Source organism: Vibrio sp. 10N.286.49.B3 (assembly GCF_002873395.1).
In the GTDB taxonomy this organism is placed as follows: Bacteria; Pseudomonadota; Gammaproteobacteria; order Enterobacterales; family Vibrionaceae; genus Vibrio.
The window spans coordinates 1-44,644 of record NZ_MCUV01000007.1; the positions used below are offsets into that span (position 1 = coordinate 1).

The 44,644-nt window shown below is 44.1% G+C and carries 45 protein-coding genes; 20 read left to right on the forward strand and 25 right to left on the reverse strand.

Translation table 11 applies throughout. The features are described from left to right. Positions 1–400 precede the first annotated feature (400 nt). The gene (locus BCU68_RS04570) at positions 401–949 is read left to right on the forward strand and encodes a gamma carbonic anhydrase family protein (RefSeq protein ID WP_102563619.1); all 549 of its coding nucleotides are present in this window, start codon (positions 401–403) and stop codon (positions 947–949) included. An 8-nt stretch (positions 950–957) separates the two neighbouring features. Here the strand turns inward: BCU68_RS04570 and BCU68_RS04575 are convergent, their stop codons facing one another. The 4 genes from BCU68_RS04575 to BCU68_RS04590 all read right to left on the reverse strand — a co-directional run bounded on the left by BCU68_RS04575 (position 958) and on the right by BCU68_RS04590 (position 3,655). Beyond that, the gene (locus BCU68_RS04575; RefSeq protein ID WP_102563620.1) at positions 958–1,221 is read right to left on the reverse strand and encodes a DUF1488 domain-containing protein; all 264 of its coding nucleotides are present in this window, start codon (positions 1,219–1,221) and stop codon (positions 958–960) included. After that, positions 1,218–2,054 carry a shikimate dehydrogenase gene (aroE, locus tag BCU68_RS04580; RefSeq protein WP_102563621.1) on the reverse strand — a complete coding sequence of 279 codons (837 nt, stop codon included), beginning with the start codon at positions 2,052–2,054 and terminating at the stop codon, positions 1,218–1,220. The genes BCU68_RS04575 and aroE overlap by 4 nt, the downstream gene beginning before the upstream one ends. Positions 2,055–2,131: 77 nt before the next feature. After that, a complete protein-coding gene (gene hemF / locus BCU68_RS04585) occupies positions 2,132–3,049 on the reverse strand; it encodes an oxygen-dependent coproporphyrinogen oxidase (RefSeq protein ID WP_102563622.1) in 918 nt (305 codons plus the stop codon). A gap of 48 nt (positions 3,050–3,097) precedes the next feature. Beyond that, positions 3,098–3,655, reverse strand: coding sequence for an L-threonylcarbamoyladenylate synthase (locus tag BCU68_RS04590; RefSeq protein ID WP_102563661.1), 558 nt, complete (start codon positions 3,653–3,655; stop codon positions 3,098–3,100). A 199-nt stretch (positions 3,656–3,854) separates the two neighbouring features. Between BCU68_RS04590 and purE the strand changes: the two genes are divergently transcribed. Together purE and BCU68_RS04600 are read left to right on the forward strand one after the other, a co-directional pair. Continuing rightward, the gene (purE, locus tag BCU68_RS04595; protein WP_102563623.1) at positions 3,855–4,340 is read left to right on the forward strand and encodes a 5-(carboxyamino)imidazole ribonucleotide mutase; all 486 of its coding nucleotides are present in this window, start codon (positions 3,855–3,857) and stop codon (positions 4,338–4,340) included. Between the two features lie 5 nt (positions 4,341–4,345). After that, a complete protein-coding gene (locus BCU68_RS04600) occupies positions 4,346–5,470 on the forward strand; it encodes a 5-(carboxyamino)imidazole ribonucleotide synthase (RefSeq protein ID WP_102563624.1) in 1,125 nt (374 codons plus the stop codon). A gap of 126 nt (positions 5,471–5,596) precedes the next feature. Here BCU68_RS04600 and BCU68_RS04605 read toward each other — a convergent pair whose 3' ends face one another. From BCU68_RS04605 to dprA, 3 genes are read right to left on the reverse strand one after another with little or no spacing between them, the layout of a single operon-like run. After that, entirely contained in the window at positions 5,597–6,169 is a 573-nt protein-coding gene (locus BCU68_RS04605) for a type I DNA topoisomerase (protein WP_102563625.1), read from the reverse strand. A gap of 22 nt (positions 6,170–6,191) precedes the next feature. Further along, positions 6,192–6,665 (reverse strand): DUF494 family protein, encoded by a 474-nt coding sequence (locus tag BCU68_RS04610; RefSeq protein WP_102563626.1) that lies wholly within the window; start codon positions 6,663–6,665, stop codon positions 6,192–6,194. A 5-nt stretch (positions 6,666–6,670) separates the two neighbouring features. After that, complete coding sequence (gene dprA, locus BCU68_RS04615) at positions 6,671–7,786, reverse strand: DNA-processing protein DprA (protein WP_102563627.1); 1,116 nt, start codon at positions 7,784–7,786, stop codon at positions 6,671–6,673. A 288-nt stretch (positions 7,787–8,074) separates the two neighbouring features. On the opposite strand from dprA, the gene def reads away from it, so the two are divergent. From def to BCU68_RS04640, 5 genes are all read left to right on the forward strand, one after another. Then, positions 8,075–8,587, forward strand: coding sequence for a peptide deformylase (def, locus tag BCU68_RS04620; RefSeq protein WP_102563628.1), 513 nt, complete (start codon positions 8,075–8,077; stop codon positions 8,585–8,587). A 16-nt stretch (positions 8,588–8,603) separates the two neighbouring features. Continuing rightward, entirely contained in the window at positions 8,604–9,551 is a 948-nt protein-coding gene (gene fmt, locus BCU68_RS04625; RefSeq protein WP_102563629.1) for a methionyl-tRNA formyltransferase, read from the forward strand. A gap of 62 nt (positions 9,552–9,613) precedes the next feature. Continuing rightward, on the forward strand, positions 9,614–10,894 hold the full coding sequence (gene rsmB / locus BCU68_RS04630; protein WP_102563630.1) for a 16S rRNA (cytosine(967)-C(5))-methyltransferase RsmB: 1,281 nt from the start codon (positions 9,614–9,616) through the stop codon (positions 10,892–10,894). Positions 10,895–11,056: 162 nt separating this feature from the next. After that, positions 11,057–12,433: a Trk system potassium transporter TrkA gene (gene trkA, locus BCU68_RS04635; RefSeq protein WP_102563631.1), complete on the forward strand. Its 1,377-nt coding sequence runs from the start codon at positions 11,057–11,059 to the stop codon at positions 12,431–12,433. Positions 12,434–12,445: 12 nt separating this feature from the next. Further along, entirely contained in the window at positions 12,446–13,891 is a 1,446-nt protein-coding gene (locus tag BCU68_RS04640; RefSeq protein WP_102563632.1) for a TrkH family potassium uptake protein, read from the forward strand. 64 nt (positions 13,892–13,955) lie between these two features. On the opposite strand, the gene BCU68_RS04645 is transcribed toward BCU68_RS04640, so the two are convergent. Next, complete coding sequence (locus BCU68_RS04645) at positions 13,956–14,600, reverse strand: hemolysin III family protein (protein ID WP_102563633.1); 645 nt, start codon at positions 14,598–14,600, stop codon at positions 13,956–13,958. Between the two features lie 122 nt (positions 14,601–14,722). Next, on the reverse strand, positions 14,723–15,511 hold the full coding sequence (locus tag BCU68_RS04650; protein ID WP_102563634.1) for a sporulation protein: 789 nt from the start codon (positions 15,509–15,511) through the stop codon (positions 14,723–14,725). Positions 15,512–15,817: 306 nt separating this feature from the next. Between BCU68_RS04650 and BCU68_RS17020 the strand changes: the two genes are divergently transcribed. The 6 genes from BCU68_RS17020 (at position 15,818) to BCU68_RS04675 (ending at position 20,730) form a co-directional block, all read left to right on the forward strand. Next, complete coding sequence (locus tag BCU68_RS17020) at positions 15,818–15,985, forward strand: hypothetical protein (RefSeq protein WP_198591678.1); 168 nt, start codon at positions 15,818–15,820, stop codon at positions 15,983–15,985. Positions 15,986–16,098: 113 nt separating this feature from the next. Continuing rightward, the gene (locus tag BCU68_RS04655; protein ID WP_102563635.1) at positions 16,099–16,365 is read left to right on the forward strand and encodes a YihD family protein; all 267 of its coding nucleotides are present in this window, start codon (positions 16,099–16,101) and stop codon (positions 16,363–16,365) included. Between the two features lie 177 nt (positions 16,366–16,542). Then, positions 16,543–17,961 (forward strand): cytochrome c oxidase accessory protein CcoG, encoded by a 1,419-nt coding sequence (ccoG, locus tag BCU68_RS04660; protein WP_102563636.1) that lies wholly within the window; start codon positions 16,543–16,545, stop codon positions 17,959–17,961. Positions 17,962–18,038: 77 nt separating this feature from the next. Continuing rightward, complete coding sequence (locus tag BCU68_RS04665; RefSeq protein WP_102563637.1) at positions 18,039–19,025, forward strand: serine/threonine protein kinase; 987 nt, start codon at positions 18,039–18,041, stop codon at positions 19,023–19,025. A 37-nt stretch (positions 19,026–19,062) separates the two neighbouring features. Then, on the forward strand, positions 19,063–19,662 hold the full coding sequence (locus BCU68_RS04670) for a thiol:disulfide interchange protein DsbA/DsbL (protein ID WP_102563638.1): 600 nt from the start codon (positions 19,063–19,065) through the stop codon (positions 19,660–19,662). 108 nt (positions 19,663–19,770) lie between these two features. Continuing rightward, positions 19,771–20,730, forward strand: coding sequence for a DUF2860 domain-containing protein (locus tag BCU68_RS04675; protein ID WP_102563639.1), 960 nt, complete (start codon positions 19,771–19,773; stop codon positions 20,728–20,730). 75 nt (positions 20,731–20,805) lie between these two features. On the opposite strand, the gene BCU68_RS04680 is transcribed toward BCU68_RS04675, so the two are convergent. Next, entirely contained in the window at positions 20,806–22,329 is a 1,524-nt protein-coding gene (locus BCU68_RS04680) for a YifB family Mg chelatase-like AAA ATPase (RefSeq protein WP_102563640.1), read from the reverse strand. Between the two features lie 483 nt (positions 22,330–22,812). On the opposite strand from BCU68_RS04680, the gene ilvG reads away from it, so the two are divergent. The 5 genes from ilvG to ilvA are packed head-to-tail and all read left to right on the forward strand — an operon-like array spanning position 22,813 to position 29,133. After that, positions 22,813–24,459, forward strand: coding sequence for an acetolactate synthase 2 catalytic subunit (gene ilvG, locus BCU68_RS04685; protein ID WP_102563641.1), 1,647 nt, complete (start codon positions 22,813–22,815; stop codon positions 24,457–24,459). Beyond that, the gene (gene ilvM, locus BCU68_RS04690; protein WP_102563642.1) at positions 24,459–24,746 is read left to right on the forward strand and encodes an acetolactate synthase 2 small subunit; all 288 of its coding nucleotides are present in this window, start codon (positions 24,459–24,461) and stop codon (positions 24,744–24,746) included. Before ilvG ends, ilvM begins: the two co-directional genes overlap by 1 nt. Positions 24,747–24,758: 12 nt before the next feature. Beyond that, entirely contained in the window at positions 24,759–25,709 is a 951-nt protein-coding gene (locus BCU68_RS04695) for a branched-chain amino acid transaminase (protein ID WP_102563643.1), read from the forward strand. Between the two features lie 18 nt (positions 25,710–25,727). After that, positions 25,728–27,578, forward strand: a complete 1,851-nt coding sequence (gene ilvD, locus BCU68_RS04700) for a dihydroxy-acid dehydratase (RefSeq protein ID WP_102563644.1) — start codon at positions 25,728–25,730, stop codon at positions 27,576–27,578. A gap of 4 nt (positions 27,579–27,582) precedes the next feature. Then, on the forward strand, positions 27,583–29,133 hold the full coding sequence (gene ilvA / locus BCU68_RS04705; RefSeq protein WP_102563645.1) for a threonine ammonia-lyase, biosynthetic: 1,551 nt from the start codon (positions 27,583–27,585) through the stop codon (positions 29,131–29,133). A gap of 73 nt (positions 29,134–29,206) precedes the next feature. Here ilvA and punR read toward each other — a convergent pair whose 3' ends face one another. Further along, positions 29,207–30,112, reverse strand: a complete 906-nt coding sequence (gene punR / locus BCU68_RS04710; RefSeq protein WP_102563646.1) for a DNA-binding transcriptional activator PunR — start codon at positions 30,110–30,112, stop codon at positions 29,207–29,209. A 147-nt stretch (positions 30,113–30,259) separates the two neighbouring features. Here punR and punC point away from each other — a divergent pair, with 147 nt between their 5' ends. Beyond that, positions 30,260–31,453: a purine nucleoside transporter PunC gene (gene punC, locus BCU68_RS04715; protein WP_102563647.1), complete on the forward strand. Its 1,194-nt coding sequence runs from the start codon at positions 30,260–30,262 to the stop codon at positions 31,451–31,453. Between the two features lie 157 nt (positions 31,454–31,610). Here the strand turns inward: punC and glmU are convergent, their stop codons facing one another. From glmU to mnmG, 14 genes are all read right to left on the reverse strand, one after another. Then, positions 31,611–32,975 (reverse strand): bifunctional UDP-N-acetylglucosamine diphosphorylase/glucosamine-1-phosphate N-acetyltransferase GlmU, encoded by a 1,365-nt coding sequence (gene glmU / locus BCU68_RS04720; protein ID WP_102563648.1) that lies wholly within the window; start codon positions 32,973–32,975, stop codon positions 31,611–31,613. A 140-nt stretch (positions 32,976–33,115) separates the two neighbouring features. Beyond that, a complete protein-coding gene (locus tag BCU68_RS04725) occupies positions 33,116–33,538 on the reverse strand; it encodes a F0F1 ATP synthase subunit epsilon (RefSeq protein ID WP_102563649.1) in 423 nt (140 codons plus the stop codon). A gap of 19 nt (positions 33,539–33,557) precedes the next feature. Continuing rightward, positions 33,558–34,961, reverse strand: a complete 1,404-nt coding sequence (gene atpD / locus BCU68_RS04730) for a F0F1 ATP synthase subunit beta (protein WP_102563650.1) — start codon at positions 34,959–34,961, stop codon at positions 33,558–33,560. A gap of 35 nt (positions 34,962–34,996) precedes the next feature. Beyond that, a complete protein-coding gene (atpG, locus tag BCU68_RS04735) occupies positions 34,997–35,863 on the reverse strand; it encodes a F0F1 ATP synthase subunit gamma (protein ID WP_102563651.1) in 867 nt (288 codons plus the stop codon). 62 nt (positions 35,864–35,925) lie between these two features. Next, positions 35,926–37,467, reverse strand: coding sequence for a F0F1 ATP synthase subunit alpha (gene atpA, locus BCU68_RS04740; RefSeq protein ID WP_102563652.1), 1,542 nt, complete (start codon positions 37,465–37,467; stop codon positions 35,926–35,928). Between the two features lie 13 nt (positions 37,468–37,480). Continuing rightward, complete coding sequence (gene atpH, locus BCU68_RS04745; RefSeq protein ID WP_102563653.1) at positions 37,481–38,011, reverse strand: F0F1 ATP synthase subunit delta; 531 nt, start codon at positions 38,009–38,011, stop codon at positions 37,481–37,483. Between the two features lie 14 nt (positions 38,012–38,025). Further along, a complete protein-coding gene (gene atpF / locus BCU68_RS04750; RefSeq protein ID WP_102563654.1) occupies positions 38,026–38,496 on the reverse strand; it encodes a F0F1 ATP synthase subunit B in 471 nt (156 codons plus the stop codon). A gap of 71 nt (positions 38,497–38,567) precedes the next feature. Continuing rightward, positions 38,568–38,825: a F0F1 ATP synthase subunit C gene (gene atpE / locus BCU68_RS04755; RefSeq protein ID WP_004411110.1), complete on the reverse strand. Its 258-nt coding sequence runs from the start codon at positions 38,823–38,825 to the stop codon at positions 38,568–38,570. 49 nt (positions 38,826–38,874) lie between these two features. After that, on the reverse strand, positions 38,875–39,675 hold the full coding sequence (gene atpB, locus BCU68_RS04760; protein ID WP_102563655.1) for a F0F1 ATP synthase subunit A: 801 nt from the start codon (positions 39,673–39,675) through the stop codon (positions 38,875–38,877). 8 nt (positions 39,676–39,683) lie between these two features. After that, positions 39,684–40,073: a F0F1 ATP synthase subunit I gene (locus BCU68_RS04765; protein WP_102563656.1), complete on the reverse strand. Its 390-nt coding sequence runs from the start codon at positions 40,071–40,073 to the stop codon at positions 39,684–39,686. A gap of 210 nt (positions 40,074–40,283) precedes the next feature. Next, positions 40,284–41,165, reverse strand: a complete 882-nt coding sequence (locus BCU68_RS04770; RefSeq protein ID WP_102563657.1) for a ParB/RepB/Spo0J family partition protein — start codon at positions 41,163–41,165, stop codon at positions 40,284–40,286. Positions 41,166–41,193: 28 nt separating this feature from the next. After that, complete coding sequence (locus BCU68_RS04775; protein ID WP_102563658.1) at positions 41,194–41,964, reverse strand: ParA family protein; 771 nt, start codon at positions 41,962–41,964, stop codon at positions 41,194–41,196. 15 nt (positions 41,965–41,979) lie between these two features. Continuing rightward, positions 41,980–42,612 carry a 16S rRNA (guanine(527)-N(7))-methyltransferase RsmG gene (gene rsmG, locus BCU68_RS04780; RefSeq protein ID WP_102563659.1) on the reverse strand — a complete coding sequence of 211 codons (633 nt, stop codon included), beginning with the start codon at positions 42,610–42,612 and terminating at the stop codon, positions 41,980–41,982. Beyond that, on the reverse strand, positions 42,612–44,510 hold the full coding sequence (gene mnmG, locus BCU68_RS04785) for a tRNA uridine-5-carboxymethylaminomethyl(34) synthesis enzyme MnmG (protein ID WP_102563660.1): 1,899 nt from the start codon (positions 44,508–44,510) through the stop codon (positions 42,612–42,614). The genes rsmG and mnmG overlap by 1 nt, the downstream gene beginning before the upstream one ends. Positions 44,511–44,644 lie beyond the last annotated feature (134 nt).

Here is a 44,644-nt window from a genome sequence, read left to right on the forward strand (position 1 = left end):
TTTGATTCCTAAGAATCAATGATTACCTAAGTAATCTTTTTGATTATCATCAACGAGTGCCCACACAGATTGATAGGTTTAAATTGTTAAAGAGCTTACTTTAAGCTTTCGCTCAAAGTGGACGGCTATTTTAGCGATTTAAGTTATTGTGTCAACCACTTTTTTTAACTTATTTCTTAATCTTTCGATTTGCTAAACTGCCTACTGACTAGAAGGTTTCTTTCGAAGCTTTCCCGTGTCAGCGAGGGGGCATTATAGAGATATCGTTCACGTTGGCAAGTGCTTTTTTTGCTTTTTTTATCGTTTTTTAACTGCTTGGATACTTTACATACAATAGCACTTGTTTATCGTAGAAATAATCACCATTATCACTTTATTCAAGCCCAATTAAGGAAAATTAATGAGTTCACTTCGTCGTTATAAAGGTGTTCAACCTACAATAGGAGCGAATGTCTATATAGATAGTGCTTCTGTTTTAGTTGGCGATATCGTTTTAGGGGATGATTCGAGCATTTGGCCTTTTGTTGCTGCCCGTGGAGATGTCAATCATATCCGCATCGGTGAACGAACGAATATTCAAGATGGTAGCGTATTGCATGTAACCCATAAGAATAAACAAAACCCAACAGGCTATCCTCTACTAATAGGTAATGATGTCACTGTCGGTCACAAAGTCATGCTGCATGGTTGCGAGATACACGATCGGGTTTTAGTCGGCATGGGTAGCATCATTCTTGATGGCGCTATAATAGAAGAAGATGTAATGATAGGTGCTGGAAGTTTAGTTCCGCCCAAAAAAAGGCTAGAAAGTGGTTTCCTCTATATAGGGAGTCCCGTTAAGAAAGCGCGCGCCCTAAAAGAGAGTGAACGCACCTTCTTATTAACATCATCGGCAAACTATGTTCAAAACAAAAATGACTTTATCAATGAAGTCGAAGATGTTGATTGATTAAAAACTTAATCGATGATGATTTTACCATCTGGTGCAAAAGCTTCATCTTCTATTAGCTCTTCAGCAAGTTCTTCTAAGTCAAAGCGCAACACTTCAAATGCACTAAGCGCTTGCTGACGAGTTTCAACCTCTAGACCAACCACTCTTGCTAAATATTGAATAGAAACGGCACACTGAATAAGAGCACCGGCTTGCTGAGCTGGGAAGATAACCTGTTGAGTTTCAGCGTCCCACTCTTGAGCGTCAGGAAAAAGTATTGATTGGTTCATGATTGGCCTTCTAAATTTTTTCGTAACTCACGTAATACTTGTCGAGCACCAGGCCTTAGACCTCGCCAAACAGCAAAGCTTTCCGCTGCCTGCCCAACTAACATACCTAAACCATCATAAGCATACTGAACACCTTGTTCGGTTGCCCACTTATTAAATGTCGTTAATCCTGATCCATAAGACATATCGTAGCTAACGGTCTGCGCTGAAAATATGCTTGCACTAATCTCTGGCACTTGCTGATATAAACTTGCTGAAGTGGAATTAATGACAATATCGAAAGGACCAGCAACGTCTGCTATCTCTTGCGCCTGAATCGAGCCATGAGAATGAAATAGCTGCTCTAACTGCAGCGCTTTATCAAAAGTACGGTTAGCAATCGTAATAGAGTGCGGTTGTTGATCTAATAATGACTTCAATACACCTCGCGCCGCTCCACCAGCACCAATCAATAAGATGTTTGCCTCTTTAAGCGATACTTGATATTGCAGCAAATCTTGGACTAAGCCTTCACCATCTGTGTTATCACCTAGTATTTCACCATCATCAAGCCGTTTTAGCGTATTCACAGCACCAGCGAGTTGCGCGCGCTCCGTTAAACGATCGGCAAATTGAAAGGCTTGCTCTTTAAAGGGAGCAGTGACATTACATCCCTTTCCACCTTGGCTAAAAAAAGCTTCTACTTGAGGAAGAAATCCATTCACCTCGGGCTGTTGGCTACGATACTCTAAATTCTGCATCGTTTGACGAGCAAATAGGGTATGAATAAAAGGAGATTTGCTTTGTGATATCGGGTTACCAAAAACTAAATATTGATCAGCGCTATTTACCATGTCCTTGCCTGCTATTTTAAAATCAAAAAAAGGGTCACCTTATACGACCCTATCACTTCCCTACTTATTCGCCAAGTTTACCAATCACGTGCTACTAAATATTGATCATAAAGCAACGCCTCTGGACTGCCTGGCTCTGGGGTATAGCCATATTCCCAGCGAGCCAATGGTGGCATTGACATTAAGATCGACTCTGTTCGACCACCACTTTGTAATCCAAACAAGGTACCGCGATCATAAACAAGATTAAATTCAACATAGCGCCCTCTTCTATATAGTTGGAAGTTACGCTCCCGTTCAGAATAAGGCAGAGAAGCTCGGCGCTCGACAATCGGTAAATACGCTAGCGCATAGCCCTCTCCGACAGCACGCATATAAGCAAAGCTCTTTTCAAAGCCCCACTGATTGAGATCATCAAAAAACAAACCTCCAATACCACGTGTCTCATCGCGATGTGGTAAATAAAAATAACGATCACACCACGCTTTATGCTCTTTATATACACCATCACCAAAAGGAGCACAGATATGTTTGGCCTGATCATGCCAAAACTGACCATCCTCTTCAAAAGGGTAAAAAGGCGTTAAATCAAAGCCACCACCAAACCACCAAATAGGATCCTGCCCCTCTTTTTCGGCAATAAAGAAGCGTACATTGGCATGAGAAGTAGGAACGTAAGGATTTTTAGGATGAACGACTAAAGAAACCCCCATAGCTTCAAAATGACGTCCGGCTAATTCAGGACGATGAGCAGTCGCAGAGCTTGGCATTTTATCACCGAAAACATGGGAGAAATTAACACCACCCTGTTCAAAAACGTCACCATCCGTTAGCACGCGACTACGACCACCGCCGCCTAGTTTCTCACCTTTCTCGCGCTGCCAAGCATCTTCAACAAATCGGTGCTTACCATCGACCTGCTCTAACTGACGACAAATAGAATCTTGAAGGTTGAGCAAAAATTCTTTTACAGCTTGCTTATCAACGTGTGGCATGAAAATAGATATCCTTATTCAACGGGTATATAAAGAGACGATAACGATCTAACCTTGGCGTAATACTTGATCACTTCTCGCATCACGTATTTCACTTGGCTTATCTCGCCCGCCCGTTTCCCCTATAACAATCGTGCCTAAGTGATCGCCCAACTGCTGAGTCACCTCTTCGACCGTTCGACAAGGTTCAAGCCCTGTTAAATTCGCACTGGTTGAGGTTATCGGTTTACCAAAAGACAGACATAGTTCTTGTACTAAAGGATGAGCGGAAACTCGGACTGCAATAGAATCAAACTGACCACTAAGCCAATGCGATACATGTTTACTTGCTGGCATAATCCATGTGACCGGTCCTGGCCATGTGGATTGGACCATCGCCAGTTGATCTGACGTTAGCTGGGATTCATCGATATAAGGCAGCACCTGTTGATAGTTTGCTGCGACAAGAATAAGACCCTTTTCTACTGGGCGTTGCTTTAGCTGAAGTAATTGTTGAATTGCCGCGACATTATCAGGATCACAACCCACACCAAAAACACCCTCTGTCGGATAAGCGATAACTTCTCCTTGCTGCAGTGCTTGGAGTGCATTCTCAATATTACTCATACTCATTCAGAGCCACCATTATTTAATATTATCTATACCCTCAGTGTACAAATTATCTTTCATTATGACTAAAGCTATTTGTTAATTAAATGTATCTATTCGAAATTATCCTTACGCAAACGTTTTCCTTCGTGTTTTTTCCTCGTATAATGCGCATAAAATATCCTTTTCTACATAAAAGCGCTTACAGGAGTTTGAGATGAAAGTTGGAATTATTATGGGTTCTAAGTCTGATTGGCCAACCATGAAGCTAGCTGCAGATATGCTTGACCAATTTGGTGTCGCTTACGAAACAAAAGTAGTATCAGCACACCGTACTCCTCAATTGCTTGCCGATTATGCTAATAGCGCTAAAGATCGTGGTTTAAAAGTCATTATTGCTGGTGCTGGCGGGGCTGCACACTTACCCGGTATGGCGGCGGCTTTTACTAGCTTGCCTGTTCTTGGTGTACCTGTTCAGTCGCGCGCACTAAAAGGCATGGATTCTCTATTGTCTATCGTTCAAATGCCAAAAGGAATTGCTGTTGGTACATTAGCTATTGGTGAAGCCGGTGCCGCTAATGCAGGTATTTTAGCAGCGCAAATCCTTGGCACACATGATGAAGCGGTTATGGCAAAAGTTGAAGCGTTCCGAGCTCAGCAAACAGAAACCGTTCTTGATAACCCAAATCCAGCAGAGGATTAATCAGCATGCATGTTCTTGTTTTAGGTGCAGGGCAACTGGCTCGAATGATGTCACTAGAAGCAGCGCCACTGAATATCCAAATATCCGCTTTTGATGTAGGTAGTGAGCGTATTGTTCACCCATTGACGCAAGCACAACTTGGTCATGGTTTAGAGAACGCCATTGCTCAAGCAGATATCATCACCGCTGAGTTTGAGCATATTCCACATGATATTTTGGCGGTCTGTGAAAAGAGTGGCAAATTTCTTCCAAGCGCACAGGCAATAAAAACGGGTGGTGATCGCCGAATTGAGAAAGCGCTACTCGATGATGCAGGTGTGAATAATGCCCGTTATGCGATTATTAATGATCGTGCAGATTTTGATGCTGCGATTGCTTATGTCGGTTTACCAATGGTCTTAAAAAGCGCACTTGGTGGCTATGACGGCAAAGGGCAGTGGCGCTTAAAATCAACCGATGATGTTGATGCTATCTGGACAGAAATGCAGGCTTGTATCGAAGCAACGAACACGCAAGCTATTGTGGCTGAGGAGTTTATCCCTTTCCAACGTGAAGTTTCTTTAGTAGGCGTTCGTGGTAAGGATGGTCAAGTTGCCATTTATCCTCTCGCTGAAAATGTTCACACTGATGGTGTGTTAACTCTCTCGACAGCCATTGATGATCCCGCTTTACAAGCACAGGCTGAGCAGATGTTTACTGCCGTTGCGACTAAACTGGATTATGTCGGCGTTCTTGCTCTTGAGTTTTTTGATGTTGATGGTCAGCTGCTCGTTAATGAGATTGCACCACGCGTACACAACTCAGGTCACTGGACACAACAAGGTGCAGAAACCTGCCAGTTTGAAAACCATATTCGTGCAGTATGTGGACTACCACTCGGTGGAACTCAAGCGATTCGACCAACGTCGATGGTGAATATTTTAGGGGAAGATTCGGTTCCTGAAGCGGTGCTCGCGATGCCTGAATGTCATGTTCATTGGTATGGAAAAGAAAAACGTGCAGGACGTAAGATGGGTCACATCAATGTTTGTGCGGCTTCAAATCAAGCGTTGCAAACGGCTTTGCAAACACTTGCTGATATCCTAGATCCAAGCGCCTACCCTTCACTGCGTCAAAGCGTTGAACAGTAACTTATCTCATTTTAGACATCGTCGTTTAACTTGATTGCTAAACTAAAAATTAGGTACCAATGGGCAGAGATGCCTATTAGTACCTATCACGATCTGCACAGCATCGAAAAAATAGACTGAACAGTGCTAAGTCGTTTGAATATGGTGACACTTACGGTCAGCACATTGAATTTTCGTACCACTTGCCAGCTTTTTCTCCATTAACAAAGGAAAATGACACGCTTCACAGCGTCCTTTTACTGGTGGCTGGTTAATGGCAAATTTGCATTTCGGGTAACAATCACAGGCATAGAAAGTTTTTCCATAACGAGAAAGCCTTTCAGCTAAATGACCGCGCCCACATTCAGGGCAAGCATGCAGTGGTTTTTGCTCTTGTTCTGGCTCTTTTGGTCCATCTAACGATTCAATATGTTGGCATTGTGGGTAATTAGAACAACCAATAAACATGCCATAACGCCCCTGCCTTAATACCAATTCATTGTGGCACTGTGGACAAGCAATTCCTAACTCTTTAACTATATGACCATCGTTGTGATGTAACGATTTAATAAAGTCACATTTTGGATACTGAGTACACCCTAGAAAAGGACCATGCTTACCATGGCGAAGTTGAAGTGCTTCGCCACATTGTGGGCATGGCTCATGCTCTAATGCATGCGCTTGGGTGGAAAAAAGTGAAGAATCAATTTTACTGCTCATGTTCTCTCTTAACTATCATCGATTAATGCAGCAAGCCTGATTCAGAGCTATGCAGTAGATTTTCCATCTGACTATAAGCACTTTCATTACCTGGCACATTAAATAGCACCATTAAAACAATCCATTTAAGATCATCAAGGCTTAGCTCATAAGTATCTAACTCCATGAGGCGATCAATGACCATTTCACGCACTTCAGTGCTCAATACTTTAACCTGCTCTAAAAAGAGAATAAATCCACGGCATTGTATATTAATACGCGCTAACTCTTTTTCGGTATAAATACGAATTGATTGGTTTGAGCCTTTCGAAATCGCAGCGTGAGTATCCGTCTGCTGTAAAGAAGCTAACCCTTCCAGCCATTCTAGCGCTTGATAAATATCGGCTTCTAGAAAGCCGGCTCGTAGCAACTCTTCTGCAATCTCATCTTGTTCGACCTCTAAGTCTACATCGCTATGGATATAGGTTTCGAACAAGTACATCAATATGTCCATCATAGTTATTACCCCCTTCCATTTCGAATATAACCACCATTAATGGCAGTCACGTGGCCTAGAAGTTCAAGTTCTAATAATTGCATCATAACTTCATTTACTGGAATATGGGTCTTTTGCGCGAGAATATCAACTGATATCGGCGCTTCCTTTATGTTAGCGAACAACTCAGGAAAAGGCGATGCTTGCACCTCAACATAAGCAGGTTCCTCTTCAAATAAGCTAGGTTGATGTTGAATAGACCAATTTTTCAACTGTTCTATTTCATCAATCACCTCTTGTCCACTTTGTACTAAGTACGCTCCTGATTGGATCAAGCGATTCCCTCCGCGACTATTTACTTGATGAATCGAGCCTGGCAACGCAAAAACATCCCTTCCTTGCTCCATGGCATAACGAGCGGTAATTAACGAACCACTTCGCTCCGCCGCCTCAACAACCAAGACACCAACAGATAAACCACTAATGATCCGATTACGGCGAGGAAAGTGTTCAGCGCGTGGCTTGGCGTCAGGTCGAAATTCAGAAACTAACGCACCCTGCTCAACAATTCTCTTGGCCAGGCCCCGATGGCGAGCAGGGTAAATATGCTCAACCCCAGAACCTAAGACAGCAAGTGTTTCGCCTTCTGCTTGTAATGCACCATCATGGGCATGTCCGTCAACCCCTAATGCTAAACCACTGGTCACAACAAGATCTTGCTCAACAAACGACCGTGCAAATGTTACGGCACACTGTAAGGCATCAGAGCTGGCATGCCGACTGCCGACCATTGCAATTTGTGGCTTCGACAGCGTAGCCAAATTACCTTTAACAAAAAGCACGGGCGGATAAGAAGCAATTTGTTTTAATAGCGGCGGGTAATCAGGACAAATTGAAGTAATAATATGGTTCTGACTAGGGTTTTTAGCTCGCCACTGTAAACACGACTCCACCTCTTTAGCGGCAGATGATTTGAAGTAATGAATTTGTGCGGCTGTTAACCCGATGGCTTGAAGATCGGTATGAGAGTAAGCCATTAAATGATGAGGAGCATCAATAGCGAGCAATTTCGATAGCTTTTTACTGCCAATATTGGGGGCAAAGCTCAGCATCAACCATGCTGCTAACTCTGTTTCACTCATCTATTTTCATCCTCCATTAATATCAAAAACAAAAACATCGGAATAATCCAACATAGTCAAAAAATGAATGGATACGTAATTTTTCTTGATGAAATACTCGATAAGCCTACCTACATCACTTTATGTGTATCCTAAAACCCTATCAGCCTAAAGCTGACCTCCTTTTATAAACCTTAGACAAAATAGATTATTCCTATCACTAGACTGTTATTTAGCTCATAAAATGACTAGAATTGAGCCAATACGATTTATTGCTGTTTTAGCAGCGTTCAACTTTTTTGAGTCCCTATGTCTGTATTACAAGTATTAACATTCCCGGATGATCGTCTACGCACGGTCGCAAAGCCGGTAGAAAGCATCACGCCTGAACTGCACACCGTTATCGACAACATGATTGAAACCATGTACGACGAAGAAGGTATTGGTCTTGCTGCAACTCAGGTCGATTTCCACCAACGTGTGGTTGTGATTGATGTATCAGATGAACGTGATCAACCTATGGTTCTGATTAACCCTGAGATTTTAGAAAAACGTGGGGAAGATGGCATCGAAGAAGGTTGCCTATCCGTTCCTGGCGCTAGAGCACTAGTTTCTCGCGCAGCTGAAGTGACTGTTAAAGCACAAGATCGTGACGGAAAAGCGTTCACTTTTGATGCTGATGACCTGCTAGCTATCTGCGTTCAGCACGAACTGGATCACTTAGACGGTAAATTGTTTGTTGATTATTTATCGCCGCTAAAACGTAAGCGCATTAAAGATAAACTAGAAAAAATTAAGCGTTTTAACGAAAAACAAAACTAATTTAAGCGAGGTTACCTTGAGCCAGTCATTACGTATTGTCTTTGCAGGTACTCCGGATTTCGCCGCCCGTCACTTGGCGGCGTTGTTGTCTTCGGAGCATGAAATTATTGCAGTTTACACCCAGCCAGATCGCCCAGCCGGTCGTGGTAAAAAACTGACAGCAAGCCCAGTGAAAAATATTGCTCTTGAGCATGATATTCCTGTGTACCAACCAGAAAACTTTAAGTCTGATGAAGCAAAACAGCAACTTGTTGATTTGAAAGCTGACCTAATGGTGGTTGTCGCTTATGGGCTATTATTACCACAAGCTGTTTTGGATACACCACGCTTAGGTTGTATTAACGTTCACGGTTCTATCTTGCCTCGCTGGCGAGGTGCTGCGCCAATTCAACGTTCTATTTGGGCGGGCGATCAAGAAACGGGCGTTACCATCATGCAGATGGATATCGGCTTAGATACTGGCGACATGCTCAGCATCGCAACGCTGCCGATTGAAGCGACAGACACCAGTGCATCAATGTACGAAAAACTGGCGGACCTTGGTCCTGATGCACTGATTGCTTGCTTAAGTGATATTGCACAAGGTACTGCTCAACCAGTAAAACAAGATGATGAGCTTGCTAATTACGCTAAAAAGCTAAGCAAAGAAGAAGCAAAGATTGATTGGACAATGGATGCCGTCGCAATAGAACGTTGTGTGCGTGCCTTTAACCCTTGGCCAATGAGCTACTTCTCAGCCGCTGACAATAACATCAAAGTATGGCAAAGCCGTGTTGATGCACAGAAAACCGAACAACCTGCGGGTACGATTATCCAAGTGGATAAAAGTGGTATTTATGTCGCAACAGGCAATGGCGTTCTTGTGTTAGAACAACTGCAAGTGCCGGGTAAAAAAGCGATGTCTGTTCAAGATATTCTCAACGCTCGCGCTAGTTGGTTTGAAGTGGGCAGTCAGCTCAATTAACCCCATAATGAAGGTCAGGTTAACTGGCCTCTCTTTTTTGATACAACAATCGGATTTACATCATGAATGTACGCGCTGCTGCTGCCAATGTACTGTTTCAAGTGGTCGATAAAGGTCACTCTCTTTCTCACGCATTACCTGCGGCTCAGAAAACAATTCGTCCTCGTGACCATGCCCTATTACAAGAAATTTGTTACGGTGCTTTACGCTACTTACCGCGTTTAGAATCAACAGCAAACCAGTTAATGGACGCGCCACTAAAAGGCAAAAAACGTGTATTCCACCACCTGATCTTAGTTGGTATTTACCAACTTGGTTTTATGCGTATTCCTGCGCACGCTGCTGTTGGTGAAACGGTAGAAGCAACCGTAACATTACGTGGTCCAAGCCTACGTGGTCTTATCAATGCTGTTTTACGTAACTACCTACGTAATCAAGAAGAACTTGATGAGCAAGCAATCAGCCACAATGCTGGCAAATACAGCCACCCAAGCTGGATTCTAAAAATGCTACAAGAGAGCTATCCTCAAGAGTGGGAATCGATTGTAGAAGCAAACAACAGCAAAGCGCCAATGTGGTTGCGCGTAAACAGCGAGCACCATACTCGTGATGAGTATCTAGCACTGTTAGAAAGTGAAAACATAGAATGCACACCACACCCTGAAGCTGATGATGCATTAAAATTAGCGTCACCATGTGATGTGACTCTATTACCAGGTTTTGATCGCGGTTGGGTATCAGTACAAGACGCTGCGGCACAACTATCGGTTAACTACCTACAACCAAAAGATGGCGAACTTATTTTAGATTGCTGTGCTGCACCTGGTGGTAAAACGGCTCATATTCTAGAACGAACTAACGATACTGAAGTCGTGGCAATTGATTGTGATGAACGTCGTCTTGAGCGCGTTTACGATAACTTAGATCGTCTACAATTACGTGCTGATGTGATTTGTGGTGATGCGCGCTACCCTGAAGAGTGGTGGCAAGGTGGTCAATTTGACCGTATCTTACTTGATGCTCCTTGTTCAGCAACGGGCGTTATTCGTCGTCACCCAGACATCAAATGGCTACGTCGAGCTAGCGATATTGATGCACTTGCTGAGCTACAAAGTGAGATTTTGGATGCAATGTGGCGTCAACTAAAAGTAGGCGGAACCTTAGTCTACGCAACATGTTCTATCGATCCAAAAGAGAACTACCTACAAGTTAAATCTTTCTTAGCTCGTACTGAATCAGCACAACTTATGTGTTCTGATGTTGAGAAGCCTGGACGTCAAATTCTGCCAGGTGAAAACGATATGGATGGTTTCTACTACGCGGTTTTACAAAAAAACGCTTAGTCACACCACTTTACCAATCGTAATATCGAGCAGTACGACAAGATCAGGTGGTTAATCTTAATCATTAACCACCGCACTTAATGGACTAATATTTATACCAATGTCACTCATTAAACTGTATAGAACAATGAATATCAGCGGTATTTAAAAGAGAAAGAAACTATGAAGATCATCATTCTTGGAGCTGGTCAGGTTGGAGGCACATTAGCTGAAAACCTTGTTGGTGAAAATAACGATATCACTATTGTCGACCATGATGCTGATCGCTTACGTGAAATGCAGGACAAGTACGACCTACGAGTGGTCAATGGTTACGCCTGTCACCCTGATACCTTACGTGAAGCTGGTGCTCAGGATGCCGATATGCTCGTTGCCGTGACCAATATGGACGAAACGAACATGGCCGCCTGTCAGGTTGCTTTCTCTTTATTTAACACGCCCAATCGTATTGCTCGAATTCGTTCCCCAGAGTACCTCGCTGAAAAAGAAGCGCTATTTAAATCTGGTGCCATTCCTGTCGATCACCTTATCGCCCCAGAAGAGCTGGTTACCAGTTATATTCAGCGCTTAATTCAATATCCAGGCGCACTACAAGTTGTTAGTTTTGCCGAGCAAAGAGTCAGCCTTGTGGCAGTAAAAGCCTATTACGGCGGTCCACTGGTGGGCAATGCTCTCTCAGCACTGCGCGAACACATGCCGCATATTGATACACGTGTTGCTGCTATATTTCGTCAAGGTCGAGCGATTCGCCCGCAAGGTTCAACCATTATTGAAGCCGATGATGAAGTCTTCTTCGTCGCGGCAAGTAACCATATTCGCTCTGTCATGAGTGAGTTACAGCGGCTAGAAAAACCATACCGACGCATTATGATTGTTGGTGGTGGTAATATCGGTTCCAGCCTAGCTAAACGCTTAGAACAGCACTACAGCGTCAAACTGATTGAACGTAACTACCCTCGTGCTGAAAAGCTTTCAGAGCAACTAGAAAACACCATCGTATTTTGTGGCGATGCTGCCGATCAAGAGCTGCTTGCTGAAGAAAATATCGACCAAGTTGATGTCTTTATTGCACTCACCAATGAAGATGAAACCAATATTATGTCGGCCATGCTCGCTAAACGCATGGGGGCGAAAAAAGCCATGGTATTAATCCAACGCAGCGCCTATGTCGACCTCGTGCAAGGTGGGGTCATTGATGTGGCAATCTCTCCTCAACAAGCAACAATATCGGCACTACTTACTCACGTACGACGAGCTGATATTGTTAACGTATCGTCATTGCGCCGTGGTGCTGCAGAAGCCATTGAGGCAATTGCTCACGGTGATGAAAGCACTTCAAAAGTCGTTGGTCGTGCCATCGGAGAGATAAAACTGCCACCAGGAACCACCATTGGTGCTATTGTTCGTGGTGAAGAAGTACTGATTGCTCATGACCGAACAATGATAGAACAAGATGACCATGTGGTGATGTTTTTGGTCGATAAGAAGTACATCCCTGACGTAGAAACCCTCTTTCAGCCTAGCCCGTTCTTCCTTTAAGTTGGATCAGCAATGGTTAACCTACGACCAATATTATTTGTTATCGGGTTAGTGCTTTCTAAGCTAGCCCTGTTTATGTATATCCCAACCATTGTTGCTTTTGTTACCACGACAACTGGCTTTTTTGATTTTGCTAAAGCCCTTGCCATCACTCATACCGCCGCCTTTATTTGCTTAACCTTAGGGCGCAGTGCTCAATTTAAACTCAGCGTTCGTGACATGTTTTTAATCACATCGCTGGTGTGGATGATAGCCAGTATCTTTGCTGCTTTGCCCTTTGTTTTTATTAACCATATCAGCTTTACTGACGCCTACTTTGAAACCATGTCAGGCATCACGACAACAGGCTCTACCGTACTCAGTGGTCTTGATGAGATGGCACCCAGTATTTTACTGTGGCGTTCAATATTGCAATGGTTAGGCGGCATTGGATTTATTGTCATGGCCGTTGCGGTCCTACCAATGCTCAATGTCGGCGGAATGCGACTGTTCCAAACCGAATCGTCTGATTGGTCAGATAAAAGTAGCCCACGTGCAAAAACCGTCGCGAAGAATATCGTGCTGGTGTATCTCGTTTTAACCTTGCTCTGCTTTATCAGCTTTATCTTCACGGGAATGAGCGTCTTTGAAGCCATCAATCATGCTTTTACAACGCTTTCTACGGGAGGCTACTCAACTTCCGACGGATCAATGAACCACTTTTCTCATGGTGCGCATTGGGTTGCGACAATATTCATGTATCTCGGTGGCTTGCCTTTCTTACTCTTTGTCACTGCACTGCGTAAACGTCACTTAGCCAGTCTTATTAACGATGCGCAAGTAAAAGGGTTCACCTGCTTATTTCTTACGACCAGCGTACTTATCGCACTTTGGCTGGTGACTAAGGATGATTATTCCATTATGGATGCACTGCGCGTATCGATGTTTAATATTGTCTCAGTATTAACCACGACCGGGTTTGGATTAGAGGATTTTACCGCTTGGGGCGCTTTACCAACGGTTGCTTTTGCTTTCTTGATGATGATGGGCGCTTGCTCTGGTTCAACATCGGGAGGAATTAAAGTCTTTCGTTTTCAAATCGCACTAACCCTACTTAACAAGCAAATGCTTAAGCTTATTCATCCTTCTGGTGTCTTTATCCAACGCTATAATCACCGCCCAGTAAATGATGATATTATTCGCTCTGTCGTTGCCTTTGGGTTGATGTTTTTTGTCACGATTCTTCTTTTAGCTGGCGCACTGGCAAGTCTAGGACTTGATGCTATAACCAGCCTATCCGGCGCAATTACTGCTGTAGCCAATGTTGGTCCAGGCATGGGCAATGTCATAGGCCCAACGGGGAACTTTGCCCCACTGCCTGATGCGGCTAAGTGGCTATTAAGTTTAGGCATGCTGATGGGGCGACTGGAAATACTGACTTTGTTAGTCCTTTTTTTTCCGGCCTTCTGGCGTCGCTAAGGGGAACAGAGTTTCTGCTATTTGGGCAAAATAGCAGAGACTGCGAACATGAATAAATGCTTACTTATACGTACCAGTAGATAGCAAAGAAATGTATCACTGCTCCAGCTAATACAAAAAGATGCCAAATCGCATGGTTGTAAGGGATCCTATCGACAACATAGAAAATTACCCCTAAGGAATACACCACACCACCAATAGCCAATAAAATAAGGCTATTGAGATCAACATACATATAGAGCTGATAGATCACGATAAGCGATAGCCACCCCATAGCGAGATAAGTGAACAAGGACATACGTTCAAATTTCTGCATGAAAGCAACCTTCATCACAATACCAAAAAGAGCAATGGCCCAAATCACGATCATTAGACCGATAGCTAATGGCGTGCGCAAAGCGACGAGTAGAAAGGGCGTGTAAGTGCCAGCAATAAGGAGATAAATCGCGCAATGATCAAAGGTTTTAAATTGACGCTTTAACGTCGTACTGGTGACAGAGTGGTACAAGGTTGAAGCTAAAAAGAGAATAATAATACTGAGACCATAGCTCGCCATACTAAACCACGTCAGTAAATCAACCTGCTCTAACATCGCCTTATCTAACAGCAACCACAAGGCTATAATGCCAAATAGCACCCCTAACCCATGGCTAATACTATTGGCGCTCTCTTCATTTTGGCTATAAGGCATCGCTTTACTTTCTGTCATCTCATCCACTATAGAGTGATTATTCTAGGTTTAGTATGACACACTTAGCGTACACGTGTAAGCTCAATATACATTAGCGTCACGTACATATTAAGATAACCGAATAATTGATAGCGTTACTACTATGTCGTTTTATCTAAATAAGCCAAGACCTCATCACCAACTTGCTCAGCGCTCAATGTTGTTGGTAACGTCAAATGACGCTTTAATTGCCCGCTACCCAGTAGACTCGCTAGCAGACCGCCTAAACCTTTTTGAGTACGATCGATCTCAAACCAAAGTTGTAGTGCCTCTTGCTCGCGATACGCCACCATTTCTAATTCACGCCACACGCCATGATAAGGACCCGTTGTTGGCACAAATTCATACTCTTGAACAAAAGGCGCTGTGAACCCTTTTACCGCTTCACACTCAACCTGACGTATACGTAATCCTTGTGACTCTAATGCTGTTAATACACCATCCATCAGAGGATCTGGTCTAACGGTTAGAATGTCTTTATCGGTCGGATCGACAGCTAGCGCAATATCAAGGCCAGTCTCAAGCCACACCTTCGCATCACCGATCGTTACTGGCGTGTTCCAAGGAATGTCTAACTCAATATCAAAATCACGCTGCTCACCAGAGCCTATAGTAAATGAATAAGGCAATGACCAATGATCGAGGACGTAATTTTGCTTCACTCTTTCTTTACGCCCACCTTGGCTATTACCGCGCATATCGACCTCATCGATATACTGGCAATATAATTTTAAATCAATATTATCAATAACCTGATCGCTCGCCCCGCCATAAACATGAATAACCACTTTCACCTTCTGACCGGGATATAAAACTTCCTGCTGCAATACAGAGTCAACCTTCGCAGAACCAATACCAAAACTTGCCAGGGTTTTCTTAAAAAATGACATTTTGAGTTCCTTTTCTCTTAGCAGTCCCTTTGATAGCGCACGAAACGAGACCACACCTAATATCGTATTTTTCACTCTCTACACTGTATCTTTTTGAGTATTTTTTATCCAGCTATCGACCTACAAATAAACCAGTGATAGTCTTAATAGTGATATACGTTGTATATCGATCAATCCTGAATTATTTATTGGATTGGCTACGCCAAAAGAGCAAAGCAGTAAAGGTTAAATACACCCGATTGCCTACCTCATAAATAATCAGGCCATTAGATTGGCAAAGGAAATGCCTGACTGTTAGGTAAATACATGCGCCCAACTACCGTCAGGTTCTCGTACTCTAACCGTGGTGCGTCTCGTCGCCGTAGTAGCTTTGTTGCTGCTCCAGTGGCGAAAAATGCGACGCCTGTGATGACAAAGACCGAGAAAGAACTGCGTCTCACGACGACGCCGAACAAAGAAGTACAAGCGGCATAATTCAAAAGCGCAGGTTAATTCTGCGCTTTTTCTTATCTTCTGCACTGCAATTTGATACCTTTAAAGCAATTAACATTAAGTTAAAATAATAAAAATATAATGGAGAAAGCTCAATGAAGTGTCACCGTATAGAAGAACTGCTCGAATTACTTGAACCTGAATGGCAAAAAGATTCAAACGACAATCTAATGCAATTCATCTTAAAGCTCGCTCAAGAAGCGGGTTATCAAGAAAAACTGGAAGACTTAACCGACGATGTTCTCATTTATCATCTTAAAATGCGCAATAGCGAAAAAGATGAAATGATCCCAGGACTGGCTAAAGATCAGGAAGACGACTTTAAAACTGCCATTTTAAAAGCACGTGGCATCCTAAAATAAAGACACCTTATTCCTATCAAGCGGCTTTTCTGGCCGCTTTTTTGATCCCTTTCGCTCATTTGTTAAATTTTGACAGCCATAAAGAAACAAAAATGTTATTGCACTTATACTAGTGGTTTAATTCTATTGCTCATGTTCAAAATAACATGCGCATCTCAAAGAATAAGGACGAGCTTGATGAGTCAGGATAAGATCGACGTAAAGGATGTCACCCCAAAAACATTCAACCCCAAAACTCATAAAGGCAATGGAGATAGGTTTAATCCAAGCAATCGTATTTACGTTCGTGAAAGCAAAGGCACCTTTCAAACCTTACGTCGCTATGGTGGTTGGTTCTTGTTACTGCTGTTCATCCTGACGCCATGGATCCCCTTTGGCGATCGCCAAGCCATTTTACTCGACATCGGTAATCAGCAATTCAACTTCTTTGGGACGACCCTCTACCCACAAGATCTCACCCTACTCGCACTGCTGTTTATGATTGCAGCCTTTGGGTTGTTCTTTCTTACCACCTTTTTAGGCCGTGTGTGGTGTGGTTACCTATGCCCCCAAACCGTCTGGACCTTTATGTACATTTGGTTTGAAGAAAAGCTAGAAGGCTCAGCCAATAAGCGTCGTAAACAAGATACGCAGAAGATCAATAAATCCCTACTGTGGCGCAAAACCCTCAAGCACTTAGCTTGGATAGCCATTGCTGTTGCCACTGGACTTACCTTCGTTGGCTACTTCGTTCCAGTGCAGAGCTTAGTGATCGACTTTTTCACTCTACAAGCCTCCTTTTGGCCGGCCTTTTGGGTGCTCTTTTTTGCTGGGTGTACCTATGGTAATGCAGGTTGGATGCGCTCCATTGTTTGCTTACACATGTGCCCTTATGCTCGCTTTCAGTCAGCCATGTTTGATAAAGATACCTTTATTGTCGGTTACAATACGAAGCGTGGAGAAAACCGCGGACCTCGCTCACGTAAAGCCGATCCTAAAGCATTAGGGCTTGGTGACTGTATTGACTGCGACCTCTGTGTTCAGGTTTGTCCAACAGGTATTGATATTCGTGATGGCTTGCAATATGAGTGTATCAACTGCGGAGCATGCATCGACGCCTGTAACAACACCATGGATAAAATGAAATACCCACGCGGGCTAATTAGCTATACCACCGAACACCGCCTCGCCGGTCACAGCACCACTATTTTGCGCCCTAAGTTGCTGGGTTATGGCTTGATACTTATCATCATGACGGGTCTGTTCTTCAGTCAAATAGCCAGTGTTGAACCAGTTGGATTAAGTGTTATACGCGACCGCAGCCAGTTGTTTAAAATCAATAGCTCTGGTCTCGTTGAAAACACTTATAACCTAAAAGTGATCAATAAAACCCAACAAGAGCAAAGCTATACACTTGATGTATCAGGGCTTAACGATGTCACTTGGTATGGTAAAAAAACCATTAGCGCGCTACCAGGTGAAGTGGTCAACTTACCGATGAGTTTAGGCATTGCAGCACAACAACTGAATTCACCTGTGACAACAATTCAGTTTATACTCACTGACAGCAACCAATTTACCATCACTGTCGAAAGTCGTTTTATTAATCAACTTTAAAATGACGAGATGCTAAAGTGGCACCTAATCGCCATCTATGAATGGAAAAAGGCTCAGTAATGCGCCTTTTTTAATATATGAATAACCCAACCTTTAACTTTGATGCGCTAACTCCTGATTTTATGTGGTATGCCTTAGCGAGCATCGGGATCCGCGCTGAATCTGGATTACTGGCGCTAAATAGCTATGAAAACCGCGTTTACCAGTTCAGTGACGAAGATAAAAAACGCTACGTTGTTAAATTTTATCGCCCTGATCGCTGGAACCAAGACCAAATTCAAGAAGAGCATGACTTTGCCCTTGAGTTAGTTGAACAAGAAGTCTCCGTTGCCCCACCGCTGCGTATTAATGGCGCGACGATTCATCACTACGAAGGTTACCTTTTTACGCTCTTTGATAGTGTGGGTGGTCGCCAGTTTGAAGTCGATAACATGGATCAGTTAGAAGGTGTGGGTCGCTGCCTTGGACGCATTCATAAAGTGGGTGCTAGCAAGGTATTCCAACACAGACCAACGATTGGACTGCAAGAGTACCTCCATCAACCAAAAGCTTTACTTGAAAACTCGAACTTCATTCCAATGCATCTTGAAAAAGCGTTCTTTGGTGATCTGGATGTTCTTATTAAGAGTATTGAACAGAACTGGAGCAACGACACATCCATCATCCGCTTACATGGCGATTGTCACCCTGGCAATATTTTATGGCGTGATGGACCGATGTTTGTCGATCTCGATGACGCAAGAAACGGTCCTGCGATTCAAGATTTATGGATGTTACTCAATGGCGAACGTCATGAGAAACTGATGCAGCTCGACATCCTTTTAGAAGGTTATCAAGAGTTTTGCGATTTTAACCCCGCAGAGCTGAAACTTATTGAGCCATTGCGCGGTCTACGAATGGTGTACTACATGGCATGGTTAGCAAAAAGGTGGCATGATCCTGCCTTTCCTCTCGCTTTCCCATGGTTTAATGATTCAAAATATTGGGAAGGTCAGATCTTGGCTTTCAAAGAACAAATATCGGCATTACAAGAGGCGCCGCTCTCTTTAATGCCACAATGGTAAAGTTAGCTCACTTTTATTTTTACGGAGTATCACCACAATGAAAAAGATTTTCGCGTTCTTCTCACTCGCAATGTTGAGCCTTTCTGCTCATGCAGCACAGTTTACCGAAGGCAAAGACTACAAAGTACTTGATCTAGAAGCGGCTAAAAAACCTATTGTGAATGAGTATTTCTCTTTTTACTGCCCACACTGTCATAGCTTTGAACCGATTATTAAGCAGTTAAAAGAACAACTACCTGACAATGTAAAACTGCAAAAAAATCACGTGTCATTTATGGGCGGTAACATGGGTCCATCAATGAGCAAAGCCTATGCGACAATGATTGCATTAAAGATCGAAGATAAAATGGCTCCGATTATATTCTCTCGTATCCACGACATGAATAAAGCACCAAGAAACGACGCAGAGCTACGCCAAATATTCCTCGATGAAGGCGTTGATGCAAAGAAATTCGATGCTGCCTTTAATGGTTTTGCTGTCGACTCAATGGTACGCCGTTTCGATAAACAGTTTAAAGATAGCGGACTCACAGGCGTTCCTGCTGTTATCGTTAACAACCGCTACTTAGTTGATGCATCCAATGTTCAATCTATCGACGAGTACTTTGAATTAGTGAACTTCCTTTTAAAGAAGTAACCAATCACAACAATTAAAAAAAGGAGAGCCCAATGCTCTCCTTTTTTTGATCCTAAACTCAAAAACGCTCTACAATAAGATTAACCAGTTGTAAATAAAGAGCAAAAAATGAAAATACGTCACTTATCATTGATGATATCCATTTTAGTATCGAGCTCAAGCTTCGCTAAATTGGCTGAACAGGAAGGGTTCAGTGGTGAAATATCATTCAACGCAGGCTATACCTCTTCACAATCTAATTTTAATACTGATAACTCGGCTATTCGCTCCGCTCATTCAGATAAGGCAGAGACGGATCAGGGCGGCTTATTCTTCCCTTTAGGCAGTGTTGCCTACACCTTTAGTCACGATCTCAATCAACAGGTCTATGTGGGAACTTCTCGCCAAGATATTGCTGTCGGTACTGTGGCGCTTGAAACTGGGTATCGCTATCAGTTCGCTTCAAGAATGGTGGTTGATCTCTCCTGGCTGCCAACCATTATGGAGTCAGAGACTTGGGCGAACCCTTACGACCTCGACACCAAGCGCTCAAAGACCGATGAAAGTGGTAACGCCTACCGATTGCAGGTCAAAAGCATCATGGGCTCACTGTTTAGCTTAGATTTAGCGTATGGGGATAAGAAGCTCGATAATGAACAATCTGGTGACCCACTTCTCGATCGAAATGGCGACTCTATTTATGCCAAGCTTGGCTATCGACAGTTTTTATCACGCACGATGTTTTTAATGCCTTCGGTAACTTACATCAACCATTCAGCGGATGGTGCTGCGATGGCACATGAGCAGTGGAAAGGCGAACTGACACTCATCAAACTCATGGGACGTCATAGCCTTGCTGTTACTGCCGGTTACGCTCAACGTGATTATGATGCGCTCAATCCTGAGTTTAATCGCACCCGTGAAGACAAAGACCTCAACCTCTTTGCCGCTTACGAATACCGTCAGTTTATGGACTGGCAAGATTGGTCATTGGTCGCCTTTGCGGGTTACACTCAGAGCGATAGCAACATTACCTTTTATGATAAAAAACAGCTGATCACTGCCATCGGTATGAACTATACATTTTAGCTGCATAACTGAAGCTATTGACTGTGGCTGCTGTTTTAACAAGCTAGGGTGACCCATTATTGGCAACAATTGGTATTACACCGCCTGCGCAGTGAGTTGCTTGAGCAGCCTATCCATCGCTCGATAGCCTAATGCCTCAGCCAAATGTTGGCGGTGAATAGCTTCTGAATTATCCAAATCGGCAATAGTTCGCGCCACCTTAATGATGCGATGATAAGCACGAATCGATAACCCTAAACGATGCAGAGCGTTTTCTAAAAACTCTGCATCCACCTTTTCAAGTGGGCAGTGTTGTTCTATCTCTCGGCTCGTTAGCAGAGCATTGGATTTGCCTCCTCGTTGAACCATTTTCTCTTTTGCCACAGCCACTCGCTGCTTAACGACTGATGTTGCTTCGCCTCGCTCTCCACCTTCTGTCAGCATTCCCTTAGGCAATAAAGGGATCTCGAGTGACATATCAAAGCGATCGAGTAAAGGTCCCGATAAGCGGCTAAGGTAGCGTAGGATAAGTTGCGGATTAGTTCGTGACTGCTCGCCTTCATAATACCCCGTAGGGCTCGGATTTAATGCGCCAACTAACTGAAAGCGAGCCGGAAAGCGCGTTTTACCTTGTGCGCGTGAAATAATGATCTCACCAGATTCTAGCGGCTCTCTAAGTGAATCAAGTACTTTTCGCTCAAATTCCGGCATCTCATCTAGGAACAGTAAGCCGTTGTGTGCTAAGGATATTTCACCAGGGCGAGGAATAGACCCACCACCAACTAAGGCCGCCATCGAGCTAGAGTGATGCGGAGAACGAAAGGGACGCAGCTTCCAGTTATGTTGATTAATATCTTGTTGAGTTAATGACGTCACCGCTGCGGTTTCCATTGCCTCATCAATACTCATCTCAGGCAATAAGTCGCACAATCGTGATGCGAGCATGGTTTTTCCTGTCCCAGGCGGACCGAGAAACAGCAAATTATGTCCACCAGCGGCGGCAATTTCTAACGCCCGTTTGCCCTGCTGCTGACCAATAATATCTTGTAAATCACGCTCTATTGCTTTCACCTCACCACAAGAAGGGGATTGGGTCAGATTCAATTTTTTTTGCCCTGCAATGGACTGACAAACATCAATGAGGCTATGGGCGGATTTGTGTTGCTTGGCATCCACTAACGCCGCTTGATCACCATTACTGTCAGGTACAATCAAACAGCGCCGTGCTCGAGTCGCAGCCAGCGCGGCAGGTAATACACCTTTGACCGATCGTAATTCTCCCGATAAAGCAAGCTCACCAATAAATTCACACTGGGCTAATGGCTCTAAAGCGATTTGATCAGAAGCGGCTAAAATTCCTAAGGCGATAGGGAGATCAAACCGCCCACCTTCCTTAGGCAAATCGGCAGGCGCTAAGTTGACAGTAATACGCTTTGATGGAAACTCATACTCTGAATTGATAATCGCACTGCGCACACGATCTCGCGATTCTTTGACGGTTGTTTCTGGTAAACCGACCAAGACAAACCCTGGCATTCCATTGCTGATATGGACTTCCACAGTAACTTTTGGCGCTTCAACACCAACACTTGCTCGGCTATGAATAATTGCTAATGCCATACGTTTGAACCCTTATTTTCATCCCTAAAACGACCTATTTTCGTGAGTATTTAGTAAACAATTAAATTACACACTTGTTATATAGCGCAGTTATATGTACCAAAAAGATGAAAAAAGAATGAGGTTTTGCTTGTCAGGTAACAGTTTTGTATGATAACACTAGAGATATAAACATTTCGGTTCAAATAGTACGCTAGCATAAATAGAGAACGATGATATTTAACACTCGCTTCAACACACTAATTATCCTGATTCTGGTGGTCATTCAAAAGACCGCACGGGGGCGAGTAAGCGGAAGATAAGCGAAAAGAATACATAAACCCCCGCGCTGAAAAGTTCGGGGGTTTTTTATAGCTGATTTTTTAGTACAACAGAATTGGAAGTGTTTGTAAGACAGGTCATGCAATAGGAAATTAGGGAGCACAAGATGTGCAGTCAAACTAGGGGTTATCCCCCATTAACGGGTCGCAAGGGAGCGTTACGATGAAAGGTGCAGAGTTAGTCGTATCCGCATTAAAGCAGCAAGGTATTGAAACTATTTTTGGTTACCCTGGTGGAGCCATCATGCCTATCTACGATGCTTTATATGATGGTGGTGTAGAGCACATTCTATGCCGACATGAACAAGGGGCAGCAATGGCTGCGATCGGAATGGCACGTGCCACGCAAGATGTTGCCGTGTGCATAGCAACGTCTGGTCCTGGCGCAACTAACCTAGTGACAGGCCTTGCCGATGCCTTCCTCGATTCAGTACCACTGGTCGCGATTACCGGCCAAGTTGCCAGTACGCACATTGGTACCGATGCATTCCAAGAAATGGATGTTATCGGCATGTCGCTGTCATGTACTAAACACAGCTACCTAGTTACCGATATTGCCGACTTAGCCCCAACACTTGCTGAAGCGTTTGAAGTAGCAAAAACTGGGCGCCCAGGACCTGTTATTGTTGATATCGCGAAAGACGTTCAATTGGCAGAAGCGCCGGTTACATCGCTACCAGAATTTACCCCACCTAGCACTCCCGCAGTGAGTGAGTCACTCATCGAGCAAGCGCAGCAATTACTCTCTGCAAGTCACCGACCTGTTCTTTATGTGGGTGGTGGAGTACAAATTGGTCATGCAACGGAATCCGTTCGCGAGTTTTTACACGCCAATCCAATGCCATCGGTTAGCACCTTAAAAGGATTAGGCAGTGTTGAGCGTCATGACCCACACTACCTAGGTATGCTGGGCATGCACGGCACCAAGGCAGCCAACTTAGTCGTACAAGAATCCGATCTATTAATTGTTGTCGGTGCGCGCTTTGATGATCGCGTAACAGGAAAGCTTGATACCTTTGCGCCTCATGCAAAAGTTATCCATATCGACATTGATGCGGCAGAGCTTAGCAAGTTACGCACCGCGAATGTGCCACTATGTGGTGAAATCCGTGACATCCTTCCACAACTGAAATTAACACAAGATATTACGCCTTGGGCACACCATAGCGAAAGCCTTCGTTCGGGCTTCAAATGGCGCTATGACCACCCAGGTGAATTGATCTTTGCTCCACTATTGCTCAAACAACTCTCTGAAATGATGCCGGATAACTCCATCGTTTCGACAGACGTTGGTCAGCATCAAATGTGGGCAGCGCAACATATCCAACCTCGTCAGCCACAAAACTTCATCACTTCAGCGGGTCTTGGCACCATGGGCTTTGGCCTTCCAGCGGCGATGGGCGCTGCGGTTGCTCGCCCAGATGATCAATCGATTCTGATCTCAGGTGATGGCTCTTTCATGATGAATGTTCAAGAGCTTGGCACAATCAAACGTCGCCAGATCCCCGTGAAAATGGTGCTACTCAATAACCACCGTCTAGGCATGGTACGTCAATGGCAGTCACTGTTTTTTGATGGTCGCCATAGTGAGACAATTCTTGATGATAACCCTGACTTTATCATGCTGGCAAAAGCCTTTGATATACCAGGAAAAACCATCACTAAGAAAGAAGAAGTAGAGCCAGCACTAAAAGAGATGTTAGCCAGCAAAACCGCTTATCTTTTACACGTGTTGATCGATGAAGAAGAAAACGTATGGCCACTGGTTCCACCAGGCGCGTCAAACAGTGACATGTTGGAGAATACCTAATGAAACGATACTTCCTTGATATCAAAGCTGATGATAAGCCCGTGCTATTAGAGCGCGTTCTACGAGTTATTCGCCATCGTGGTTTTATCGTCAAACAAGTGGCTGGAACACAAAACCATGCCAGCAAAATTGCCAGCGTCGAGATCATTGTAGACAGTGACCGACCTATTTCATTTTTAGTCAATCAAATTGAAAAATTATGGGACGTTCAGACCGTGGACGTTCACGAAATCAGTCAAGATGAATTGCCAAACAATAACTTACAACAACAAAAGATTAGTGCATAAGGATATACAGACATGACAACAAAAACAGCAGACTACATTTGGTTTAACGGTGAGATGGTTCCTTGGGCTGAAGCGAATGTTCACGTCCTAACTCACGCGATGCACTACGGCACTTCGGTCTTTGAAGGCGTACGCTGCTACAACACACCAAATGGTCCGATTATTTTCCGTCATGAAGAGCACGCTAAGCGCCTGAAGAATTCGGCGAAAATTTACCGCTTCCCGATTCCATACACGGAAGAAGAAATCATGGAAGCAACTCGTGAAACAGTACGTCAAAACAAACTTGAGTCTGCTTATATTCGTCCACTTGGCTTTGTGGGTAACGTAGGTTTAGGGGTTTGCCCACCAGAAGATACGGTGATGGAGACGATCATTGCTGCATTCCCATGGGGCTCTTACTTAGGTGAAGAAGCCCTAGAGCAAGGCGTTGATGCCATGATTTCAAGCTGGAATCGCGCAGCGCCAAATACCATTCCAACCGCTGCTAAAGCTGGTGGTAACTACCTATCCTCTCTATTAGTTGGTGGTGAAGCTCGCCGTAATGGTTACGATGAAGGTATTGCACTTAGTGTTGATGGTTACCTATCTGAAGGTGCAGGTGAAAACATCTTTGTGGTGCGTGACGGCATTCTATTTACACCACCAGCAACCAGCGCAATTTTACCGGGTATCACTCGCGACACGATCATGGTTCTCGCTAAAGAGCTTGGTTATGAAGTACGTGAAGAAAACATTGCCCGTGAAGCGCTTTATCTTGCTGATGAAGTATTCATGACAGGTACTGCAGCGGAAATTGTTCCAGTACGCACTGTCGATAAAATTGAAGTGGGTGAAGGTAAACGTGGTCCTATCACTAAAAAGGTTCAAGCAGCCTACTTCGGTCTATTTAACGGCACAACGGAAGATAAATGGGGTTGGTTAGATTACGTATACCCTGAAACAGCACCGACGGCTAAGTAACCAATAAGGAAGTTTAACATGTCAAATAAATACCCATACCGCAGTGCGACCACCACCCATGGTCGTAACATGGCAGGTGCGCGTGCTCTATGGCGTGCGACAGGCGTAAAGGAAGACGATTTTGGTAAGCCGATTATTGCCGTCGTAAACTCATTTACTCAGTTTGTTCCAGGTCACGTACACCTTAAAGACATGGGTCAATTGGTTGCTGGTGAGATTGAAAAAGCCGGCGGGATCGCGAAAGAATTTAATACTATCGCTGTCGATGATGGTATCGCAATGGGTCACGGTGGCATGCTGTACTCACTGCCTTCTCGTGAATTAATTGCGGACTCTGTGGAATACATGGTCAACGCTCACTGTGCTGATGCCATGGTATGTATATCTAACTGTGACAAGATTACCCCAGGGATGATGATGGCGGCGATGCGTCTTAATATCCCCGTAATTTTCGTTTCAGGCGGACCAATGGAAGCGGGTAAAACTAAGCTTTCTGATCAAATTATTAAGTTAGATCTGGTCGATGCCATGGTACAAGGCGCTGATCCAACCATTAGTGATGCGCAAAGTGAACAAGTTGAACGCTCTGCCTGCCCAACATGTGGTTCGTGCTCTGGTATGTTTACTGCTAACTCGATGAACTGTTTAACAGAAGCGCTGGGGTTATCTCAACCAGGTAACGGCTCAATGCTGGCAACTCATGCCGATCGTGAACAGCTATTTATCAATGCCGGTAAGCGTATTGTTGAACTCACCAAGCGTTACTACGAGCAAGGTGATGATACTGCTCTACCACGCAACATTGCTGATCGCCCTGCGTTTGAAAATGCCATGGCGCTCGATATTGCTATGGGCGGTTCAAGTAACACCGTACTGCACTTACTTGCCTCTGCTCAAGAAGGTGAGATTGATTTTGACATGTCGGATATCGATGAAATGTCACGCCGAGTACCGCATCTCTGCAAAGTGGCTCCTTCAACGGCGAAATACCACATGGAAGATGTCCACCGTGCGGGTGGCGTAATGGCGATCTTAGGTGAGCTTGATCGTGCAGGCTTACTGAACAATCAAACGCGCACTGTGCTGGGTTTAAGCATGCAAGAGCAACTGGCTCAATACGACATTATGCAAACCGAAGACGAAGATGTCCTCACCTTCTTCCGCGCAGGTCCTGCTGGTATTCGTACCACTAAAGCTTTCTCGCAAGATTGCCGCTGGGATCGTCTTGATGATGATCGTAAAGACGGCTGTATTCGCACCAAAGAAAATGCCTTTAGCCAAGAAGGTGGACTGGCGGTTCTATCCGGTAACATTGCCGTTGATGGTTGTATCGTAAAAACGGCAGGTGTCGATGAAGATAACCTAACTTTCCAAGGACCTGCGATTGTCTTTGAAAGCCAAGATAGCGCTGTTGATGGCATTTTAGGTGGCAAGGTGAAAGCGGGCGAAGTCGTGGTTATTCGTTACGAAGGACCAAAAGGTGGACCTGGCATGCAAGAGATGCTTTACCCAACGACTTACCTTAAATCTATGGGGCTTGGCAAAGCCTGTGCCTTGCTAACCGATGGTCGTTTCTCTGGTGGTACATCAGGGCTATCGATTGGTCACGTCTCTCCTGAGGCAGCCAGCGGTGGTTTAATTGGATTAGTTAAAACTGGCGATATTATTACCATTGATATTCCTAACCGTTCAATTCAATTGGATGTGGCTGACGATGAATTAGCAGCACGTCAAACAGAGCAAGATAGCATTGGCTGGAAACCTGTTGGTCGTCAACGTGAAGTTTCTTGGGCACTAAAAGCGTATGCAAGTATGGCGACCAGTGCTGATAAAGGCGCTGTGCGTGACAAATCCAAGCTAGAAGGTTAAGCCCATGAGTGATGAACATAGTCCATCGTCAAACGCTAGCCAACCGACAGGATCTGACTATCTACGCCAGATCTTACGTGCGCCTGTGTATGACGTCGCAATGGTTACCCCTTTGCAGTCGATGCCAAGGCTATCAGCACGTATTAATAATGCCGTACAGCTAAAGCGAGAAGACCGCCAGCCGGTTCACTCGTTTAAGTTACGTGGCGCTTATAATATGGTTTCTAGCCTTTCCAATGAGCAAAAAGAAGCCGGCGTTATTGCGGCTTCTGCGGGTAACCACGCGCAAGGAATGGCACTGTCAGGCACTAAGCTAGGCATTGAAACAACCATCGTTATGCCAAAAACAACGCCTGATATCAAAGTCGAAGCGGTGCGTGGGTTTGGTGGCAAAGTGGTATTGCATGGTAATAACTTTGATGAAGCAAAAGCGGAAGCTGAGCGCCTAGCCGATTTGCATGGCTACACCTTTGTACCGCCCTTTGATCACCCATTAGTTATTGCCGGTCAAGGCACTATCGGTATGGAGATGCTGCAGCAAAATGGTCATCTCGATTATATCTTTGTTCCTGTTGGCGGCGGTGGTTTAGCCGCTGGTGTGGCTGTGTTAATTAAACAGCTAATGCCTGAAATCCAAGTGATTGCGGTTGAGCCTGAAGACTCTGCCTGCCTAAAAGCGGCATTGGATGCAGGCGAGCCAGTTGCCCTAGATCAGGTCAGCATGTTTGCCGATGGCGTAGCCGTTAAGCGCATTGGTGAAGAGACTTTCCGGGTTTGTCAGCAATACATTGATGGTCACGTTACGGTTTCAAGTGATGAGATTTGTGCAGCCGTTAAAGATATTTTTGAAGACACACGTGCAATTGCCGAACCTTCTGGCGCATTAGCACTGGCTGGCTTGAAGAAATTCGCAGAGCAAAAGCAGTTAACAGGAATGCAATTAGGCACGGTGTTATCTGGTGCCAATACCAACTTCCACGGCTTACGTTATGTCTCAGAGCGTTGTGAACTAGGTGAAAAACGCGAAGGTTTATTAGCGGTGACTATCCCTGAGCGTCAAGGGGCTTTCTTTGAGTTCTGCAACATCATTGGCGGTCGTGCGGTCACTGAGTTTAACTATCGCTACAATGATGACAGCCTAGCGAATATCTTTGTTGGTGTACGCATAAACGGTGGTCAAGACGAGCTGAATAATATCATTGCCGACCTGCGTGAAGCTGGCTATCCAGTGGAAGATTTGTCTGATGATGAGATGGCGAAGCTGCACGTTCGCTATATGATTGGTGGCAAGCCATTCAAACCACTAAAAGAGCGCCTATACAGCTTTGAGTTCCCTGAATACCCAGGGGCGCTATTGACGTTTTTAAGCACACTCACCAACTGGAACATCAGTCTATTTAACTATAGAAACCATGGTGCAGATTACGGTCGAGTACTGTGTGGTTTTGAAGTTGAAGAGCAAGACCTTGCTAACTTCTCTGCGCATCTACGCCAGCTAGGTTATCAATGCAAAGATGAAACCGATAACCCTGCTTATCGTTTCTTTTTATCTTAGATACCGCTCAGTTAACATAGAAACACTCTAGAGCATTAAGTTCACGACTTAATGCTCTTTTTTTATCCCCTGCCTATTGACTGCCTAACCAATCGCTATGCAGCTGATCACTATCGCCCAAGTAATTGATCATCCACTCTATCAGCTTATGATCCTCATCTTTACGCCACACCAAACAGCAATAACTTAATGGCTTTTCATCGATAAGATCTCTTTCCACCAGCAAGTTTTGATCAATCAATGACTGTGCCATATGGCGAGGAACATAACCCACACCAACACCATTTTTAAGGCAAGTAATCGCGCTGTGCCAATTGGGTAATAACAAACGTCGCTGCTGTGAGTAGTGACCAGAATGGCGCTTAGGCAGTACATTCGATGTATCATCCAAGCAGATGGCAGGAAACTGACTGACAAACGCCTCGCTAAGGTGAGATTCTTGGCTACATGGGTGATCGGGAGCCATGACAAATGCCCAATCCAAACGCCCCATTTCTTTCATTTCAAAATCGCCACCGACAGGAACAGCCGTCGTCGCGCCAATAACAATATCAGCCCGCCCTTGAGCGATCGCTTCCCATGATCCATTAAAAACTTCCATGTTGATCTGCAGTTCAGCAAATTCAAACGTTTGATAGAAGTCTTCAATTAAAGGCTTCAGTTTCTCCAACTTGACTACATTATCCAGCGTGATTTTTAAGGTTTTCCCCCAGCCTTGTGCGGCTCGTCGAGTTTGCGCTTTCACCTCTTCCATCTGGCGGAGTAAGGATCGCGCTTCAGCAATAAACAACTCACCCGCAGGCGTTAACTCCACCTTACGTGGTAGACGATGAAACAGCACCACATCCAAATCTTGCTCAACTTGGCGCACACCATAGCTAATTGCTGAAGGAACTTTATGCAGCTCTTCCGCCGCCGCAGTAAAACTACCAAGGCGTGCCACGGTATCGAGCATCTCTAAACTACTTTTCGAGAACATAAGCCTTCAAATTTTTTGATTGATAACCACTAATTATAACGTTTTATTTCTACTGATAAGGAAAATAGAATGTGAGCATTGATAAATCAAGGTTAGCAGCGCAATACCTTGTGTAAATAACCAACAAAATTTTTGAATGGATAGCGTATGAATATCTCCAAATTACAACTTTTTTACCTGTCAGCTCTATCGATGCTTGGCTTTATTGCAACCGATATGTATCTACCTGCCTTTAAAAGCATGGAGATTGACTTTGCAACGGGTCCTGAGCAGATCGCATTATCACTGACGGTATTTTTAGCTGGGATGGCAATGGGTCAACTGCTATGGGGACTGGCTTCTGATAAGTTTGGTCATCGCAATACATTAGCTGTTGGGCTGGTCATTTTTACCCTAGCTTCTTTCGGTTTAGCCTTTAGCCAAGAAGTATGGCAACTCCTCACTCTGCGCTTCATTCAAGCGATTGGTGTGTGTGCGCCTGCTGTTATCTGGCAAGCTATGGTTATCAAACGCTATCCACAACAAGCCAGCCAACAAATTTTCGCCACCATTATGCCGCTGGTGGCACTCTCTCCTGCCTTAGCGCCGCAATTGGGCGTTCTACTGGCTGATAACTTCGGCTGGCACAGCATTTTCATCGCACTCACTGTCATTGGTCTGCTACTCATTGCCAGCACATTAGGACAACCAAAAGAAGTTGTCACTCCGCAAGAAAGCTCCATCAAAAGTGATATTAAGTCATTACTTAGCTCTAAAATCTATGTGGGTAATGTGATGATGTTCGCGATGGCTTCCGCGGCTTTCTTTGCTTACCTAACTGGCATGCCAGAAATTATGGCTCAACTCGGTTACGACGCAAAAGATATTGGTATGAGCTTTATACCGCAAACTATCGCCTTTATGGTGGGTGGTTATGCTGGTAAAAAAGGCGTGCAAAAATATGGTGATAGCAAAGTATTACACCAGATCGTGATTCTATTTAGTGTCGCTTCAGTATTAATCTTTATTGCTTCACAAATGGCGATAACCTCAATTTGGCCAATCCTAGCGCCATTTTGCTTAATCGCTGTAGCAAACGGGGCTTTATACCCAATCGTTGTAAACCGCGCGTTATCAAGTGCTAAGCAAAGTCCGGCGACCGCTGCTGGTCTGCAAAATAGCTTACAAATTTGCATCAGTGGTATCGCTAGTGCTGTAGTGGCTCTATTTGCTAGCCAAGCACTAGAAGCAACGGGTGTCGCGATCATGTTGAGCTTAGCGGGTCTATGGCTTGGCTATACCTTTGCTAACGATAAGGTGACCTCATCCATTGATACATCTGTCAATGATGAGCAAATTTAAACCCAATCGATAAATACCTCTCAAAATGGGTAATCACTTATTTTGATTAGTATCAGCCAATAAAAAGCCCGATGAATTCGATTTCATCGGGCTTTTTGCTTATTTAGAACCGTCTAGGTAGTGACTAGGCTAGGTATTACCCAGTCTCTCGCCGGTGCTATTTTTTAATCTTTACCGGGCGCTGCCAGTTAGCAATTTTTCGCTCTTTAGCACGGCTAATAACCAGTGCATCTTGCTCAACATTCTTAGTTAATGTTGTGCCTGCGCCAACCGTTACACCATCAGCAATAGTCACAGGGGCAATCAATTGGCTATCAGAGCCAACGAACACATCATTACCAATAATGGTCTTAAACTTATTTGCACCATCGTAGTTACATGTGATGGTACCTGCGCCAATATTGACACGCTGACCAATTTCCGCATCACCTAAATACGTTAAGTGACCCGCTTTAGTACCTTCACCAAGACAAGCATTTTTAACTTCAACAAAGTTGCCAACGTGAGCATCGTTGCGAAGTTCAGCACCTGGACGCAAGCGTGCAAATGGACCCACACTACACTCTTCACCGACCGTTGCACCTTCAATAACACTGTAAGGACGAATAACACTGTTATCATCAATCTCACAATCTTTTAGTACACATCCAGCACCAATCACAACGTTATCACCAATGGTTACATTACCTTCAATGATCACATTCACATCAATTTCAATGTCCATACCGCACTGCAGCGTACCACGTAAATCAAAGCGTGCTGGATCGCGTAGCATAACACCTTGCTCTAATAGACGCTGTGCTTGCATAGATTGGAAAGCGCGCTCTAGACGTGCCAATTGAGCGCGGTCATTCACCCCTTCCACTTCAATTGGGCTTTCAGGGTGCACGGCTTCAACAGCGCGACCTTCGTTATGCGCTGCTGCAATCACGTCAGTTAGGTAATATTCACCTTGAGCATTGTTGTTATTTAAGCTTGATAACCAACGCTTAAGATCACCGCCTGTTGCGACTAAAACACCCGTGTTAACTTCTTGGATTAGCTTTTGCTCTTCCGTCGCATCTTTTTGCTCAACGATAGCAACAACTGGACCGTTTTTACGAATAATACGTCCGTAACCCATAGGGTTATCAAGTCTAACTGTTAATAGCGCAATACCGCCCGTTGGCTGTGCTTCTAATAGGTTTTCTAATGTTTGCTCTGAGATAAGTGGAACATCACCATAAAGAACTAATACTTTTTCATCATCTTCAAAGTGTGCCGATGCCTGATCCACAGCATGCCCTGTACCAAGTTGTTCTGCTTGTAGCGCCCAATTAACTGACTCATTAGCAAGTGTCTGTTTCATTTGATCGCCACCATGGCCGTACACCAAATGGATATTCTGTGCACCAATACTATTACACGTATCAATCACATGTTTAACCATCGACTTACCCGCTAAGGTATGCAGAACTTTAGGCATATTAGAGTACATACGGGTGCCTTTACCCGCGGCAAGGATCACTGCGCTGAATTTCATAGAAAACCTACTGACATTATATAATTAGGGCTACATTCTAACCGCATTTTGGAAGGATGTTAAATTGAGTCACTCTTCAGAAAACAAAAAGGCGACCTAATAGGCCGCCTTTTTCACACGCTTTAATCTACCTAAGCAGATTAACGACGTTTATTTGTTAGCTCAACTACTCGTAACTGAGCCATGGCTTTAGCGAGTTCACTGGCCGCTTGCGCGAAGTCCATATCGCCATGCTGAGTTGAAATATTCTCTTCAGCTTTGCGTTTGGCTTCTTCAGCTTTTGCTGCGTCAATCTCGTCACCACGGATTGCAGTATCAGCCAGTACTGTAGCAGTACCCGGTTGAATCTCTACAATGCCACCAGAAACATAAATGAATTCCTCGTGACCGTGCTGCTTAACAATACGCACCATACCTGGCGTGATAGCGGTCAGCAACGGTGCGTGACCATGGAAAATACCAAGCTCACCATCGCTACCGGTCACCTGAAACGTTTCAACACGGCCAGAGAATAGTTTCTTCTCTGCGCTGACTACGTCTAGGTGAAAGGTTATTGCTGCCATATCGCCTCCTATTTAGCCGTTATAGCTTCTTGGCCTTCTCGATAGCATCTTCGATCGTACCGCAGTACATGAAAGATTGCTCCGGAATGTCATCATACTCACCAGCAAGTAGACCTTTGAAGCCACGTAGAGTCTCTTTAAGAGATACGTAAACACCTGGGTCACCAGTAAATACTTCCGCTACGTGATAAGGCTGAGTTAGGAAACGCTCAATCTTACGCGCACGAGATACAACTTGCTTATCTTCTTCAGATAGCTCGTCCATACCTAGGATAGCGATGATATCTTTTAGCTCTTTATAACGTTGCAGTGTTGTTTGTACACCTTGCGCTACATCGTAGTGCTCTTGACCAACAACTAGAGGATCAAGCATACGAGATGTTGAATCTAGTGGGTCAATCGCAGGGTATAGACCCATAGCTGCGATGTTACGGTTAAGTACAACTGTTGCGTCTAAGTGAGCAAAGGTTGTTGCTGGAGATGGATCCGTTAAGTCATCCGCAGGTACGTATACCGCCTGAACAGAAGTGATAGACCCCTGTTTAGTTGAAGTAATACGTTCCTGAAGTACGCCCATTTCTTCTGCAAGTGTTGGTTGGTAACCTACCGCAGATGGCATACGACCTAGTAGAGCCGATACTTCTGTTCCCGCAAGTGTGTAACGGTAGATGTTATCAATGAACAGTAGAACATCACGGCCTTCATCACGGAAGCGCTCTGCAATTGTTAAACCAGTCAGTGCAACACGTAGACGGTTACCTGGTGGCTCGTTCATTTGACCGTAAACCATCGCTACCTTAGATTTTTCAGGTTCAGCAACGTTTACAACGCCAGCTTCCTGCATCTCATGGTAGAAATCGTTACCTTCACGAGTTCGCTCACCTACACCCGCAAATACGGATAGACCTGAGTGTTTTAATGCGATGTTGTTGATAAGTTCCATCATGTTGACAGTCTTACCTACACCAGCACCACCGAATAGACCGATTTTACCACCCTTAGCGAATGGACAAATCAAGTCAATTACTTTAACACCTGTTTCTAGAAGTGCCGTCTCATTTGACTGCTCTTCATAACTTGGTGCTTCACGGTGAATTGCGTAGTGCTCTTCAGCACCAACATCACCACACTCATCAATCGCATCACCAAGAACATTCATGATACGGCCAAGAGTTTTCACACCCACTGGAACGGTGATTGGAGCGCCAGTATTTTCAACTGTCAAACCACGACGTAAACCATCAGAGCTACCCATTACGATTGCGCGAATAACGCCACCGCCTAATTGCTGCTGAACTTCAAGAACAAGACGTTCTTTCGCTTCAGTAACATTCAGAGCATCGTATACACGAGGTACTTCACCCTGTGGGAACTCTACGTCGACTACCGCACCGATGATCTGTACGATCTTACCTGTAGCCATCGTTAATCCTCTAACTATTTAGTTTTACCTAATGCTTAAACCGCTGCTGCACCTGATACGATTTCAGACAGTTCTTGTGTAATTGCCGTTTGACGGGCTTTGTTATACACGAGCTGTAGATCATCAATCAGTGCATTAGCGTTGTCAGTTGCAGCTTTCATTGCAATCATTCGAGCAGCCATTTCACAGGCTAGGTTCTCGACCACTGCTTGATAAACCTGAGATTCAACAAAGCGAATCAATAAGGCATCTAATAGTGGTTTTGGCTCAGGCTCATAAATGTAATCCCAAGCATGAGTGCGCTGCATCTCTTCGCTATCCGATTTAGGCAAAGGTAGTATTTGATCGATCGTTGGATCTTGAATCATAGTGTTTTCAAATCGATTGAACACTACGTACAGGCGATCTAATTCGCCTTCATCATACTTTGTCAACATCACACCAACAGAACCAATCAGGTCTTCAAGGCTTGGGCTATCGCCAAGACCAGAAACTTGAGCAGCTACTTTTGCGCCAGTGTGACTGAAAAAGGTTGTTGCTTTAGAACCGATAACGGCCAATTCAATTTCAGCACCTTTTTCAGACCAAGACTGCATGTTATTTACGACTTTTTTGAACAAGTTAATGTTCAAGCCGCCACACAATCCACGGTCAGTTGAAACTATGATGTAACCAACACGTTTGGCTTCACGTTCCTCGAGATACGGATGACGATACTCAAGGCTACCGTTTGCCAAATGACCGATCACTTTACGCATTGTTTCAGCATAGGGACGGGAAGCTTCCATCGCATCTTGCGAGCGACGCATTTTTGAAGCTGCTACCATTTCCATTGCTTTCGTGATCTTTTGAGTGCTTTTAACACTCCCGATCTTATTACGAATCTCTTTTGCGCCGGCCATCGTTACTCTCCGTTTAGGTAATTGCCGTTAGAAGGTGACCGTGAGGCCACCCACCAATTAAATTACCAAGTCTGGGTTGCTTTAAAATCGTCAGTTAGCTTTTTAAGCTTCGCTTCGATTTCATCGTTATAAGCACCCGTTTTGTCGATCTCAGAAACAAGATCGGCATATTGACCGCGAGCATACGACAGTAAAGCAGCTTCGAAATCGAGAAGCTTATCAAGCTCCACGTCATCTAAATAGCCACGCTCTACTGCGAAGATAACTAATGCTTGGTCAAATACAGATAATGGAGCGTACTGCTTTTGCTTCATTAGTTCTGTTACTTTTTGACCATGGTCTAGCTGCTTCTTAGTTGCGTCATCAAGATCAGAAGAGAACTGAGCGAAAGCTGCAAGTTCACGGTACTGAGCTAGTGCGGTACGGATACCACCAGATAGCTTCTTGATGATTTTAGTCTGAGCTGAACCACCTACGCGAGATACTGAGATACCTGGATCAACCGCTGGACGTACGCCGGCATTGAACAGTTCAGTTTGTAGGAAGATCTGACCATCGGTAATCGAGATTACGTTAGTCGGTACGAATGCTGATACGTCACCCGCTTGGGTTTCAATGATAGGTAGAGCAGTTAAAGAACCTGTCTTACCTTTCACTTCACCATTTGTGAAATGTTCTACATACGCTTCATTTACACGAGCAGCACGCTCTAGTAGACGAGAGTGAAGGTAGAAAACATCCCCTGGGAATGCTTCACGACCTGGTGGACGTTTAAGTAGTAGTGAAATCTGACGGTAAGCGACCGCTTGCTTAGATAGATCATCATAAACAATCAGTGCATCTTCACCGCGATCACGGAAGTACTCACCCATCGCACAACCTGCGTATGGCGCTAGGTATTGTAGCGCTGCAGATTCAGAAGCTGATGCAACAACAACGATAGTGTTAGCTAGCGCGCCGTGCTCTTCTAATTTGCGTACTACGTTTGCAATTGTTGATGCCTTTTGGCCAATCGCTACGTAGATTGAGAAAATACCAGAATCACGTTGGTTGATGATAGCGTCAATCGCCATCGCCGTTTTACCAATCTGACGGTCACCGATGATAAGTTCACGTTGACCACGACCGATAGGGATCATTGAGTCAACTGACTTATAACCAGTTTGTACTGGTTGATCAACAGATTTACGATCGATTACACCAGGAGCGATAACTTCTACTGGAGAAGTTAGTTTCGCTTCAATTGGACCTTTACCATCAATTGGCTCACCTAGTGTGTTTACAACACGACCAAGCATTTCAGGACCAACTGGTACTTCAAGAATACGACCAGTACCTGTTACTTTCATGCCTTCCTGTAGGTCAGCATATGGTCCCATAACAACCGCACCAACCGAGTCACGCTCAAGGTTAAGTGCTAGTGCATAACGACCATTCGGTAATTCAATCATTTCACCTTGCATCACGTCTGCTAGACCGTTGATGCGAATGATACCGTCGCTTACCGAAACGATAGTACCTTCATTACGAGCTTCACTTACAACGCTGAAAGATTCAATACGTTGCTTGATTAGATCGCTTATTTCCGTGGAATTAAGTTGCATGCTCCAATCCCCATTAAGACTGCAATGCATCGCTCAGGCGGTCAAGACGACCACGTGCTGAGTTATCAATGACTAAGTCTCCGGCTCGAATAATAACTCCACCAAGTAGAGTCTCATCTATACTGCAATTCAGCTGAACTTTACGCTCTAGTCGCTGTTCTAGTTTGCTGCTGATAGCGTCACGTTGTTCTTGAGAAAGCTCAACGGCTGAAGTAACTTCAACATCGATTTTTTTCTCATGCTCTTGTTTAAGAACAATGAACTCGTTAAACACTTCAGGAATCGCTTTTAAGCGACTATTTTGTGCCATTACCTTAATTAGGTTTTGGCCAAACTCATCAAACTGTTCACCACAAATAGTGATAAAGATTTCTGCCATTTTACCTGCAGACGTAGAGCCCATAAGCTCACGAACTTCATCGTTCTTTGCAACTTCAGCGGCAAAGGCAAGCATTTCGACCCATTGGTCTAGCTGCCCTTTTTCCAAAGCAAAGTCAAAGGCTGCTTTAGCATAGGGGCGTGCGATAGTAGTCAAATCAGACATATGCGCCCCCAGACTTAAAGTTTTGCAGTAATGTTGTCAAGAATATCTTTGTGCGCATCTTTATCGATTGAGCGCTCTAGGATTTTCTCGGCACCAGCTACAGCCAGAGTTGCAACTTGTTTACGTAACTCATCACGTAGACGAACGCGTTCTGCTTCAATTTCAGCATCGGCTTTAGCGATGATGCTCTGGCGTACTGCCTGAGCTTCTTCACGAGCTTCTTCTAAAATCGCCGCTTTGCGCTTATTCGCTTCATCGATAAGTTCAGTTGCGTTACGTTTCGCTTCTTTCAATTGGCTAGAAGCGTTGGCTTGTGCTAGATCTAAGTTCTTTTCAGCGCGTTCAGCGGCTGAAAGACCGTCAGCAATTTTCTTCTGACGTTCTTCGATTGCATCCATAATTGGTGGCCATACATATTTCATGCAGAACCAAACAAACATAGAGAATGCAATCGCTTGACCTAGCAGAGTTGCGTTCATATTCACAACAGCTACCCCTCTTTATTCATAAAGAATGTGTCAAATCAGAGCAAATCGAATTTGCTCCGCCCGGTTGATTAACCAGCTAGTTGACCTACAAATGGGTTTGCAAAAGTAAATAGTAGAGCGATTACGATACCGATCATTGGAACCGCATCCAATAGACCAGCGATGATGAACATCTTAACTTGCAGCATAGGAGCCATTTCTGGTTGACGCGCAGCGCCTTCAAGGAATTTACCGCCAAGAATTGCGAAACCGATCGCTGTACCTACCGCACAAAGACCAACAATAATAGCTACAGCAATAGCTGAAAAACTTAGTACAGTTTCCATTTACGTTCTCCGATTAACATTAATAGTTAGAATAAAAGATTAAAAATTTTTAGTGGTCGCTATCTTCATGAGCCATTGATAAGTAAACAATTGTCAACATCATGAAGACGAATGCTTGAATCAAAATAACTAAGATATGGAAAATAGCCCAAGGTAGTGCACCTACCCATTGTAAATACCACGGTAACATTGCAGCGATAAGAATGAATACGACCTCACCCGCAAACATGTTACCAAACAAACGCATCCCTAAAGATAATGGTTTCGCGAGGAGCGAGACGATTTCTATGAGAAGGTTAAATGGAATCATGATTGGATGATTAAATGGATGTAAAGCCAATTCCTTCGTAAAGCCACCTAGACCCTTCACTTTGATGCTGTAGTAGATCATCAGAGCAAACACGCCTAAAGCCATTGACATGGTTATATTCACATCAGCACTTGGAACCACCTTAAGATAAGGGATACCTAGCCAATGCTCAGCTGGATAAGGTAAGAAGTCGATAGGAACTAGATCCATCAAGTTCATTAAGATAATCCAGCAGAATATAGTCAGTGCCAGCGGAGCAACAAGAGGATTGCGTCCATGGAAAGTTTCTTTAACGTTGTCAGCAACGAATTCCACAACCATTTCAACAAAACACTGTAGCTTACCTGGTACACCCGCTGTTGTTTTCTTAGCTACAGAGCGAAAAACCCAAAGGAAAATCACACCAGTAAACACAGAAAAGAACAGACTATCTATATGTACGTTCCAGAAGCTTGCTTCATCAGCGACTAAACCTAACTTGGCTAAAGAGAGGTTTTGTAGGTGATGTTCAATATATCCGGATGCTGTTTGCGCAGCCATAACTCATCCTATTTTCTATTATTAATGAAAAACACTGGTGCAAAGATATTAACTCCAAGAACCAGTAAATAGGCCAGTTTGAGGGGAACAAGTTCCACCTGCATATACATGTAGACAAGAGAAAATAGCAATACCGTGATTAAGATTTTAAGTGCTTCACCTGCATAGAAAGAAGCCGCAACTAACTTCGTTGCTCTTGCTCCACTAAACAGAAAGGCACATACAGAAAAAACTGCATTAGCAATAACAAAAATGCCACCACCAATTAATGCAGCCAAACCCCAATCAGTATTGATGGTAATGCTCAATCCTACTGCCAGAAAAATAACCACGCTAACTTCAATCAATAACAATTGCTTTGCAAGCTCTCGCCCTGGTTTTGCTAACGTAGCTACCATGTATTTATCCTCTATTTCTAAATAGTAATGACTATAACACTCACTATTTTTGTGCACTAAAATGCATAGCGCTAGATGATGGCAAAAGTATACGGCCGAGTTACTTTATTGCAATAAAAACGCAGCATGAAGTTGCATTTTTGTTTGCCCACCGACACTTTTGACCACAATTCATTTGTAATACAATTACTGAATGATCAGTATCTCATTTTAGCTTTCTAATTTAGCGATTAATTGTTCAATTTTGTGATGTGTATCAACACTTATCGTCACTTTTGCCTTTCCATTAACCAAATTTACTATAGAAACTTTCGCATCAAGCACCTTGCTTAACTTATATGACATTTGCTGTACATTTACGTCATGAATGCTTTCGCCACCACAAATGCGTGGTGAAACCCATCTTTTGACCATATTTTCGGTCTGTCTGACCGTTAACTTCTTAGCTACAACCTGCTCAGCAGCCTTCGTTTGCTCATCATTTTTAAGGGCTAGCAGTGCCCGCGCATGACCCATATCTAATTGATGCTCTGCCACTAACGATTTGACGGATTCTTCAAGCTGATTTAAGCGCAATAAATTACTGACTGTAGTGCGAGACTTGCCTATGACTTCAGCAATCTGTTTATGGGTTAACTCAAACTCATCCTGTAGGCGCTCTAAAGCCTGTGACTCCTCAATCACATTCAAGTCTTCACGCTGGATGTTTTCAATCAGTGCCATCGCCATCGCAGCTTTATCTTGGACGTTTTTAACCAAGCAGGTCACTTGAGTTAGACCTGCTTGTTTTGCCGCTCTCCAACGACGCTCACCCGCAATAATTTCATAAACCGCATCACCGATCTGGCGCACCACGATCGGTTGAATAATGCCTTGAGACTGAATCGACGCCGCCAATTCCTCTAGCGCTTCAGGCTCTATTGATTTACGCGGCTGATAAACGCCAGAGCGCAATGAATGGATAGGAAGGTCCATTAGCGTTCCATTGGCAGAGAGAGTTTGGCTTTGTGAAGCAGTTTGTTGTTTCTCACGCGCTAATGAACTTGTGGCAAGTAGCGCGTCTAATCCCTTACCTAAACCACGTTTAGACATGTAATGAAATTCCTTTAATATGTATGAGTTATAGCTGCTCTTCTCGGCGTAGCATTTCACCAGCTAGTGCTAAGTAGGCTTTCGCGCCTGATGAATACTTATCGTAATACATCGCAGGCTTGCCGTGGCTTGGAGCCTCAGCTAAACGAACATTGCGCGGTATAACGGTGCGATACACTTTCTTTCCAAAGTGTTTCTTTAATTGATCGGAGACTTCATTTGAGAGGCGATTTCGAGGGTCGTACATCGTACGCAGCAAACCTTCTATTTTAAGGTCGGCATTGACAACAGCGGCGAGCTTGCTAACGGTATCCATAAGCGCTGTAAGCCCTTCTAAGGCAAAGTACTCACATTGCATAGGAACAAGTACAGAATCAGCAGCAGCCATCGCGTTGATGGTTAAGAGGTTCAATGAAGGGGGGCAATCGATAAAGATGTAATCATAATTATCGCGCGCGGTAGAAAGCGCATTTTTCAGACGAATTTCACGAGCAAAGACTTCCATTAACTTAATCTCAGCAGCCGTCACATCACCATTGGCTGCAATTAAATCATAATGGCCACTGGTATCACGACAAACGACTTGATCAAATGGAACCTCTTCAACTAAAAGATCATAAGCGGAGGCGTTGACTTGGTATTTGTCGACGCCACTCGCCATAGTAGCATTTCCTTGAGGATCAAGATCGACAACTAAAACTTTGCGTTTCGTTGCCGCCATTGATGCCGCTAAATTAATGCATGTGGTGGTTTTACCCACACCACCTTTCTGGTTTGCAATTGCTACTATCTTTCCCACATCCCTGCCTCATAATCATTCCTTACGAGACAAGACTACAAGATGACGCTCCCCTTCTAACTCAGGAACTTGCAAAGATTTGATCTCACTCACAGAACACCAGCTAGGAAGGTGGTCAATTTCGTCTTCTTGCACCTGACCTTTCAGTGCAAAGAACAATCCTGTGTCTTCTTTTGGCAAATGGTGACACCACTCAACCATGTCAGTCATCGAAGCAAAAGCACGGCTTAATACACCATCAAACTTCTCTTCTGGCTGAAATTCTTCAACACGGCTTTGCACTGTCGTCACATTTTCAATCGATAACTCATGCAGCGCTTGTTTAATAAAACGGATGCGCTTACCTAAGCTATCCAGTAAGAAAAACTCACACTCTGGGTTCATGATAGCTAATGGAACACCTGGTAAACCTGGACCAGTACCGACATCAATAAAACGAGTACCACGTAAGTGAGCGCTAACCATTATGCTGTCCATAATGTGCTTAATCAGCATTTCCATAGGATCGCGAACTGACGTTAAGTTGTACGCTTTGTTCCATTTGTTTAGCATTTCAACATAACCGACAAGTTGGTTACGTTGAGTGTCGCTCACCTCTAGCTCGGTTTGAGCGAGAAGTTGATCTAATCGGTTACGTAGTGCGGTCATTATTCTGCTTCCTCGCCTTTCTTAAGAAGACCTTGTTTTTTTAGATATACCAATAAGATAGAAATTGCAGCAGGCGTAATACCTGAAATACGAGACGCAATACCTAGACTTTCTGGTTGCGCTGTCGTCAATTTCAATACCACTTCATTCGATAGGCCTTTAACTTGGCTGTAGTCGAGATCCAGTGGTAACTTGGTATTCTCATGACGAAGTGATTTATCAATTTCATCCTGCTGACGTTGAATATAACCAGCATATTTCACCTGAATCTCAACTTGCTCAGAAGCTTGTTGATCTTCGATCGCAGGAGCAAAGTTCTCTAGTGCCGTAAGCTGCGAGTAAGTCATTTCAGGGCGACGTAGAAGATCTTCACCGCTTGCCTCACGTGACATTGGTGATTTAAGTAATTGATTTAACTTTTCAATATTTTCAGACTTTGGATTCATCCACGTTTCTTTCAAACGCTGACGTTCCTTTTCAATATTTTCCACTTTCTCGTTAAAACGCGTCCAACGAGTATCATCAATTAGGCCCAGTTCACGTGCTTGTTCTGTCAAACGTAAATCGGCATTGTCTTCACGTAGCAATAAGCGATATTCCGCACGTGAAGTAAACATACGGTAAGGTTCTTTTGTGCCCATGGTTGATAGGTCATCAATCAATACGCCCATGTAAGCTTGGTCACGACGAGGGCTCCAACCTTCTTTGCCTTGACTCAATAAACTTGCGTTCATACCTGCCATTAGACCTTGAGCGGCAGCTTCCTCGTAACCCGTTGTTCCGTTAATTTGACCAGCAAAGAACAAACCAGAGATAAATTTGGTTTCGTAGGTCTGTTTTAAATCGCGAGGATCAAAGAAATCGTACTCAATGGCATAACCTGGACGAACAATATGTGCGTCTTCAAATCCCTTCATCGAACGAACGATCTGAACTTGAACATCGAAAGGTAAGCTGGTTGAAATACCATTAGGGTATAACTCGTGCGTTGTTAATCCTTCAGGCTCAATGAAGATTTGATGGCTATTTTTATCAGCAAAGCGCATCACTTTATCTTCAATCGATGGACAGTAACGTGGACCAATACCTTCAATCACACCCGCATACATAGGGCTACGATCAAGGTTAGCTCGGATCACATCATGTGTATTCTCATTGGTATGAGTAATAAAACATGGGATCTGACGAGGCTGCTGGCTGCGGTTGCCCATAAATGAAAATACAGGAGTTGGATTATCACCGTGCTGCACTTCTAATTGAGAGAAATCAACACTACGCGCATCGATACGAGGCGGTGTGCCGGTTTTTAAACGATCAACACGGAAAGGAAGTTCACGTAAACGACGAGCGAGCGAGATCGACGGAGGATCGCCTGCACGGCCACCTGCTGAACTTTCCATACCAATATGGATCTTGCCACCAAGGAAGGTACCAACGGTCAATACCACCGCTGAGGCGTGGAATTTGAGGCCCATTTGGGTCACAACACCGACAACTTGATCCTGTTCAACGATCAGATCATCAACCGATTGTTGAAACAACGTTAGGTTTGGCGTGTTTTCTAAAACATTGCGTACATACGCTTTGTACAATGCTCGGTCAGCTTGTGCACGAGTTGCACGAACGGCTGGACCTTTTGATGCATTCAAAGTTCTAAACTGAATACCTGCATGATCAATAGCTTGAGCCATTAAGCCACCCATAGCATCGACTTCTTTCACTAAGTGACCTTTACCGATACCACCAATGGCTGGGTTGCAAGACATTTGTCCTAGCGTATCGATGTTATGAGTCAAAAGTAGTGTGCGTTGACCTGTACGAGCTGACGCTAGCGCGGCTTCCGTACCTGCGTGGCCACCACCAACAACAATGACGTCAAATTTTTCGTGATAAAGCATGTGCCGACCTCAGGTTAAAAACGATTTAATGGGCAGATAAAAAGGAGCAGTATTCTACCTGTTTTCCTCTACTGAGAGAATCGTTTTTCTATATTTTAAAAATGATCTTCTTTCATTATATATATATAAGATCT

What these genes read in the sequence shown, in the direction of transcription:
- aroE (WP_102563621.1), bottom strand. Translation starts at nt 2,054, where the DNA reads ATGGTAAATAGCGCTGATCAATATTTAGTTTTTGGTAACCCGATATCA.
- ilvA (WP_102563645.1), top strand. Translation starts at nt 27,583, where the DNA reads ATGAGTGATGAACATAGTCCATCGTCAAACGCTAGCCAACCGACAGGA.
- BCU68_RS04650 (WP_102563634.1), bottom strand. Translation starts at nt 15,511, where the DNA reads ATGTCATTTTTTAAGAAAACCCTGGCAAGTTTTGGTATTGGTTCTGCG.
- BCU68_RS04610 (WP_102563626.1), bottom strand. Translation starts at nt 6,665, where the DNA reads ATGATGGACATATTGATGTACTTGTTCGAAACCTATATCCATAGCGAT.
- atpE (WP_004411110.1), bottom strand. Translation starts at nt 38,825, where the DNA reads ATGGAAACTGTACTAAGTTTTTCAGCTATTGCTGTAGCTATTATTGTT.
- BCU68_RS04590 (WP_102563661.1), bottom strand. Translation starts at nt 3,655, where the DNA reads ATGAGTAATATTGAGAATGCACTCCAAGCACTGCAGCAAGGAGAAGTT.
- BCU68_RS04600 (WP_102563624.1), top strand. Translation starts at nt 4,346, where the DNA reads ATGCATGTTCTTGTTTTAGGTGCAGGGCAACTGGCTCGAATGATGTCA.
- rsmG (WP_102563659.1), bottom strand. Translation starts at nt 42,612, where the DNA reads ATGACCGCACTACGTAACCGATTAGATCAACTTCTCGCTCAAACCGAG.
- atpD (WP_102563650.1), bottom strand. Translation starts at nt 34,961, where the DNA reads ATGGCTACAGGTAAGATCGTACAGATCATCGGTGCGGTAGTCGACGTA.
- ilvD (WP_102563644.1), top strand. Translation starts at nt 25,728, where the DNA reads ATGTCAAATAAATACCCATACCGCAGTGCGACCACCACCCATGGTCGT.
- hemF (WP_102563622.1), bottom strand. Translation starts at nt 3,049, where the DNA reads ATGCCACACGTTGATAAGCAAGCTGTAAAAGAATTTTTGCTCAACCTT.
- BCU68_RS04645 (WP_102563633.1), bottom strand. Translation starts at nt 14,600, where the DNA reads ATGACAGAAAGTAAAGCGATGCCTTATAGCCAAAATGAAGAGAGCGCC.
- BCU68_RS04575 (WP_102563620.1), bottom strand. Translation starts at nt 1,221, where the DNA reads ATGAACCAATCAATACTTTTTCCTGACGCTCAAGAGTGGGACGCTGAA.
- BCU68_RS04725 (WP_102563649.1), bottom strand. Translation starts at nt 33,538, where the DNA reads ATGGCAGCAATAACCTTTCACCTAGACGTAGTCAGCGCAGAGAAGAAA.
- atpB (WP_102563655.1), bottom strand. Translation starts at nt 39,675, where the DNA reads ATGGCTGCGCAAACAGCATCCGGATATATTGAACATCACCTACAAAAC.
- BCU68_RS04640 (WP_102563632.1), top strand. Translation starts at nt 12,446, where the DNA reads ATGGTTAACCTACGACCAATATTATTTGTTATCGGGTTAGTGCTTTCT.
- punC (WP_102563647.1), top strand. Translation starts at nt 30,260, where the DNA reads ATGAATATCTCCAAATTACAACTTTTTTACCTGTCAGCTCTATCGATG.
- atpH (WP_102563653.1), bottom strand. Translation starts at nt 38,011, where the DNA reads ATGTCTGATTTGACTACTATCGCACGCCCCTATGCTAAAGCAGCCTTT.
- BCU68_RS04765 (WP_102563656.1), bottom strand. Translation starts at nt 40,073, where the DNA reads ATGGTAGCTACGTTAGCAAAACCAGGGCGAGAGCTTGCAAAGCAATTG.
- BCU68_RS04670 (WP_102563638.1), top strand. Translation starts at nt 19,063, where the DNA reads ATGAAAAAGATTTTCGCGTTCTTCTCACTCGCAATGTTGAGCCTTTCT.
- glmU (WP_102563648.1), bottom strand. Translation starts at nt 32,975, where the DNA reads ATGAAATTCAGCGCAGTGATCCTTGCCGCGGGTAAAGGCACCCGTATG.
- ccoG (WP_102563636.1), top strand. Translation starts at nt 16,543, where the DNA reads ATGAGTCAGGATAAGATCGACGTAAAGGATGTCACCCCAAAAACATTC.
- BCU68_RS04655 (WP_102563635.1), top strand. Translation starts at nt 16,099, where the DNA reads ATGAAGTGTCACCGTATAGAAGAACTGCTCGAATTACTTGAACCTGAA.
- BCU68_RS04570 (WP_102563619.1), top strand. Translation starts at nt 401, where the DNA reads ATGAGTTCACTTCGTCGTTATAAAGGTGTTCAACCTACAATAGGAGCG.
- trkA (WP_102563631.1), top strand. Translation starts at nt 11,057, where the DNA reads ATGAAGATCATCATTCTTGGAGCTGGTCAGGTTGGAGGCACATTAGCT.
- ilvG (WP_102563641.1), top strand. Translation starts at nt 22,813, where the DNA reads ATGAAAGGTGCAGAGTTAGTCGTATCCGCATTAAAGCAGCAAGGTATT.
- punR (WP_102563646.1), bottom strand. Translation starts at nt 30,112, where the DNA reads ATGTTCTCGAAAAGTAGTTTAGAGATGCTCGATACCGTGGCACGCCTT.
- BCU68_RS04695 (WP_102563643.1), top strand. Translation starts at nt 24,759, where the DNA reads ATGACAACAAAAACAGCAGACTACATTTGGTTTAACGGTGAGATGGTT.
- BCU68_RS04675 (WP_102563639.1), top strand. Translation starts at nt 19,771, where the DNA reads ATGAAAATACGTCACTTATCATTGATGATATCCATTTTAGTATCGAGC.
- ilvM (WP_102563642.1), top strand. Translation starts at nt 24,459, where the DNA reads ATGAAACGATACTTCCTTGATATCAAAGCTGATGATAAGCCCGTGCTA.
- BCU68_RS04665 (WP_102563637.1), top strand. Translation starts at nt 18,039, where the DNA reads ATGAATAACCCAACCTTTAACTTTGATGCGCTAACTCCTGATTTTATG.
- purE (WP_102563623.1), top strand. Translation starts at nt 3,855, where the DNA reads ATGAAAGTTGGAATTATTATGGGTTCTAAGTCTGATTGGCCAACCATG.
- mnmG (WP_102563660.1), bottom strand. Translation starts at nt 44,510, where the DNA reads ATGCTTTATCACGAAAAATTTGACGTCATTGTTGTTGGTGGTGGCCAC.
- atpG (WP_102563651.1), bottom strand. Translation starts at nt 35,863, where the DNA reads ATGGCCGGCGCAAAAGAGATTCGTAATAAGATCGGGAGTGTTAAAAGC.
- BCU68_RS17020 (WP_198591678.1), top strand. Translation starts at nt 15,818, where the DNA reads ATGCGCCCAACTACCGTCAGGTTCTCGTACTCTAACCGTGGTGCGTCT.
- BCU68_RS04770 (WP_102563657.1), bottom strand. Translation starts at nt 41,165, where the DNA reads ATGTCTAAACGTGGTTTAGGTAAGGGATTAGACGCGCTACTTGCCACA.
- rsmB (WP_102563630.1), top strand. Translation starts at nt 9,614, where the DNA reads ATGAATGTACGCGCTGCTGCTGCCAATGTACTGTTTCAAGTGGTCGAT.
- atpA (WP_102563652.1), bottom strand. Translation starts at nt 37,467, where the DNA reads ATGCAACTTAATTCCACGGAAATAAGCGATCTAATCAAGCAACGTATT.
- dprA (WP_102563627.1), bottom strand. Translation starts at nt 7,786, where the DNA reads ATGAGTGAAACAGAGTTAGCAGCATGGTTGATGCTGAGCTTTGCCCCC.
- BCU68_RS04605 (WP_102563625.1), bottom strand. Translation starts at nt 6,169, where the DNA reads ATGAGCAGTAAAATTGATTCTTCACTTTTTTCCACCCAAGCGCATGCA.
- BCU68_RS04680 (WP_102563640.1), bottom strand. Translation starts at nt 22,329, where the DNA reads ATGGCATTAGCAATTATTCATAGCCGAGCAAGTGTTGGTGTTGAAGCG.
- def (WP_102563628.1), top strand. Translation starts at nt 8,075, where the DNA reads ATGTCTGTATTACAAGTATTAACATTCCCGGATGATCGTCTACGCACG.